Here is a 57,671-nt window from a genome sequence, read left to right as displayed (position 1 = left end):
GCAGGTTGGAGACAGCAAGGACTATGATTCCGAGACCGAAAGTGTCTGCCCGTTCTGCGGCGTGGGCTGTAAGGTCTCGCTCAAGGTCAAAGACGGCAAGGTGAAATATGTCGAGGGGATCAACGGCCCCGCCAATGAAGGCCGCCTGTGTGTTAAAGGCCGGTTTGGGTTCGACTATATCCACCATCCCCACCGCCTGACCAAGCCGCTGATTCGGCGCGAGGATGCGCCCGCCAAGGGGCTGAATGTCGATCCTTCGAACCTGTCGACCCATTTCCGCGAAGCGACCTGGGAAGAGGCGATGGACCTGGCGTCCTCCAGACTGAAGGCGCTGCGCGACCAGGACCCACACAATGTCGCGGGCTTTGGCTCGGCCAAATGCACCAACGAAGAAGCATATCTGTTCCAGAAGTTCATTCGTCAGGGATTTGGGCACAACAATGTCGACCACTGCACGCGTCTGTGCCACGCCTCATCGGTGGCGGCGCTGATTGAAAACGTCGGTTCGGGTGCTGTGACCGCAACCTTTAACGAGATCGAAAACGCGGATGTGGCCATCATCATCGGGGCCAACCCGATTGAGAACCACCCCGTTGCGGCGACCTACTTCAAGCAGTTCACCAAACGCGGCGGCAAGCTGATCGTGATGGACCCGCGCGGCGTTGGCATGCGCAAGTTCGCCGATGAGATGCTCCAATTCCGCCCCGGTGCCGATGTTTCGATGCTGAACGCGATCATGAACGTGATCGTCGAAGAAGAGCTGTATGACAGCCAGTATATCCACCGCTGGACCGAGAACTGGGAGGCCGAGAAGGAACACCTGCGCGCCTTCACCCCCGAAGCGATGGCGCCGATCTGCGGTATCGATCCTGATCAGCTGCGCCGCGTGGCGCGCATCTTTGCACAGGCCAAGGCCGGGCTTATTTTCTGGGGTATGGGTGTCAGTCAGCATATCCACGGCACCGACAATTCGCGCTGCCTGATCTCGCTGGCGTTGATGACCGGCAACGTTGGTAAACCCGGCGCGGGCCTGCACCCGCTGCGCGGTCAGAACAATGTGCAGGGCGCGTCGGACGCGGGCCTGATCCCGATGTTCCTGCCCGATTACAAAACGGTGACCGATGACAACATCCGGGCACAGTTCACCTCGGTCTGGGGGTCTGAGGATTTCTCGAACGAAAAAGGCTTGACCGTCACTGAAATCATCGATCAAGCATATGCGGGCAATATCAAGGGCATGTATATTCAGGGTGAAAACCCAGCCATGTCCGACCCCGATGTAGGCCACGCGCGGGACGCACTGGCCAAGCTAGAGTTGATGATCGTGCAGGACATCTTCCTGACCGAAACGGCGAACTACGCCGATATCATCCTGCCTGCCTCGGCGCTGTATGAAAAGAACGGCACCGTGTCGAACACCAACCGTCAGGTACAACGAGTGCGCCCAGCTGTGGCGCCTCCGGGTGAGGCGCGCGAGGATTGGAAAATCACCGTCGAACTTGCGCAGCGCATTGGCCTGAACTGGTCTTATTCGGATGTGTCCGAAGTGTTTGCCGAGATGAAACTGACGATGGAGTCTCTCGACAATATCACCTGGGAGCGGCTGGAGACCGAAACAATCACCTACCCGTCGCTGTCTGAGACCGATCCGGGCCAAGCGATTGTGTTTGGTGATGGCTTCCCTCGTGCCGATGGGCGGGCCAAGTTCACTCCTGCCAGCGTGATCCAGCCGGATGAAGCGCCGGATGAGGAATATCCGATGATCGCCACCACGGGTCGTCAGCTTGAACACTGGCACACAGGGTCAATGACCCGCCGGGCCACGGTGCTGGATGCGGTTGAACCAGAGGCCAACTGTTCGATGAACCCACGTCAGCTGAAGCTGATGGGAATCGAACCGGGCGAGACCATTCGCCTGACCACCCGTCGCGGCTCGATCGAGATCATGGTGCGTGCCGACCGGGCGATTGCAGAGGACATGGTGTTCATCCCCTTTGCCTATGTTGAGGCGGCAGCGAATATCCTGACCAACTCGGCCATCGACCCTTATGGTAAAATCCCTGAGTTCAAATTCTCGGCCATTCGCGTTGAAAAGATCGAAGGCGTAATCGCGGCTGAGTAAGAGTGTCGGAGTAGAGTTTTTGAGGGCGGCCTAGCGAGGCCGCCCTTTTAGGTTTCCGCGACGTCAACGGGGAAATAGGCATTTCCCACTCAGCTTTGCGCCATTTGCGCCATATTTCTCTGGTTTCAGCAATTTTAAACCTAAGAAAACGCCACCAAGCGCCCATTTTGCGGTCGTGAGGTTAGGTCTTGATTGGGTTTGGAAACGAAATTGGGGAACCGATTGCGCAGGGCCCGAACCTGTGGGCAGTCGGGCCTAGGCGCCGAAGCCGAAATAGATGGTAGTAGTGCGATCAGAGCAACAAGGGCTGAATGAAACCGCAAGACGTGTATAACGATTTGAAACAGGCTGAGCTTTCGTTTGTCGTATTGCCGGGTATGTCGGTTGATGCGATCCTGAGCGAAGTCCTTAGTTTTTTCCTGTCCAGAAACTTCCTCATGTTTCTGCCCGCTTTGATGCTGTTGCTCCTTGGTGCGACGCCGTCATTGTTTGCTGAACCGCTAAACGGGCTGGGGCGATCGATCTATTGGATGTTCGGATTGCTGGGGTATATGGGTTCGGTGGTTCTGATGTTGCTTTTTGAGGCAGTCTGCAGCCGATATCTGGGCATCAAACGGTTTTTCACCCCGCTGACATGTTTTCCCGTTGCGTATGGGGCGATGAAGTTTGCCCAATTCGCAACGACAATGGTTTTCAGTACGTTTCTGTCTTTCAGCTTTGAAAACTCGCCGCTTTTGCTGCCTCAGTACTTTCTCGTCGTTGGAATTGAAGTGATCGTAATCGTTTGGGTTTTTCCACCTTATCTGGCCCGCCTGCGAGCCGGCGATCCGCAACCCGAGGACGAGCCGGATAGCAGAGTAGAATCCCGTGTTCCTGTGGCCAATGGTTTAGTGTCCGCCAATGGGCAAAATTTTTTGGCCAAGGATATCTTGTTCGTTCAGGCTCAGCAGCACTATGTCACCCTGCGTGTAGATGAAAAAGAAGTGCTGGTGCGTTCAACGTTCAAAGGCATCCTATCGCAAATGCCAGAATGCTATGGCCTACAGGTGCATCGGTCCTTTTGGGTTGCTAATCGGTGTGTGGATATTGCTAAAAGCCTGAATGAAGTCGGATATCTGGTTCTGGGCTGCGGCAAAAAGATCGCGATCGCCCGTAGCCGGCACGGCGCCGTGCGTGATTGGCTGTCCGAGATGGCGTCAGCGGAAAGCCCGGCAACAGTTAAAGCTTCACAACAACAAAGCTGACATCGTTCGGCGGAAACATCCGGCTTATCGGTTCGTTTAGATAATCCACCTTCCCATCGCTGCTGGGTACAGAATACGCAGTGGATGGGAAGGTGGGCAGTTCAATATTTTTAGTAATGAAAAGATTTGAATTTTGATCTTTTGCTTTCCCCGATTTTGAGTTTTTCCCCCTCTATAATCAGGTCGTACTGGTCAACAAGTCACTCGATAAAGACGCCGCAAAACCAGGCGCTGCCTTCTTTTCCTGCATAGGCACGGACCTGGCAATGAAATTGGTACGAAACGTCAAAAATTCGAAACGAACGGCAATGAAAATTCGTGTCGCACGAAATGAATAGAGCGACTTGTGCATTCGCTGTCATGTTAAGAAATTGATAGTAAAGGGGTTAATGAAATTCCCTGCCTTCCTGTGATTTGGCCCGAAACTGTTGTCACAGATGCAGAGTTTCGCGCAGGATTAGTAGTCGCGCTCGAAAAAGACACCCAATCCCGTTTCCCCCCGCCCGTCAACGGTTCCGCGCATTGTGATATTATCGGTGACGTCCAGATTGAGGTTCACTTCGGTATTTCCTTCGGTGTTCACGTTGAAGTCGGTATAGAGATTGTCACCCAGATACGCCCCGGCGCCCAAAATTCCGCCGCTTGACGTTGCTCCGATATCGACTGTGTCGACACCGGTCGACTCCCTCAGACCCTTGGTTGCATCCCCTCCTGCACCGCTGAGCTGCGCCAGCGATGCCGCCATCTGGGCAATGACAAAGGGCGACAGCTCAGAGAAACGATTGCCAAACAACAGCATGGCCAGCGCCTCTTCTGCTGGCCGTTCCGGATCCGAGAACACGTTGACCTCGGGGGCGTCCAGCGGCCCGGCGATTTCGATTGTAGCGGTCCCGTCCGAGGTGCTGTTTGAGGATTCAAATTCGATATAGGGTGTCAAGTCGCCTTGTAGGGTCACGATCCCTTTTGTCAGGGCCAGCCTGCGGCCCAGAATGTCGAAATTGCCTCGGATTAGAGCGATCTGGCCCGAAGGAATGATCGAGGTTGTTGTTCCGCCTATGTACAGCTGTCCGCCGAGTTCGGCATTCACGCCTCGACCTCGGACAAACACGGCCTTGGGGGCGAGCAGAGCGATGTCCAGCGCAATACGGGAATCGCTTTGGGTGGCATCGTCCTGTTTTACCAAACGGGCACGTTCCCGAGTCCGATAGCTGGCCGCGTTTTCGTTGATATGTTCGATCTCTGGTATGGGTGCAGCGCCGACCGCACCCGAGGCGGCGGCGAGATTAATATTGGTTTCCTCGAATGTAATTTGCCCGACTATTGTGCTGTTGCCGGCCAAAGCTCCGGTCATTGCGATTTGCCCGTTCAGGATCGTCTCGTACAAAAGCTGATCCGTCAGCACGAGACGATTGAGCGTGGTCGTAATTTGCGCATTGAACGGAGGCGTCAGGTCAATCGGGCCCGCGACGGTGAAATTACCCCCGGCGCGGGTTCCACCATTTAGGGAGATGTTGGCGCGGTTGTTGGCCAACTCGACCGCGCCACTGATGCCGGTAATGGTCTGACCGGCTCCCGGTATCGCCAACGAGGTTCCAGAGGTCGTGATCGACCCGCTGAGCGCCTCAAGCGAGGGTTGGCCATTCAAGCTAAGGTCGTACCGCGCAGTCCCGTCGATTTGGTTGGGGGTGATGAACAGGTTTGCGATACCGATATTAACCCCGCCTTGCGCCTGCAGATCGGCGTTTCCTGTGGTTTCATCGAAGGTGCCCGAGATTTTGCCGGTGATCTGTGCCGGGCCCTGCGCCGAAGAGTTGATAGTCCAGACGCCTGCCTTGCGCTTTGCGGTCCCATTAGCGGTGATTGTACCAGGAAAATCTGGGGCGAAACGCTCGACCTTGTTTAGCTCGGCGTCAAAGTCCAAGTCTGCCGATCCGTCAGAGCCGACCGACCCCGTCAGCGACGCGTATGAACTGTCCGGCCCACGCAAGCTGACTCTTCCTTCAAGGCCCGAAGCTGTTGGCGCGGCGTTGCCTTCCAGCGTCAGTGGTCCTGACAACGTCTTGGAAATCCGCGCCAGATCGTCCAGCTTTACCGAATAGCTCAGCCCTCCGGTCTCTTTGCTGACCTGACCCGAAGCGTCTGCGGTCAAGGCGGTGCCCCGCAGTTTGAAGTTTTGGACATTCAGACCCTGATCACTGTTCTCGGCATCGACACGCAGCGTCGTTCGACCTTCGATCAGTTTGTCGACGAGACTGATGCCAATCTGGACGTCCTGCGCATCGACATCGCCGGCTATGTCGAAGGTTTGGCTGGACAAAGCTCCGTTGCCATTGATATCCGCGGTAACCGACCCGGCAAGATCCCGGCCCGCGAGATCCGAAAATAGCGAAAGATCAGGGACAGTCACCTGTGCCTGACCATCAAGAACTAGATTGCCGGTTGGGTCATTGATCGACGCGCTTACTTGTGCTGTCAGGGCCCGTCCGTTGATGGTGGCTTTGCGTATGTCGATAAGGTCTCCCGTTTTCGCACCATCCCAGGTGATCACGGTTTTGCCTGCAAGCAGAGGATCGACTTCGGACATACCTGTCTGCAGATCCTGCGTCGTAATGCTGGCCGTGCCATCAAACTCTTGCGTCTGCAGGGTGCCTTTGCCGTCCATTTGCGCGCTGAGCGACCCGCCAAGCTGCCGCTGGGCCAGCCCGGAAAAGACCGAGAGGTCGGGCGCGTTGAAGCTGGCCTGACCGTCGATTGTCAGATTGCCATCAGGCGTGGTCACTTCGCCACTGGCCTGTGCCTGCGCGGCCTGACCGTTCAGTTTGAACTCGCGTATGGATATTCCATCCGCCCCACGACGAGCATCCAGAGCGATGGTGGTCTGGCCGGTGATTACGGGGTCGATATCGTCGCGACCGGTCGATAGGTTGTTGCCCTGAACAACCACTTTGCCATCAAAGCTGCCCTCAAGCGGAGAGCCCTTGCCCTGAACCTCTGCCGACGCCGACCCTGCCAGTTCCAACTGGGCAAGGCCAGAGAACCGGGACAGGTCGGTAGCGTCCAGCGTAGCCTTGCCATCAACAGCCAATCCGCTGGTCAATCCACTGATCAGCGTGTCCAGCGCCAGAGTGTAATCCGACCCGACCAGTTCGAAACCGGACAATGTCAGCGACTGGTCATCACCATACTCAAACTGCCCGTCCAGCGTGATGCGATCTCCGACGGCTGTATTCAGGTTCGGATCGGTCAGATCAATGCCCGTGACGCTGGCTTGCAGATCGCCGTTCACAGTAAATCCAAGGGTCTGATCGAGCACGCCTTGCGCGATAATTTGCATGCTCTCAAGTTCGGCTTGGGGGGATTTGAACTTATCTGCTGTCAGGCTAAGATCCCAGAGATTGCCGTTTTTCTGATCAAACAAGGTCGAGATATGCGCGGACTTGATCGTTTTGTCACCACCGCCAACCGGAAGCGTGACCGCCTGTCCCTGCGGCGGGGTAATGCGTCCCTGCAAGGCGGCAAACTGCAATGTGCCACCTTCGGCAAGGGCCAACTTCCCTTCAAGGTTCAGGGCCTGCGTTGCAAGCTGAAGATCGGACAGGTCCAGCGCCCCTTCGGGCAGGGTCTGGCCCTGCACGAACAGCCGCGAGTCCGTCCCGAAAAACGGGTCGATTGCAGGGCCGACGAAGGGTGTCAGGTCTCCGTTCAGATCGGCGGTAAATGCTATGCCTTCCGCAGTGTCGTCAGGGGCCGAACCAAGCCGAACCTGCCCGGCCAGACGCTGCTGCCCGTCACTGCTCAGCCCGATATCGGCGGTGAAATCCGTCAGCGGTCCGGCACCTTTTGCCGTCAGCTCGATCGTTGGGCTGTCGGGAATGTTCAAAGCGGTCGAAATAAGCCCGCCGGATGCCTCGGCCACGTTCAGGTCCAGATTGATCTCGCTTGTCGAGTTGTCGAACCCGGCGGTCAGTGTGATCTCATCTCCGGCACGATCCAGCCGCACCACGTCGAGATTGGTGTCCAGCGTTCCATCAGCAAGCGACAGATTGCCGGTGACGGATAAGTCGGCGGCTACCCCAATCAGCGGCTGCCCCAGCGACAGCTGATCCACGCGGATTTCGCCGATTTCAACTGCGACAGGCAGCTCGGGCAGCTGGAATGTCTGGGTTTCCGCAGAAGGAGGAGGGGTATCTTTGGTTGTGGCGCCCGGCGCACGGGCTACGTCGATCTCTTGCGCTGTCAGCGCATTGACCGAGAACCGCCCACGTATCAGGGCCAGTCTGTTCCAATCCAGTTCGGCATCTTTGATGGTCAGCCAGACGCCCTCATCATCCGATACGGTGATCTCTGCGATTGTGGCCCGTGCGCTCAGCGCGCCTTGCAAGCCTTTGACGGTCACGTTCTGATCATCACCGGACAGGGTATCCTGCAGAAACTGCTCCAGCATACTGCCGCCTTCGTCCTGCGCCAGAACGGGGTACGGCACCCACAGCAGAACAGCAGCCAAAACTGGATATGAGAAACGATGTGTCAAAATGCCTGACCAATTCCGATGTAAAACTGCAGACCATCTCCGGTGTCGCCCTGAACGGGAAGGGCCAAATCAAGACGCAGGGGGCCAAAGCCGCCAAGGTCGTATCTGATCCCAAGCCCGGCGCCGGAATGGCTCTCTGCAGCGCTGCTGACAAAAGAGGACGTGTCGACAACACCATAATCATAAAACCCGACCAGCGATATTGTCTCGGTGATTTTGCCGCGAACTTCGCCAGATAGACCGAGGAAAGACTTGCCGCCAGCAACCTCATTGCCAACAGGGATGCCGAGGCTCTCATAGGGCTGACCGCGCACAGTGCCCGCACCGCCCGAAAAGAACAGGAAATCGGGTGTGACCCCGTCCAAGGCGGGTCCTACAATCGACCCAATCTGGACCCGTCCGGCCAGCACGAGACGACCTTGCGTCCGCAGACTGGTATAGGCACGCGCGTCCGCAAACATCCTGAGGCCTGTTTCTGTGTCGGACAGGCCGACAAATGGCATCACACGGGCATCCAGGTAATAGCCATTGGCGGCGCTGACCTTGCTGTCCCTTTCATCCCATTCGGAGCGGAACGGCAGGATGAAATAGCGGAACTTACGCCCGTCGCCATAGGCGTCATCTGCATCCGACCACTGAAACCCGGCGGATGCCTCGGCGTATAGGCGGTCTGAAAATGTGCGTCTTGCACCATAGGCCAGAGACGTCACCGTCACGTTGTAATTGTCGGTGTTGCGACGTTCCAGAAGGGCGCTCCAGAACGTACTGTCATCGGGGCCCAGCCGGTCGGGCTGATCCAGCCGCAGCCCGATGCGCCCGTCCAGATCCTCGGCCCCGCCAATATTGCGCAACGATGCCTCAAACCGCAGCCGCTGGGCGCGGCGGAACACGTTGCGATGCGTCCAGGTCGTCGACAGCTCCATCCCATCGCGCGAGGCCACTTCCAAACCGAAGGTCAGGCGGCGTTTGGGCATGTCTTCAAGATAGACATCGAAATCCAGGGAGCCATCAGGGTTGGGAGTGTCGTGCTCTTCGATCGAGACAATATTAAACGTGCCGGTGCGGCGAAGCCGGGTTCCGACCTTTTGCACCTGCTGGGGGGAATACACCTCTCCGGTTGGGAAGCCGGCGATTTGTTCGACGGACCTGTGGCGAACATCGCTGTCGCCTTTGATGTACATTTTTCCAAAGCTCAGACGCGGTCCCGGAGCGAGGTCAATGCGGGAATCCAGCTTTGCCTGGGCGTGGCGGGCAATGACTTTCTGGCCGCTGACCTCGGCCTTGGCATGACCAGCGTCACGCCATCCCTGCACGCCTGCTGACGCGGCTTGCTGAATGGCGCCGGTGGTGGCCAGTTTGCCCGACGCATAGTCTTCGGGAAGAACCGTTTCGGTCGCGATCGGCCGGACCACCGCCTGGCCAAATGTGAAGGTTGGGCCGGTTTTAACAGCAATCACGATTTTGTTGATCTGATTGGGCACGTTGAGTGAACTGAGTTCCGCCGCCTCTTTCCCGTCCAGTTTAATGCTGACGACGGGACTGAAATAGCCTTCGTCATAAAGGATCTGTACAATGGTGGTATAGTCCGACAGGGCCGCTGACAAAAGTTCAAGCGGCGTGTCCAGCCCGCGGGATTCTGCGGTTGTCACCGATGCGGTATCTTCGATCCGTTCAACCAGCGCTTTCGGAGCGCCCGGTGCCGTGAGGACGGTTTCCAATGCGGCCAGCGATGTGGGCAATGTGGCGACGACTATTCCGAACAGACAATTTCTCACAAAGCTGCATTGTCTTATTCGCTGCATCTATTGGCTCCAGCTGCCCCAACTAGAAATTAATTTCGGCGCCTTTTCGGATGTGGCGGCCCCTTAAGGATAGTTAGAACATCTGTAATCGTGTAGGGGAAGCGTTTATCGTTTGGCCAAGAAAATTAACGGAACAAGTGATGGCTCAGTGCCAGTTCAAAGGCCAGCATTGCGGAACCAGCGAATGATCGCCGCGCGATCTTCCGGTTCCATATAGGTGACATTTGCGGGTGGCATGGCGTGACTGACACCGGCCTGCAGGTAAATCTGTTTCGCATTGCGGGCGATGTCACCTTGGGTTTCCAGAAGAATGCCCTTTGGCGCCCACAGGATGCCGTCCCAAACCGGTTCGCGCGCATGGCACATGGAACAGCGCCCCAGAACGACATCATGTGCCTGTTCGAACCCGTCTGCTTCAGCGTATTTCTGTTCAAATGCGGTGAGCGGCTGTGCCTCGGCCTCCTCCAGAGGTTTGTACATAGGCGCGGTGGACAGCCACATGATGGCGATGAATAGCAGAGCGGTCACCAGCCACGTCCAGGTCGGATCACCGGCGCGGGCGTGGCGTGTATTGAAGTAGTGACGGATTGTGACACCCATCAGAAATACCAGCGCCGCAATGATCCAGTTGTATTGGGTGGCAAAGGCCAGCGGGTAGTGGTTCGAAAGCATCAGGAAAACCACAGGCAAGGTCAGATAGTTGTTATGAGTCGAACGCAACTTGGCGATCTTGCCGTATTTCGGGTCCGGGGTGCGGCCATTCTTAAGGTCGTCTACGACGATGCGCTGGTTCGGCATGATGATGAAGAATACATTCGCTGTCATGATCGTGGCGGTGAATGCGCCCAGATGCAGCATCATCGCGCGCCCGGTGAATATCTGGTTGTACCCCCAGCCCATCACCACCAGCAGGACAAACAGCAGCACCATCAGTAATGTTGGGCGCTCACCCAGACCGGATTTGCACAGGAAGTCGTAGATAAGCCAGCCCATAGTCAACGAGGCAGCCGAGATCAGAATGCCCTGCCACAGCGCCAGATCGGCCTTTTGGGCATCAATCAGATAAAGCTCTCCACCAACCCAGTAGACGATCATCAACAGCGCAGCTCCGCTAAGCCAGGTGGCATAGCTTTCCCATTTGAACCAGGTCAGATGATCCGGCATCCGCTCGGGTGCGACGAGGTATTTCTGAATATGGTAAAAGCCGCCGCCATGTACCTGCCATTCTTCCCCGTCGGCGGGGCCGGGGATATCCCGATTCAGGCCAAGGTCCAGAGCGATGAAGTAAAAGGATGATCCGATCCAGGCGATAGCAGTGATTACGTGCAGCCAGCGCACAGCAAATGCCATCCAATCCCAGAACACGGCGAATTCAAACATGAGAGTTCTCTCCAGTAGGTTATAGTCACCCTAGGCAAACTGGCTTTTCTTCGGTATTCCCGTATATTGTCAAACTGTATCAAAAAAAACGATAAGATGTCCTATCTCGACAATATTCGCACCTTCGTTCGTGTCTATGATCTGGGCAGCATGTCTGCTGCCGGGAGGGATTTGCGTGTTTCACCGGCGGTGACTTCGGCGCGAATATCGCAGCTTGAGGATCATTTGGGCGTGCGTCTGTTTCAGCGGACTACACGTAACCTCAGCCCGACCGAGCAGGGACGTGCGTTTTACCCCGGAGCGGTTGCGGTCCTGGATGCCGTAGATGAAGCCGAGGCGCAGGTTGTTCACCTGACCGAAGCCCCCCGCGGGTCACTGTTCGTAGCCGCGCCTTTGGGCGTCGGGCGCAGGTTATTAGCCCCACATGTGCCGGATTTTCTCTCGGAATACCCCGAAATTGATGTGCGATTGCGCCTGACCGACAGGTCAGTGGACCTGACGACCGAAGGATTGGATCTGGCCTTTTTCATTGGTCAGCCCGAGGACAGCACCCTGCGTATTCGCAAGATCGCGGATTGCGCGCGGGTTCTGTGTGCCGCACCGGACTATGTAAAACGCAGGGGGATGCCGCAAAACGGAGCCGATCTTGTGTCCGACAAGCACGAGTGTCTTAACCTGCGGTATCCCGGCGCCGCAGAGTTTCAGTGGATGCTGGAAACTCCAGACGGGCCAAGACGTTATGCCGTGTCGGGCCGGTTTGAATGCGATGACGGAGATGTTTTGACCGATTGGGCGTTGTCAGGGCAGGGGATCGCGATGAAACCTGTGTTTGAGGCAGCGGAACATCTCAAGGCAGGACGTCTGGTGGTGGTTGCAAAGGAGACACCTCCTGTCTCTGTTCAGATGGCGTGTCTCTATACCCATCGACGTCACCAGGATCCCAAGGCGCGTTTGTTCATGGATTTCATGATCGCGCGAATTGGCAAGGTTGTGCAAAACTCGGACATCAACGGTTAGCAAAGGCTCCCGGCCGCGCGTAAATTTTCTCGAAGGGCTGTAACCGTCACTATCCGCGCCGCGCCCAACGGGTGCGGCGTCCGGCTCAACAGGAGGAGGCCCGGCAGGGGCGATCGACGGGCGGAAGGTTCGCCCGGTCAGTTAGCTGCCGCGATACGTGGAGTAGCTGTATGGCGATAGCAAGAGCGGCACATGATAGTGGGCGTCTGCTTCAGACATACCAAACCTGATTGGAATCTCATCCAGGAACAGCGGTTCGTCATCCGCCTGGCCAGAGGCGCGCAGATAGTCACCCGCGCTGAAAACAAGTTCATATTCCCCGGTTTCAAAGTTTGCTTGCGGTAGTATTGGGCTGTCTGTTCGCCCGTCTGCATTGGTCAGCATCTCAGCCAGTTTGTGGCGTCCGTCCTGGGTAATCGCGTACAGAGCAATTTTCAGCCCCTCTGCGGGACAGCCTTTGGCGGTGTCCAGAACATGGGTTGTCAGGTATCCTGCCACGCGTTTCTCCTCATATTCCGATCACCGCAACGAGTGGCTGTTGAAAACCGCAAACTGCAATCGAGTATTGTTTGACGCAGTCTGGGGCGAAACCCGAGACTTTGGGAATGCCGAAAGAAAAGGAAACAGCGTTCGGATTGATTTGATAATACTGCTTCCAATTCTGCGGTAAAGCGTAGGTAGTGTAACACAACTGAGACGGAACATTCATGCAGCCCCCTCGCTATCCCCGTGACATGATCGGATACGGAGCCAACCCGCCAAACGCCCAGTGGCCTGGCGGAGCAAATCTGGCCGTTCAGATTGTGCTGAACTACGAAGAGGGTGGCGAGAACTGCGTGCTTCACGGTGATGCCTCGTCCGAGGCCTTTCTGTCCGAGATTGTCGGCGCAGCGCAATGGCCAGACCAGCGTCATTGGAACATGGAATCGATCTATGAATACGGATCGCGGGCAGGGTTCTGGCGTCTGCACCGCTTGATGCAGGACTTGCCCATAACCGTTTACGGTGTCGCGTCGGCGCTGGCACGGTCGCCCGATCAGGTTGCCGCCATGAAAGACGCAGGTTGGGAGATCGCAAGTCACGGCCTGAAATGGGTCGAACACAAGGATATGTCTGAGGCGGAAGAGCGCGCTCAAATAGAAGAGGCCATCCGCCTGCATACCGAGGTCGTGGGGGAACGTCCCTATGGTTGGTATACCGGCCGGTGTTCCGAGAACACCGTGCGTCTGGTGGCCGAAGAGGGCGGCTTTGCCTATGTGGCGGACACCTATGCGGATGATCTGCCCTATTGGATGCAGGCCTCTGGCCGGGACCAGTTGATCGTACCATATACTCTCGATTGTAACGATATGCGCTTTGCAACGCCGCAAGGTTTCAATTCAGGCGATCAGTTCTATTCCTATCTCAAAGACAGTTTCGACGCGCTTTATTCCGAGGGTGAAGCCGGTGCGCCCAAGATGTTGTCGATCGGTCTGCATTGCCGCCTTATCGGTCGTCCAGGTCGGGTCATGGCGCTGAAACGGTTTCTGGATTATGCGCGTGGGCACTCGGATGTCTGGTTCGCGACCCGTCTGCAGATCGCCCAGCATTGGGCAGCGCAGCACCCGCCTGTATCAGGTCCAAAGCCGTCAGAAATGGCGCGGGACGCTTTCGTAGCCGCTTATGGCGGGATCTTCGAACATTCGGCGTGGATTGCAGAGCGCGCCCATGGGCTGGAACTCGGCGCGGCTCACGATACTGCCGGCGGGTTGCACAACGCACTGACGCGCATGTTCCGTTCGGCCTCGGATGAGGAGCGGTTGGGCGTGCTGACCGCGCACCCGGATCTGGCAGGCAAGCTGGCACAGGCCAAGCGACTGACGCAGGAAAGCACGGCGGAACAATCCTCGGCGGGGCTGGATGCGTTGACGGATGCCGAACGCGATGCCTTCACCGATCTGAATAGGCGCTATACCGACAAGTTCGGATTTCCCTTCATTATTGCTGTGCGTGATCATGACAAAGCCTCTATCCAGCAGGCGTTTCAGCGGCGGATAGATCAGGACCGGGAAACCGAATTCGCCGAGGCCTGCCGACAGGTCGAGCGTATTGCCGAATTCCGCCTGAGGGATGTGCTGCCTTCATGAAACAGATCCGGACTGTTCCTTTAACGCCTGACGCTTTTGCCCCGTTCGGAGATGTGATCGAGGCATCGGGCGACCCGGACAAGATCATCAACCAGGGCCAGTGCGGGCGTTTTCATGACCGGGCGGCCCTTGATTTCGCGGGCGGCCGCGCCGGGATCAGCCTGTTCAACGCCAACCCCCGAACCCTGCCGTACCAGTTGGATATGGTTGAACGGCATCCTGATGGCAGTCAGGCCTTTGTTCCCATGACCCATCAACCCTTTCTGGTCGTTGTAGCACCAGATGTTGACGGGCAACCGGGCGAGCCGTGTGCCTTTGTCACCCGGCCCGGTCAGGCGGTGAATTATCATCGTGGGACGTGGCACGGCGTTTTGACACCATTGCATGGCCCTGGATTGTTCGCCGTTGTTGATCGGATCGGCGATGGGCCCAACCTGGAAGAATACTGGTTCGATACCCCTTATCAGGTGGTGTCGTAGCCAAATGAAGCCGCAGCATAAGCGGTAAGACCCCCGTGAATCTGACAGAGAGGACAGTAACTCATGGCTGACACTTCAATAGGGACACCCGAACAGCTTCGGGATCCAAATTATACCCCGGCGCTGCACAAGGCAGTTCCGCTGGGCATTCAACATGTTCTGGCGATGTTCGTTTCGAACGTGACGCCTGCGATCATCGTTGCAGGGGCCGCCGGGTTCGGGTTCGGTTCGAACTCCCCCGATTTTCCCGAACTGCTGTACCTGATCCAGATGTCGATGCTGTTTGCCGGCGTCGCGACCTTGCTGCAAACGGTGACGATTGGCCCGGTAGGAGCGGCTTTGCCTATTGTTCAGGGCACCAGCTTTGCGTTTCTGCCGATCATGATCCCACTGGTTGCTGGCAAAGGCGTCGATGGTCTGGCCGCATTATTTGGAGGTGTCATTATCGGTGGGGTGTTCCATGCCCTGCTGGGCACGGTGATTGGCAAGATCCGTTTTGCCTTGCCACCTCTGGTCACAGGCCTTGTGGTTACAATGATTGGTCTGGCGTTGGTCAAGGTCGGCATTCAATACGCCGCCGGAGGGGTTCCGGCCATTGGAACGCCTGAATACGGCTCGGCGCTGAACTGGTCGGCTGCTTTGGTCGTGGTTGTGGTAACGCTGGGGCTGAAGTTCTTTACCCGCGGAATGCTTTCGGTTTCTGCCGTTCTGATTGGTCTTGCGGTTGGGTATGTCTATGCCCTGATGGTTGGCATGATCACGTTTGAGGCAATCGGAACAAGCTGGAGCCGCGCTGCAACTTTCGCCCTGCCTGTGCCCTTTAAGTATGGGTTCGAGTTCTCATTCGCCGCCATAATCGGGTTCTGTCTGATGGCCTTTGTTTCGGCAGTTGAGACGGTGGGGGATGTGTCGGGTGTGACCAAAGGCGGAGCCGGGCGCGAAGCCACGGACAAGGAAATCACCGGTGCAACCTATGCTGACGGCTTCGGCTCGGCCCTGGCGGGCGTGTTCGGCGGCTTACCCAACACGTCGTTCAGCCAGAATGTCGGGCTGATCGCGATGACCGGCGTCATGAGCCGAAATGTCGTCACCATCGGCGCCTTGTTTCTAATCCTGTGCGGCCTGGTGCCCAAGGTTGGCGCGATCATCCGCACCGTTCCGATCGAAGTACTGGGCGGTGGCGTCATCGTCATGTTCGGGATGGTTGTCGCCGCGGGTGTTTCGATGTTGTCCGATGTGGATTGGAATCGGCGCAACATGGTGATCTTTGCCATCGCGCTGTCAATCGGGTTCGGCCTCCAGCTCGAGCCGGGTGCGGTGCAACACTTGCCCGATACTCTGGGCATCCTGATGAAAAGCGGGCTGCTGCCTGCGGCTCTGATCGCCATCGTGCTGAATCTGATCCTGCCGGATGAGTTGGCCGATGAGGCAACCGAAGAAGTTTCGGGCGGCATGTCGGGGCACGGGTCGGGCAGCCTTCCCGGCAAGTAACCAAATGAAAATCGGCGGATCGCGTTAGGTCGCGGTCCGCCTATGTGTCGGCCATCATACGAGCGACATCCAGCATGCGGGCTGAAAACCCCCATTCATTGTCATACCAGCCAAAAACACGAACCTGAGTTTCGCCGATCTGCCGGGTTTCTGGCCCTGCGATGATCAGAGATTCCGGCCGCGTCCGTAAATCGGACGACACCAGCGGCTCATCCGTCCAACCCAGAACGGGAGACTCTGCAACGGCTGCGCGTAGGGCGGCTTCAAAATCGCAGGCGCTCAGGCCGCGCTTCAGCGTCACAATCAGATCAACCGCGGAAACGCTTGCCGTAGGCACCCTGACCGCCGCGCCCGAGATGCGCCCGGCCAGATGGGGCAGGACTTCGTCTATCAAGTGCATAGCGCTGGTGGTGGTCGGGACCATCGACAGCGCTCCGGCGCGTGACCGTGCCAGATCACCACGCGGAGCGTCGATCATCGGCTGGCTGTTGGTGTAGCAGTGGATGGTGGTCATATGGCCCGACGCAACACCAGCGATCCCGTCCAGAACCTTGACCAGCGGAGCCAGCCCGTTGGTGGTGCAAGAGGCATTTGACACGATCCGCGCATTGCCCAGATGATCCTCATTTGCGCCCAGAACGATTGTGGCCTCGGTCGCGGGCGAGGGGCCGGAAATCAGTACTTTCCTTGCCCCTGCGGTCAGGCCTTGACTGGCAACATCCGATGTCCGGGCAACGCCGGTGCAGTCCATCAGGACATCTACACCGGACAGATCAACCCGGCTTAGGTTGGGGCTGTGTGTAATAGGAATAGCGTGCACATCGACAACCAGTTGCGCACTTCCCTGTTCCACTTTGCCCGGATAGGGCCCAAAAGTGCTGTCGTACTTGAACAGATAGGCGCAGGTCTCTAGCGGTGCGATGTCGTTGATCAGCACCAGTTCGATGTCGTGACCGGGCGGCATGGCCAGAAGCTGCCGCAAAATCGTGCGGCCGATGCGGCCGAATCCGTTAATTGCGAGTTTCATGCGCAAGCTATGGCAGGGGCTTGAATTAACCTCAATGCCAGTTTCCTGTCCGGGTCAGTTACAGCTGACCTGTGAAAAGAACTGGCCCGAGATGTTCTGGTACATGCTGGCCACAATCGGCTTGCACCCGGTTGCCTGCTGAATCGCCGCGATGGCCTGAATAGTGCGCAGCCGGGGCGGGGGGCCGAATGGGTTGAGATTGTTGTTATCACGTGTGGCACGGTATACGACCGGAGCTTCCGAAACCTGGGTAATGGCCCAGGTGCGGCTCATGACGTTGACGGTATTCGTCTCTTTGGCGGTTGCAGGGGTCACATCAAGGGCCGTCAGGCCGATTGCAGCCGCCAGTGCCAGCGTTACATTGCGCAGTGCCATCGTACAATCTCCTGAACTAAAACCGTTTGTTATTCCACCAGATTACCGCGCTTGCCGAGTTCCGCCAAGGCCGAATTTATCCTAGCGCCCGCCTGGTGAAAGAGGCATCTGACGGTTCACATCTTTGTACAGCAGATACCGGAACCGCCCGGGACCGCCCGCATAGCACGCCTGAGGGCAAAAGGCGCGCAGCCACATAAAGTCTCCGGCTTCGACCTCGACCCAGTCCTGATTCAGACGGTAAACGGCTTTGCCTTCCAGCACATACAGCCCGTGTTCCATGACGTGGGTTTCGGCAAATGGGATCACGCCGCCGGGTTCAAAAGTCACGATGTTGACATGCATATCGTGGCGCAGGTCTTGCGGATCCGCGAAACGTGTTGTGGCCCAGCGACCCTCGGTGCCCGGCATTTCGATCGGGGCGACCTCTTGTTCATTGGTGATGATCGGGTCCGGCTTGGGCAGGCCGGGCACTGCCTCATAAGCCTTTCGAACCCAATGAAACCGCGCTGGCTGCTCCGTATGGTTGCGCAACGCCCATTTGGAACCAGCGGGGATATAGGCATATCCACCAGTTTCCAAAACGTGAACACTTCCCTCAAGCGTCAATGTGACCGCCCCTTCGACAACGAACAAGACCGCCTGCGCTGCGGGGTCCGTTTCGGGCGTATCGCTACCGCCACCGGGTTGGACCTCCATTATGTATTGCGAAAAGGTTTCGGCGAACCCGCTAAGGGGGCGTGCCAGAACCCACAGGCGGGTGTCTTCCCAGAAGGGCAGATAGCTGGTGACGATGTCGCGCATCGTACCCTTGGGTATAACGGCATAGGCCTCGGTGAACATGGCGCGATCAGTTAACAGGGTGTCCTGTCCGGGGTGTCCGCCATGGGGCGCATAATAAGTCGGGTGTGCCATCAAATGCCTCTGGTTCGTGTTTCGTGCACTATGCGAGGGACGCTCGGCATGGCCTAGCGTCAGAGTTGCAATAGGTTTCTTCGGGATAATTTGAAGGTTGCAGACTAGGGCTTGGCCCTGTGCCTTCGCGGGTATATCCTTGAATGTAAATTGGTTGCAGAATTGCGAGGCGGTATGAGAATTTGGGGATCACTATTAGTTGCAGGTGTTCTGGTACTGAGCATTGGTGTTGCCGGCAGCGCGAAACCGCTGTCTCGCATCATCGCAGAGTCGGGGTTGAGCCCGGATGATTTCACATTGCTGAGTGCAACCACAGACACCATGCTGGGCAGTGGTTTGCCGCAGGTTGGTGCCGAAAGTGAATGGATCAGCACCGAGACCGGGGCCAAGGGCACCGTCCGTGTGCGCGAGGTCCGCGATAATTGCGTGCATCTGCAGCATTTTATCCGACCTCCGAGTGCCGAGCAGACCCGTGAGATCAGATCCCGCAGGTGCCAGGATGCCAATGGTAACTGGATTTTCACACCCTAATTGGGTTGCTACACCCGCGCGCGACGCAGGTTATTGACGGCTATACGGTCGCCAGTCTCCGGTTACTGCACCCGTTTAATCTCATATGGGGTGGGTGACGTCCCGTCACCCAACTGGACATCATGACGGTGGCTAAGTCATTCTCGGCCCAAAGGTAATGCCCGCGTGTCGGGGCGGAGGAGAAAACTCATGAACATGTCATTCGGCCTGCGCGAGGAAAACCGCGAACTGCTGACCCGCGTAACAGAGATGATCCGAAATGAAGTCATGCCGCTGGAAGAAGAGTTCCATGCTGAAATCAACAAAGGTGACCGCTGGCAATATACCGACCGGCAGGCGGATATCCTTGAAGGGTTGAAAGCCAAGGCCAAGGCGGCGGGATTGTGGAACTTCTGGCTGACCGACAGTGAAAAAGGGCTGGGTTTGACAACTGTGGAATACGCCTTTTTTGCTGAAGAAATGGGAAAGACCCCGCTGGGTGCAGAAATCTTCAACTGTTCAGCCCCAGATACGGGCAACATGGAAGTATTCGAGCGGTACGGGTCCGAAAAGATGAAGCAAGAGTGGCTCAAGCCGCTGCTCGATGGGCAAATCCGTTCGGCCTATCTTATGACCGAACCGGATGTCGCCTCGTCTGATGCCACCAATGTTTCGATGTCCTGTGTGCTGGACGGCGATTCCTACGTTCTGAATGGCGAGAAATGGTGGGCCTCAGGCGCCGGTGATCCGCGGTGCAAGGTCTATATCGTAATGGTCCGAACTGGCGGTGATGACCTGCCTGTTCACAAACGCCAGTCGATGATCGTGGTGCCGGCGGGAACGCCGGGGATCGAAGTGCTGCGCCCGATGGAAGTCTACGGCCATGATGATGCGCCGCACGGGCATATGCATATTCGCTTTACCAATGTCCGGGTGCCTGCCGAGAATATCCTGCTGGGCGAAGGGCGTGGGTTCGAGATCGCTCAGGGTCGATTGGGGCCGGGACGTATTCACCACTGTATGCGCGCTATTGGGCAAGCAGAGATGGCCCTGGAGCAGATGTGCAAACGGTCGCTGCAACGCGAAGCATTTGGCAAGAAGCTGGCGCAGCTTGGGGCGAATTTCGATATCATAGCCGAATGCCGGATGGAGATCGAAATGGCCCGGCTACTTTGCCTCAAGGCTGCTTGGTACATGGATCAGGGCGATGCGCGCGCGGCGGCCCCGTGGATCAGCCAGATCAAGGTCGTGGCACCGCGGGTCGCATTGAAGGTGATTGATGAGGCGGTTCAGATGTATGGCGGGCAAGGGGTAAGTCAGGACACGCCGCTGGCGACCGCATGGACGCATGTACGGACCCTGCGGCTGGCCGATGGGCCGGACGCGGTGCATCGTCGTCAGGTCGCACGGACCGAGCTGAAAAAGCATACACAGGAAAAGGTCTGAGGTCCCAAGTGGTCTTGAAATCTGACATGTCCAGGTTGCCTTATTTCAGACTTCGCGCGGATGGGGTTTTTGTCGGCAATGACCCGGCGCGGGGTCCGTGGTCTGCCGAACATTGCCATGCTGGTCCGGTCAGCGGTCTGATCGTGCGCGCGGCGGAATCTGAAATTGGTCCGGACAAGATGCTGACCCGGCTGACGGTCGATCTGCTGCGCCCGCTGCCCCTGTCCGGGTTGCGGGTTGCGGCCGAGACGACGCGGCACACCAGAACGCTGGCGACCACTCGGGTTACTGTGCACGATCTGGACAACACTTTATGTGCCGTAGCCACAACTATGCACCTTGCCCGCCGCGACCTTGGCCCGGTTCCCAATGTCGCTCTCTCATCTCCGCAACTGGCGGACTCGGTGGACGGCCCATTTCCCATCGGCGAAATTCGGCACGATCTTCCTGGGTTTGCGACCTATTCCGATGTCCTCTATCCCAAGGGTGGAAATCAGGGCGTCGGTCCCAAAACGATCTGGATGCGCACGCCTCCGCTGCTTGGGGACGAGGTGCAATCTCCGATTCAGGCGCTGTGTCCACTGGCTGATTGCGGCAATGGCATTTCGTGGAATGCCCCCACAACCGAGATGGGGTTCATGAATACCGATCTGACGGTTCAAGTGCACCGCGAGCCGGTCTCGGATTGGCTGGCCTCCGAGTCTGTCTGCCATTGGCAACCCTCGGGTATCGGCATGTCGCAATCGGTTTTGTATGACACCCAAGGGCCGGTTGGAACAGCCCTGCAGACCCTTGTGTTGTTCCCACCTGCCTGAGCCATCGGCCAGCTTCTGCGCGCCCGGCCCAAATGGGATTGCCGGGCGCAGGCCGACACCCTATCTTTCGCCCATGCGCTGGCTTGTGACCCTAGTGACCTGCTGTTTGCCGATCCCGGCGATGACGCACCCGCATGTCTTTATCGACACGGGGCTGGAATTCGTCGTGGACGCTTCGGGGCAGCTGACCCATGTCCGTGTGACCTGGGCCTATGACGAGTTTTACTCTTTGCTTGTCCTCGAGGACATGAAGCTGGATCAGGATGGCGACGGTATCCTCAGCAAAAGTGAACAGGATCATCTGTCCGGGTTCGATGCACAGTGGGATCAAGGCTATAACGGTGATCTGGTCGTCTGGTCCGAGTCTGAGGTATTGCCGCTTTCTGGCCCACTGGAGCCGAAAGCATTGATGGAGGACGGGCGCATCGTGACCTCGCATCTGCGCAGTGTCGAAGGTGGGCCTGTACCGGCCACCGCCTTATCGGCGAAGGCGTTTGATGAGACATATTATACCGCATATGACCTGACGCGTCCGGTGACGGTTTCGGGGAGTAAGACCTGCCAGATTGACCGCGTCGAGCCGGATGTCGACGGACAGCTTGCCCAAATGCAGGCGTTTCTGCTGACGCTGGATGCCAATTACGACCTTGAGGAAAATGACATCCCGATGGTGGGCGAAAACTTTGCAACCGAGATCCGAATTTCATGTCCAAATACCTGATTGTCCCGTTTGTTCTGGCGGTCGGAGTTCTGCTCTGGTTCTGGTTCAGCGGCGGGTTTGACCAACTTGCGGCATGGGCTGCCGGTGAACAGCGTGCATTTCAGAACCAGATTGCGCGGTCTCTGCGCGCTGCCCGCGCCGAACAACCTCAGGCGGTCATGACTTTGTTGACGGTGTGCTTCGCTTACGGGTTCTTCCACGCCATCGGTCCTGGGCATGGCAAAGTCCTGATCGGTGGCTATGGGCTTGGCCGGCGTGTGGCGTTCTGGCGGCTTTCAGCGATCAGTGTGTTGTCCAGCCTTGGACAGGCCGTAACCGCGATTGTTCTGGTCTATGCCGGTGTGCTGGTGTTCCAGATGTCTCGGGAAAGACTGGTCGACACAACGGAGCAAATCATGGCCCCAGTCAGCTATGGGGCGATCACTGCGATCGGGCTTTGGCTAGTGTTTCGCGCCTTGCGCAGCTTTGCCAAACGCAGCCGGGATCACGGTGCAAATCATCATCACCACGACCACGAAACCTGTTCGGATTGCGGCCACCGGCATGGTCCGTCCGCGGATGAGGTGGCGCAGGTCGGTAGCCTGCGCGAGGCGGCGTTGCTGATCGCTGGAATCGCCGCACGCCCCTGTACCGGGGCGCTGTTTGTGTTGATCCTGACCTGGCAGATGGGCATCGCCATCGTTGGCATCGCCGGGGCGTTCTGCATGGCGCTGGGCACTGCGACTGTCACCACTCTGGTCGGGTGGACCTCTTTCGGTCTGCGCGGGGGGATGCTGGCCTCGGCCTCAGCGACGCGGTTTGCACAGGTGCTGGCCCCAACCATCGAACTGGTCGCCGGGTTGCTGATTGCGGTGATAGCTGGTGGCCTTTTACTGCGCGCGCTTTAGTCGAACACCGGGTTCGGATAGCCGACCCGCGCAAGATACAGCCCCTGTGGCGGGCAAACCGGCCCGCAGGCGGCGCGATTCTCAGCGTGCAGCGCTTCGCGCACATCTTCGGGCGTCCAGGACCCGGCGCCGACACGTTCCAGCGTGCCGACAAAGCTGCGCACCTGATTGTGCAGGAACGACCGTGCCCGGACGTGGAAATGAACCTCGGGGCCTGAAAAGCCCTGCACCTGTTCCACCCGCAACTCATCCAGCGTCTTGACCGGGCTGGCCGCCTGACAGATCGTGGACCGGAACGTGGTGAAATCATGCCGTCCGATCAGCATGTCCGCCGCGGCCTGCATCGCATCAATATCCAACGGGTGACTGACTTGCCAAACCTGCCCCGCGTCATGGGTTGCAGGCGCGCGGCGCATCAGGATGCGAAACAGATATTGCCGTTCAAGCGCCGAGAACCGTGCATGCCAGTCATCGTCCACCCGTGCGGCTTTCACGATGGCCACTGGTTGCGGCTTGAGGTGATAGTTCAACGCTTCGGACAGTCGGAAAGGGTCCCATTCCTTGATCAGGTCGCAATGGGCGACCTGTCCTAGCGCGTGGACACCGGCATCGGTGCGACCCGCCGCAGCGATCGTGTGATCTCCCGGTTGTATCCGCGACAAAGCCTCTTCGATCGCCCCCTGAACCGAGGGCTGATCTTTCTGCCTTTGCCACCCGGCAAACGGCTTTCCGTGATATTCGACTTTCAACGCGTATCTGGGCATGGGCCGCTGGTACCGTGCTGCGCGGCGGCGGGCAAGGGGCCGGAAAGCGCTGGCATGTCGGACGGTGGCTACCTATCTTGAGCGAAACGATAAAAGCGGGGCGACGGCTTGGTCATCTCATCTATGGCAGACAGTCTTGTGCGCGGCATGGAATCCGTGGGCGACAGCGTTTCCGAAGCTCTGTTCGAGCCGGTCATCCGCCTTGGTGTCACCGGGTTGGCGCGTTCGGGCAAAACGGTGTTCATCACCTCGCTTGTTGCAAATCTGCTGGACCGTGGGCGAATGCCCGGCCTTGTTGCGCAGCATGAGGGACGGATCAACGCAGCTTACCTTCAGCCGCAGCCGGATGATACCGTGCCCCGGTTCGACTATGAAAACCATCTTGCTGCGCTGACCGGGACAAACCCGCATTGGCCCGAAAGCACCCGCGCCGTGTCCGAGTTGCGCCTGTCGTTCAAGGTTCGCCCTGCCGGTCTGCTGTCTGGCCTGAAGGGGCCGCGAACCGTGCATCTGGATATTGTAGATTATCCGGGCGAATGGTTGCTGGACTTGGCCCTGCTGGACAAATCATATGACGACTGGTCAACCGAAACGCTGAACCGCATCACAGAGCGGGCCGAGGCACAAGAGTTTCTGGCGCAGGCCAAAGCGGTCGCGCCAGAGGCAAAACATGATGAGCCGGTGGCGCAATCTTTGGCGCAGGCGTTCTCGGGCTATCTGAACACGGCGCGCGATGCCGGGTTTTACGATTGTACGCCGGGGCGGTTCCTGTTGCCGGGTGATCTGGCGGGATCACCGGTTCTGACCTTCGCGCCGCTGCCAGTCGAAGGGGTCGCCACCCGTAACAGCCTGCACCGCGAAATGGCGCGGCGCTACGAAGCCTATAAATTGCGCGTGGTCAAACCGTTCTTTCGCGAACATTTTGCCCGGATCGATCGACAGGTTGTTCTGGTCGACGCGCTGGGTGCGATTCACAAAGGGCCGAAAGCGGTTGAGGATATGCGCCTGGCGATGGGAGATATCCTGTCGGCCTTCCGTCCGGGGCGCAACGCGTGGCTCAGCCAGTATCTTCTGGGCAAACGGGTCGAGCGCATTTTGTTTGCCGCCACCAAGGCCGATCATTTGCACCACCTGCAGCATCCACGTCTGACCAGCATCATGGAGGCGTTGACACGCGACGCCCGTGACCGCGCCAGTTTTGCCGGGGCCGAGACCTCGGCTGTGTCACTGGCGGCTTTGCGGGCAACAACCGAAGAGATGCGAACCCATGAAGGAGTGCCGCTTGCCTGCGTGCGGGGCACTTTGCTTGATGGCAAGCAGGCGGCCTTCTACCCCGGTGAGTTGCCCGAAGACCCGGCTCATTTGTTGGGGGCAGCCCGCAGCGGAGCAGAAAGCTGGCTGGGCGAAGACTATGGGTTCATGAGTTTTGCGCCTGCGAACCTGACCCTGCGATCGGGTGACGGCCCGCCCCATATCCGGCTTGATCGCGCGGCCCAGTTCCTGATCGGAGACCGGCTATGACCGTAACGCTCCGCCCTGCGCGAAGCACGGATGCTGGCGCGACGGGGAAAATCCTGCATGGTTTTGCTTGTGAAAATGAGTGGATGCCAGAGCTGCATTCCTGTGCCGAAACCATCGCCTTTTGCGGCGTGATGATTGATCGCGACTGGATCACCGTTGCTGAAAACGAGGATGGTGTAGTTGGTTTTCTGGCATTGAATGGTTCAGAGGTCCATTCGCTTTACCTGCGTGCGTCAGCGCGCAATCAGGGCATCGGGCAGCGCCTGTTGGATCAGGCGAAATCTGGCCGACAAAAGCTGTCCCTGTTCGCCTTTCAGGCCAACCATGGCGCGCGAAGATTCTACGAGCGCAACGGATTTGCAGAGATTGCCCGCGGTGACGGGGCCGATAATGACGAAAACCTGCCGGACATCAAATTTGTCTGGAACAGAGAAAGGGCTTCTGATGGCTAAGGGTCCAGTTCTGATCGATCTTGATCCCGAGGAACCTGTTGCGGATGTCGCTTTGGCACCGCCCGTTCCGGATGCGTGCGAACCACAGGGGAAGGCGATGCAGGCCGCCGCGCGTCTGGCTGCACGGAAACCGTCGGCCCTGTCACGCTGGTTCTGGGGACTGGCGGCGGCGGTCATCGGCGCGGTTGTCTCGGTGGCGGCATGGGATTTTGTGACCGCTTTGCTGTTGCGCGCGCCGGTTTTGGGATGGGTCGTAACTGGCCTGATTGGCGCGTTGCTGCTGGTTGCCCTGATCATCGCTTTGCGAGAACTTGCCGCGATCGGGCGGCTTTCGCGTGTTGATGGAATCCGTCGCGCCGCAGACACCGCGTTGGCAGAGGCGGATCTGACGCAAGCCCGCGCCGTAACCAACCGGTTGTTGGCATTTTACAACGGGCGCGAGGACGTTCGATGGGGCCGCGATAGGCTGGCCGAACGTATCGCCGAGCCTTTCGATGCCTCGGATCTGATGGCTCTGGCCGAGGACGAGCTGCTGGCCCCTCTGGATGCCGCGGCCAGTCGAGAAGTCGAGGCCGCAGCGCGTCAGGTCGCGACGGTGACCGCTCTGGTTCCTTTGGCTCTTGCGGATGTGGCGACGGCTTTGGCAGCCTCGTTGCGAATGATCCGGCGCATAGCTGAGATCTATGGTGGAAGGGCCGGTTTTCTGGGCAGTTGGCGCCTGACCAGGGCGGTCTTTGTGCATCTGGTTGCAACCGGCGCCGTGGCTATGGGCGATGACTTGCTGGAACCGGTGCTGGGCGGCTCTGTCCTAAGCAAACTGTCGCGGCGGTTTGGCGAAGGCCTGGTTAACGGGGCGCTTAGCGCGCGCGTCGGCGTGGCCGCGATGGAGGTCTGCCGTCCTTTACCGTTCTCGGACCGTCACAAGCCCTCGACCCGGTCGATGATCAAGCGTGCGCTGGCGGGGCTGTTTTCGAAAACTTGACCTGAGACAAAGCGTTCCTGCCAGCCGCGCATCATAACAAAGCAGGAGGCACGTATGACAGACCATGGACACAGCCAGCAAGAAATCGCGGCACGTATCAACGCGCCGCCGGGGCGTGGCGTTTTGCGTGATGTGGTTTACGGCGGGATCGATGGATCAGTCACCACTTTTGCCATCGTTGCGGGCGTTGCCGGGGCGGGGCTGTCACCGTTCATCATCATAGCGCTGGGGCTGGCCAATGTGCTGGCTGACGGGTTTTCGATGGCGGCGGGGAATTACTCGGGCACCAAGGCTGAACTGGATAACATCCGGCGCATTCGCGCGATCGAGGAGCGTCATATACATCTTTACCCCGATGGTGAACGGAACGAGGTGCGCGAGATTTTAGCCCAGAAAGGACTGTCGGGCCGTGTGCTGGACGAAGCCACCGATGCGATCACGGAAAACCATGACAACTGGATCGACCTGATGATCGAGGGAGAATATGGCCTGGGCAGCGTCGATCCGCATCCGCGCAAAGCTGCGGTGGCGACGTTTTTTGCCTTTCTTGTGGCCGGCATGGTTCCGCTTTTGCCGTTTCTGTTTTCGGTGGACCGGGCATTTGCTGCTTCGGCCTGGATGACGATGGGTGTTTTCTTTGCCATTGGTGCCCTCAAAAGCCGCTGGTCGCTGGCTCCGTGGTGGCGGTCAGGGATCGAAACGCTGCTGATTGGTGGGGCCGCTGCCGCAATCGCCTATTTCGTCGGTTCACTGTTTCACCCCTAGCGGTCGGAATTGTCGCAGTTTGCCCGGTGCCGCAGACGGCTGCCGCTCGACCCGCTAGGTTGGGGCGCAACTTCAGCAGGTTAGGTACCCGATGCAAGGTTCTGGGAAAAATATACTTGTTCTAGGCGCTTATGGGTTTATCGGCGCGGCGATGATGCGGTCTCTTTCGGATCGAGATGCCAATGTATGCGGCCTTGTGCGCGATACAAACCTGGGTGAGAAAATCCTGCCCGGGATGTCTTTGGCTCAGGGAGATTTGCGCCAGCTCACGCACCCACACGATTGGCTGGAAATTCTGTCAGGTTTTGATTGTATCGTGAACTGCGCCGGGGCGTTGCAGGACGGACCAAAGGACGATCTTGAGGCGGTGCATCACACTGCGATTGCCGCCCTCGGGCAGGCCTGCGCCGCGCGCGAGATTGCTTTGGTTCAGATTTCTGCAACCGGAAGCAGCCCAGAGGCAGACACGGAATTCATGCGCACCAAAGCCTCCGGGGATGCCGCCTTGCAGGCCAGTGGTGTGCCGCTGTGGATTCTAAGGCCGGGCCTTGTGATCGGACAGACTGACTATGGTGGAACGACCTTGTTGCGCATGCTGGCCGCAATTCCGCTTGTGCAACCGATCGCCTATCCGCAGACGCTGGTTCAATGTGTTGGAATGGCCGATTTGTGCAGCGCCGTGGCGGCGGCCGTTGATGAGACGTTGCCACAGGGTACCTATGATCTGGTCGAGGATCAGGCTCATTCGCTGTCCGAGGTTCTGGACGAAACCCGCCATTGGATGGGGTTCCCGAAGGCACGTGTTCGGATAACGGCACCGGCTGTGGTTGCTAAGTTCGCCGCCGGTTGCGCCGATCAACTTGGGCGCTTGGGGTGGCGTTCGCCCCTTCGCAGCAACGCAATGACGGTCATGGCTACCGGAGTTCTTGGCGACCCGGCCCCTTTTCGCAGGGTGACAGGCGAATCCATGGGTTCGATGCCCGAGATTTATCGCAGCATGGCCTGTTCCCGCGAACACAGGTTGGCTGCACGGATGTCGTTGCTGATGCCGTTGACGGTTGCGGTGCTCAGCCTTTTCTGGGTTCTCTCAGGTGTTTTCGGATTGCTGAGCCTGCCGCAAGCCACACAAGTCCTAACCGTCGCAGGCTGGACCAGTGGTGCCGCTGTGGCCAGCGTGCTGTTCTGGTCATGTGTCGATATCTTTCTGGGGCTTGCGATCCTTTGGCGACCATGGGCAGAACGCGCCTGCATCGCTCAACTTTGTGTGGCGGTTTTCTACCTATTGGCGGCCTCAATTACGGCTCCTGTCTTGTGGCTCGACCCGCTTGGACCGCTTGTTAAGGTCATGCCCGCGATCATGTTGTCTCTGGTCGCACTGCCAATGGTGAAAAGCCGATGATGGACCCGGATCTGATCTTGCGCTGGTTTCATGTGATCGGGGCCTGCGTCTTGTTGGGAACCGGGGCCGGAATCGCATTCTTCATGCTGATGGCCCATCGGTCACGCGACCCGCGTTTCATCGCCCAGACGGCGGCAATCGTGGTGCTGGCCGATATGCTGTTCACCACAACCGCCGTTGTTTTGCAGCCAATTTCAGGTGGCTTGCTGGCCTTCAGATTGGGCTGGTCACTGGTCGAAGGGTGGGTGCTGCTGTCACTATTGCTGTATGTCCTGACCGGTGTCTTCTGGCTGCCGGTCGTCTGGATGCAGATAAAGATGCGGAACTTCGCGCAAGAGGCGGCAGATCGCGATGCTGCTTTGCCGCGTTCGTATTTCATATTGTTCCGGCTTTGGTTTGCATGTGGGATCCCCGCATTTCTGGCCGTTTTGGCCATAGTCTGGCTGATGGTTTCCCGCCCTTCAATAGACCTGTTTTGATTTCAGGCCGTGTCGCGGTATGCAGGACGGTATTCCGGACTGTTTCTACCTGATGCATCAGGTTAGCCTGCAGAGAACTTGATAGGAGAAACAGGTTGGAATCCCTTCTGGTCCTTCTTGCGTTGGTTGCGCTGGCTATTCCTTTGACCATTGTGCTGCTGCTTGTCAGTCAGGTTCGGTTGCGGCGGCGGGTCGTCCAGTTAGAGGCGGACATCCTGTCACTGAAACATGGCACCAATACTGAACCAGAACTCGCGACAGAGCCCGAGTCCAAGGCGCAGACTATTCCGGCCAAAGCGCCTCCAGTGTGGCCGATAGCCGACCAACCTGAGACCGAACAGCCAATCCCCCCGCAATCTCCTCAAGAAGCACTGGTTTTCAGCTCTGACCGTTTCGCGTTGCTGCAGGAATGGCTGCAGGAAAACTGGTTCTATGTCGTTTCGGCACTGTCGCTGGCACTGGCGGGAATTTTTTTGGTGCAATACGGCGTCGAGAACGGGTTACTGCCGCCGTCGGCACGTGTCGTTGCCGCATTGCTGTTTGGCGCGGCGCTGATTGTCAGCGGAGAGGTCATTCGCAGGCGCTATGGCGATGGCGTGGACTCCGCGAGCGCCTATTTGCCCTCGGTGTTCTCAGGCGCGGGGCTGGTCACACTGTTTGGCGGCGTTCTGGCGGCGCGGCAACTATATGGCTTGATCGGCCCTGAATTTGCGCTTGTCGCCATGATTGGCGTTGCATCTGTCGGGTTGGTTTTGGGCTGGTTCCATGGTCCGCTATTGGCAGCTGTCGGACTGACAGGTGCCTTTGCCTCCCCATTCTTGGTCGGTGGCTCTTCGGATGATCCGACCTGGTTATATGGCTACTTCCTGACCATAACGGTTCTGGGCCTGGGCATAGACACCGTCCGCCGATGGGCGTGGATTTCGGTTCTGACACTGGTCGGAGGTTATTCTTCGTGTCTGCTGCTGGTCCTGTCGGAACCGATGACAGAGCCGGGCTATCTGACCTGCATCACCGCCTTTGCGCTCATCACTATTGCGATTCCGGTCCGGCGAATTTGGCCTGATCACACCGGCCCGATGGTCAGCGAAATGACCCGACGCCAAAGCGGCGAGGCATGGCCCGAGTTTCCGACGCGTCTGGCATTTGGTGCAGTTGCGGTCAGCTCGGCCATCCTGGCGCTGCACTGGCCGGATTCCGCCGGTGAGTTCTGGTTGAGCCTGTCGCTTTTGGCTGGTCTGGCCTTTGCGATGATCGTTTGGACAAGCGGGGCGAGGGCACTTCAGGACATCAGTGTTTTCCCGATTGTTGGCCTTGTCTGGCTCGTATTTCTCCAGGGGTGGGATCGGGGCAAAGTCGCACAGCGTTTTGCTGAGACCTATGCCGAAACCCCCGAGGCGGATTTTCCCTTTGTCGTGACATTGCTTGTGGCACTGAGTGCAGCCCTTTCGGTTGCGGCGGCGTGGCGGTCGATGCAGCAGGGGCGCCATGGCGTGGTCTGGGCGGCTGGGGCGGTAATAACCGCACCTATACTTGCCATCGCTCTTGAGATCGCTTGGCGCCCGGCCGAGGTTTTGGGCGCGTATTTCTGGGGGCTGCACGCAATGGCTCTGGGTGCCTTGATGGTGGTCTTTGCCGAACGCTATGCGCGCGTGGATGGTGAACAACGTATACGTCCTGCGCTGGCCACGTTATCCGCGCTGTCCTGTCTTGCATTTGCCTGTGTCATCGTGCTGAGTTCTGGCGCCTTGACGATTGCGTTGGTTGTGACCGTTGTAGCCGCTGCCGCGCTGGATCGTCGGTTCAACCTGCCTCAGCTCAGTTGGTTTATCTGGGCCGGGGTCTTCACGGTGACTGTGCGGCTGATCCTGAACCCGGGCCTGTACTGGGCCAATACGGTGCCGGTCGGTGAAATGACGTTGGTCTATGGCGCCGCCACCCTTGGATATGTTCTCGCCTGGGGCCTGATCCGGGGATTGAACCGCCCCGTTGCAATCTTGCTGCTGGAAAGCGCAGCCTGGGCAACCGCGGGGATATTGCTGTCATTGCTGCTGCTGCGCTGGCTGGAAGGGTTCGGTCAAGGCGGGATGGAGGATAGCCATTGGGGGTTGGGCCTGATGGCGGTGATCTGGCTGCTGTTGGCGGCGGCACAGATACGGCGGTTCGATTTGGGCGGGCCGTTGAACTATGTCCGCTATGGGCTGGCGGCGTTCTTTGCCGCCCATGCCCTGTTCCGACTTGCGCAAGCGCTGACCGAGGCAAATCCCGTTCTTTATGTGCACAGTGATCCCGTGTTGGGGCCTGCGCTGATGAACACGCTTGCCATAGCCTACCTTCTTCCTGCCGGGGTCCTTGCCATGTCAGCCTGGCGCATTGAACAGATGCCGGTTTGGTTGCGGCAGGGCTGTTTCGGTCTTGCGGGTGCGCTTGCAGCATATTGGCTGGGTGCTTCTATTCGTCATTTCTGGCAGGGTCCCGGTGGCATGTATGTCGGGGCTGGGGTCAGCCAACCAGAGCTTTACACCTATACCTTGGCCCTTTTGATTGCAGGCGCGGCGCTGTTTTATCAATCTTTGGCCCGTCGGTCCGACCTGTTGCGCAAAGTGGGGCTGGCTGTGATCGGACTGGCCGTGGCTAAGGTATTTCTGATCGACATCGCCGGGCTGGGCGGCCTGATCCGGGTCTTTTCGCTGCTGGCGCTGGGGCTTGCACTGGCCGGTTTGGCGTGGCTGAATCGCTGGGCAAAGCTGCGCCAATCGCCACAAGGGGCGGAACCTCTGGACCATTAGCTGTCGGCGTCCTATAAGCGCGGCCATGTATGCCCGTCTGGCCATCATTATTCGAATTATTTCCCCGGCGCTCTGACCACTGAGACGCCGGGCAAAGGTGTTTGAGAACTCGCACCGACCGCTTCGATCCCAATACGACCAGATCATCCAAAGGACGCCCCCAATGTGCGCCGACACGACCCAAACACCTGATTACAAAGACACGCTGAACCTGCCGAAAACCGATTTCCCCATGCGCGCAGGCCTGCCCAAGCGCGAACCCGCATGGCTGGAACGCTGGGAAGAGATCGGTGTCTATGACCGCCTGCGTGAAAAACAGGGCCGCACGCCCTTTACCTTGCACGATGGCCCTCCGTATGCGAACGGTCACCTTCATATCGGTCACGCGCTGAACAAGACGATCAAAGACATGATCGTGCGCAGCCATCAGATGATGGGCCACGACGCGCGCTATGTGCCAGGATGGGATTGTCACGGTCTGCCGATCGAATGGAAGATCGAGGAACAGTATCGCAAGAAGGGCAAGAACAAGGACGAGGTGAACGTTGTCGACTTCCGTCAGGAATGCCGCAAGTTCGCCGAGGGCTGGATCGACATCCAGCGTGAAGAGTTCAAGCGTCTGGGCATCACCGGCAACTGGGCCGATCCCTACATCACCATGGACTATCACGCCGAGGCTGTGATCGCGGATGAGTTCATGAAGTTCCTGATGAACGGAACGCTCTATCAGGGGTCCAAGCCAGTCATGTGGTCGCCGGTTGAAAAAACCGCGCTGGCCGAAGCCGAGGTCGAGTATCACGACAAGGAAAGCTTCACCATCTGGGTGAAGTTCAAGGTTGTGAATGCGGGCGATCTGGATGACGCGTTTGTTGTGATCTGGACGACGACACCTTGGACCATGCCGTCGAACAAGGCTGTGGTCTATGGCAAGGACATCTCCTACGGGCTGTACGAAGTCACTGATGCGCCAGAGGAATGCTGGGCTGCTGTTGGCGACAAGTTCCTGCTGGCGGACAATCTGGCCGCTGACGTGCTGGGCCGCGCCCGGCTGAATGACGACCAGTGGACCCGCGTCCGTGATGTCACAGCAGATGAGCTGTCATCTGTCCAACTGGCCCACCCGCTGGCCGGGGCCGAGGGCGGTAATGGCGAATGGGATGACATCCGCGACTTCCGCGCGGCTGAGTTCGTGACCGACACAGAAGGAACGGGGTTTGTTCATTGCGCGCCGTCGCACGGGATGGAGGAATTCGAGCTCTACCGTGATCTTGGCATGCTGGAGCAGGTCATCACCTATAACGTGATGGACGATGGTTCGTTCCGCGCTGATCTGCCGTTCTTTGGCGGCAAATACATCCTGTCCCGCAAGGGCGGTGAGGGTGATGCCAACAAGTCCGTGATCGATAAGCTGGTTGAGGTTGGCGGGTTGCTGGCGCGCGGAAAGATCAAGCACAGCTATCCGCATTCCTGGCGCTCGAAGGCTCCGATCATCTATCGCAACACGCCGCAATGGTTTGCCTCGGTCGACCGCAAACTGGACGACGGCATGGGCGAAATGGGCGATAGCATCCGCGAACGCGCCCTGCGTTCGATCGACGAGCTGGTGAAATGGACCCCGCAGACCGGCCGGAACCGTCTGTATTCCATGATCGAGGCCCGGCCAGACTGGGTTCTGTCGCGCCAGCGCGCCTGGGGCGTACCGTTGACCTGCTTTACCAAGAAGGGCGCTTTGCCGACCGATCCCAATTTTCTGCTTCGCGACCCTGGCGTGAATGCGCGCGTCAAAGAAGCGTTTGAACATGACGGGGCCGATTGCTGGTATCTTGACGGCGCGAAAGAGCGCTTCCTGGGCAATGACTATAACCCGGATGACTGGGATCAGGTGTTCGACGTTCTGGATGTTTGGTTCGATTCGGGCTCGACCCATGCCTTTGTGCTGCGCGACCGTGAGGACGGCACCGAGGACGGCATCGCCGATGTATATATGGAAGGCACCGACCAGCATCGTGGGTGGTTCCATTCGTCCATGCTGCAGGCCTGTGGCACCAAGGGCCGCGCGCCCTATCGCAACGTGGTGACCCATGGCTTTACGCTCGATGCCAAGGGCAACAAGATGTCCAAATCGCTGGGAAACACCATCGTGCCCGAAGAGGTCATCAAGCAATACGGTGCCGATATCCTGCGCCTGTGGGTGGCTCAGACCGATTACACCGCTGACCAGCGGATCGGACCTGAAATCCTGAAGGGCACCGCCGACAGCTATCGTCGGTTGCGCAACACGATGCGATTCATGCTGGGCTCGCTGGCTGATTTTTCTGAGGCCGACCGGGTGGACCCTGCGGATATGCCGCGCCTGGAACGCTGGGTGCTCAGCCGTCTGGCCGATTTGGATGAACAGGTGCGAAAAGGATATGCGTCTTTCGACTTCCAGGGCGTGTTCAGTACGGTGTTCACCTTTGCAACCGTTGATCTGTCGTCCTTCTATTTCGACGTCCGCAAGGATGCGCTGTATTGCGACGGCGATAATCTGCGCCGTCGTGCCGCGCGCACCGTGCTGGATATACTGTTCCACCGTCTGACCACATGGCTGGCCCCAGTTCTGGTCTTCACTATGGAAGAGGTCTGGCTGGAGCGTTTCCCGGGTGACGACAGCTCGGTCCATCTGGTGGACTTCCCGGAGACGCCTGCCGACTGGCGCAATACCGAGCTTGAGGCTGGCATGGCCAAGATCCGCCGGGTCCGGCGCGCTGTGACTGCCGCGCTCGAAGTTCAGAGACAGGATAAGGTCATCGGTTCCAGCCTTGAGGCCGCACCGATCGTGCATGTCGAAGATGGTGAAACCCGCAATCTTCTGGCAACGTTTGACGTCGATGACATGTGCATCACGTCCGGTTTGACCGTCACCGGAGATCCGGCCCCGGCCGAGGCGTTCCGCCTGCCGGAAATCGAGGGCGTGGCCGTGGTGTTCGAAAAGGCTGAGGGCGAGAAATGTCAGCGCTGCTGGAAAATCCTGCCTGATGTGGGGCGCCATGCACATGACGGCGTGTGCGGGCGCTGTAACGACGCGCTGAACTAGTCGACGTTCTGCGGCAGAGGCGGAGTCTTTTGCGAGGCTCTGCCTCGCGCTCCGAGGTATTTTTGGCCAGATGAAGATCCGGATCCGCAGAATTCGGGTTGTGATGCGCGCGGTTTCTGTCAGCCTGTTCGCATGGGAATGATTGCGGTTGAGACCCGTTTCGGGACTTTGGGTGTTGAAGAAACAGATGGCGCGGTGACGCGTCTGATCTGGAATGGCGGCAATCAGGGCGAAGTCACGCCCCTGTTGCAGGAGGCCGCCGCGCAGCTGCACGCCTATGATCAGGGGCGGTTGGACAGGTTCGATCTGCCTTACCGTATCGAGGGGTCGGAATTCCTGCGTCAGGTTTGCGACCTGATGTTTGCCATTCCGCTGGGCGAAACCAGAACTTATGGTGATCTCGCGAAGGAACTCGGTCAGCCCCCGCAACCTGTGGGGCAGGCCTGTGGCGCCAATCCCATTCCGGTGATTATCCCCTGCCACCGGGTGCTGGCCGCAAACGGGCTGGGCGGGTTTTCAGGTGATGGCGGGATTGAAACCAAAGTCGCGCTGTTGCGCCATGAACGCGCCGCCGGTCTGCTGATCTAGAAAGCGGAATTCTGTTGCAATCCCGCTGGTTGATGCCCAATTTGTTTCAAATAGAGATTTCAAAGGATCGCATGGTATGACCGATCAACCAGACTTGGCAGTTCGTAAAAAGGCCATCATCGACCGCCTTATGTCGCTTGAGGAGCAAGAGCTTGCGACCGCACAGGCGCATTACGACGCTTTCCTGAAAGATTCGCAGCTTGATGACCGGGAAGGGCATGACAAGGATGACATCGCAGCCTCGCGCGAGAATGCCGATCTGGCAGCAGCCTTCGATGCGCCGGTGCATGCGCATCATGCCAAGATCGATGTAATCGAGAATACGGATTTTGATCTGACCGACAGGGTGCAACCGGGTGCGGTGGTCAAGTTCAACAACCGGCGCTTTGTGGTCTGCGTCTCGACCACGCGGTTCGAAGTGGACGGCAAAACCTATATGGGCATCTCAACCCAAAGCCCTATTTACCTGGCGATGGCCGGCCTGCAACAGGGTGATGTGTTCGCTCATAACGGAACCGAGTTCGAGGTGCAGGAGGTCCTGTGACCTTATGCTTTGCGTGGCGGGATCACCTGCTGGGCAATTCCTGCGAACACCAGATACAAGCTGGTGATCACCAGACCCCAATGGGCCCAGCTTCCGGGGTGGAAATCGACCCAGGCAGCCCATCCGGCGAAGAAGGTCCAGGCAAATGCCATCGGCAATGACACATTGCGCCAACGTTCCGTGCGCACCGGGTGGATGAACTTCAATGGCAGGAACATCGCCAGCGAAAGCAGCGTCACCAGCAGCAGGATAACCCAGAAATTGGGCTCGAGCGCGAAGATCACAATGACGAACATGTTCCAGCAGCCCGGAAAGCCGGAAAAGGAATTGTCCTTCGTCTTCATCCTAGTGTCGGCAAAATACATAGCGCTGGCAAAGGTGATGACAATGATGGCGAACCAGCCGGTCCAGCCGTCCATCAAGCCCGATTTGAACAGGGCAAAGGCCGGGATGAACACATAGGTCAGGTAATCAATGATCAGATCCAGAAGCACGCCGTCAAATTCCGGGGCGTTCTTTTTGACGTGATAGTGCCGCGCCAAGGGGCCATCGATACCGTCCACAATGAACGAGACGACCAGCCACAGATACATCAGGCTCCATTTCTCTTCGACGGCGGCCAGCATGGCGAGCATTGCAAATACAGCGCCGGTCGCGGTGAATAGATGTACGGAAAGAGCTTTGAATCTGTGTGTCATGGTGTCTCTTGAATGATGCACGGGCCAGATGCAAACCAAAAGCCCGGTCAATATGGATAGCGTTTGCTCAGGCTTTTGGGTGGGTGCGGTTGTAAACTTCCATCAGGCGCGCCGTGTCGACCGCAGTATATGCCTGGGTGGTGGACAACGATGCGTGGCCCAGCAATTCTTGAATGGTGCGTAGATCACCGCCCGCAGACAGCAGGTGGGTCGCGAAACTGTGGCGCATGGCATGGGGTGTTACAGTGGAAGGCAGCCCAAGCTGCTGGCGCGCTTTGGCCATCACCCCCTGAATGGCTCGGGGGTTCAGGGGGCCTCCGCGAACCCCGCGAAACAGTGCCTTCTCCCTGGATTGGGGGTGGGGGCACAGCTTTACATATTGATCTACAGCTGTTTGCGCGACTGGCAGGACCGGAACGATCCTTTCTTTGTTGCCCTTGCCGGTGATCCGCAGCGAGTTGGGCAAAGGGGTATCCGCTCCGGTCAGTGAGAGAGCCTCGGAAATACGCAAGCCGCAGCCATATAAAAGAGTAACGACCGCAACGTCGCGGGCAGAAACCCAGTCGCTGGCTGATTGCATCTCGACCGTTTCAATCATCGCACGTGCGGCATCCTCGGCCATGGGACGAGGGAGTTTTTGGGTAAATTTGGGGGCGCGGGTCGACAGAACTGCGGTCGGCTCAAACCCTTCACGCTCCGAAAGCCAACGGTAGAAGGTTTTTACGGCGGAAAGTTTGCGCGCAAGCGAGCGCGAGCCAACGCCGGATGCGCGCTGATCGGCCATCCATGCCCGCATGTCCGAGATTGTAATCCGTGCAATCGTCGCCATCCCCTGACTTTCGCTATGGTGCAGTGTCATGAAGGACAGAAATTCGGACACATCCCCCCGATAGGCGGTCAGCGTGTTTTCGGACCGGCCTGACAAGGCCCCCAGGCCATCAAGCCAGTTTTGCAGTGCGTCACGAAAAGCCGGAGAAATAAGGCTCACGACAGCCAATGGCGCATCGACCGTTCGAAGACACCAGCAAAGAAAGTCAGAAGATCCGTGCCCAGCTTTGGCGTAAAGTGCCTGGGGTCTTTTGCGCTCATGATGATCATGCCAGGCAGGCGGCCTTCGCCCAAATCCAGCCTCAGACAAGCTTCGGAGCGCAGGTGATCCGCATCACTGCCGAATATCCTGTGCGCGGGGTGGATGATTTCACGCAAGACGACCTCGCGTGCAGGGCCGCTGTGGTCAAAGGTCAGATAGTTGTCGACGAAACCGGGTTCGACGATGGCCAGCACGCCTGCCAGTCTTGAGATTGCCGGGTCTTTCTGGACTGCCGTCGTTTCAAGAACCAGCGTAATGCGTTCGACACGCAGTATGTCAGCCACATCTGCACCAAGTATATGCAGGAATTCCTCAAATCCGACCGGTTCAAGTAGCCGAAGAATGGCCCGATGAACCTGATTTGTGCCGGCCAGATTTTCATAGGCTGCCGCAATGACCGAGCGGTGCGTATCCTCCAGCCGGTCCAGCCGGGCCTCGAGCCGTTGCATAGCTATGCCGCGCAGGTCGATGACGTTATTCCCGCGCGCCTGCTCATTTGCGGTGACGAGGGCCTGCATCAGGTCCTTGTCATCCAGAATGGCATCTGGTTCGGCCAGAATCGCCTCGCGCAAGGTGTCCTTGAGTATGGTGTTGCTGCTCATGTCCTGTCCGGTCTTTTTTATTTTTCGGCCTTATAGCACGGCTTGCCGGATCTGCCTCGGGAAAAATGAGCGTCAATTTGAATTTCGCGGGGAATGTGGTCGGGAAAACTCCGGTCTGCAAAGATCTGATCCGAGATCAGATTCAAAGCAGCTGGGCCGAGCGCGGCGCCAGGGGCGCCGCGCGGGTTCGCGCAGAATCAGAGGATTTTCTGACCCGTTTTCGCCCAATCGGACAGGAAGGTTTCAAGGCCTTTATCGGTCAGCGGATGATCGGCCAGCTTCTTGATCACGGCGGGTGGCGCGGTGATCACGTCGGCACCGATGCGGGCGCTGTCGGTCACGTGGTTCACGGTGCGGATCGACGCGGCGAGGATTTCGGTCTCATACCCATAATTGTCATAGACCTGACGGATATCAGCGATCAGGTCCATGCCATCTAGGTTGATGTCATCCAGACGTCCGATGAAGGGCGAGATGAAAGTTGCGCCGGCTTTGGCGGCCAGAATCGCCTGATTGGTCGAGAAACAGAGGGTCACATTGACCATCTGGCCTTCGTCACTAAGCGTTTTGCAGGTTTTCAGGCCCGCCCATGTCAGCGGGACTTTGACAGCGATATTCGGGGCGATCTTGGCCAGCTTGCGACCTTCGGCGATCATGTCGTCGGCTTCGGTTGCCACGACCTCGGCCGAGACCGGTCCGTCGACCAGATCGCAGATTTCCTTGGTCACTTCCAGAATATCGCGGCCTGACTTCAGGATCAGCGAAGGGTTGGTGGTGACACCGTCCACCATGCCCAGATCGTTCAGTTCGGCGATTGCGTCGATCTCGGCTGTGTCTACGAAGAATTTCATGCGGGCAGTCCTTTGATGGGTTGGCCTTGGTCGCGGATGGCTTTACCTCAAAGAGACCCATGCTGGAACCCCTTGCCAAGGATATGCATTGAGCACTCAGGAGTTTTTCGACCAAGGTGAGCTGGTGGCGGTGCTGACCGCCCAACCGCTGGACCGGACGCTTGACTATAAGGCGCCCGAGGGCGGGTGCTTTCTGGGCGCTTTTGTCGAGGTGCCGCTGGGCCCGCGCAAGGTCTTGGGCGTGGTCTGGGGGCCGGGGCAGGGTGGCTTTGACCTTGCCAAGGCCCGCTCGGTGATCCGGGTGCTTGAAGTCGCGCCGATGCGCGAAGAGATGCGCCTGTTTCTGGGGCGCGTCGCCGATTACACGCTGACCCCGATGCCTGCGATGTTGCGATTGGCCACGCGCGCGCCCGGATTGGGCGATCCGCCTTCGATGCGCAAGGTCTATCGGCTTGGCGACAGGGACCCTGACAGGGTGACCGACGCGCGGACCCGTGTGTTGGAGGTGCTGCGCGACTACGGCGGGTTGGCCTTTACGCTGAAGGAACTGGCCGAACAGGCGGGTGTGACCTCTTCAGTCGTGAAGGGGTTGGTCAAACTCGGTGCGGTTCGCGAAGAAGACAGCCCGCGCGATCTGCCCTATCCACATCTGGATCCGGATCTGCCGGGCAAGGCGTTGACCGATGATCAGGCCTCTGCAGTGGAAACCCTGCAATCTGGCCTGCGAACGGGTGATTATGGCACGACCTTGCTGAAAGGCGTCACCGGGTCGGGCAAGACCGAGGTTTATCTTGAGGCCGTCGCCGAAGCGTTGCGCCAGGGGCGGCAGGCGCTGGTTCTGCTGCCCGAGATTGCCCTGACCGCCGAATTCCTGACGCGCGTTGAGGCACGATTCGGCGCGCGCCCGGCAGAGTGGCATTCGGGCGCGACGATGACCGAACGCCGCCGAGTCTGGCGCATGGTGGGGCAGGGCGATGCACAGCTGGTTGTCGGCGCGCGCTCGGCCCTGTTTCTGCCGTTTCGCAATCTTGGGTTGGTCGTGGTCGATGAAGAACATGACACCTCGTACAAACAGGAAGACGGCGTGCATTACAGCGCCCGTGACATGGCTGTGCTGCGGTCCGCCATATGCGGCGCGCGCGTTATTCTGGCAAGTGCGACGCCGTCACTGGAAAGCTGGGCCAATGCCGAGGCAGGCAAGTATGAGCGGCTCGATTTGACTTCGCGCTTTGGCGATGCGGTGTTGCCCGAGATGAAGCCCATCGACATGCGGGCCGAGAAGATGCAGCCGGGGACGTGGATTTCTCCATCGCTGCGGCAGGCCGTCCATCAGCGGATCGAGCGGGGTGAACAATCCCTTCTGTTTATTAACCGCCGGGGATATGCGCCGGTCACCCTGTGCCGGGCTTGTGGCGAGCAGATTGCCTGTGATCACTGCGATGCGCGCATGGTTGAACACCGGTTTCTCAAGCGTCTGATGTGCCATCAATGCGGTGAGACCAAACCCATGCCCGAGGTCTGCCCCTCCTGTCAGGTCGAGGGCAAGCTGGCCCCGGTCGGGCCAGGGATCGAACGGCTGGCTGAAGAGGCTGAGGCAACATTTCCCGAGGCAAATATTGCCATGCTGTCATCCGATCTGTTTGGATCGGCGCGCGCATTGAAAGCAAAGATCGAAGAGATTGCTGCCGGTGACGCCGATATCGTCATTGGTACGCAGCTGGTGGCCAAGGGGCACAATTTTCCGAAACTGACACTGGTGGGTGTCATTGACGCCGATCTCAGCCTGCATGGGGCGGATTTGCGTGCGGCCGAGCGCACATTCCAGCTGATGCGGCAGGTGGCTGGCCGCGCCGGGCGCGCGGATAAGCCCGGACAGGCGCTGTTGCAGACGTTCCAGCCGGAACATCCCGTCATTCGCGCCATCCTGTCGGGCGATGAAGAGGGGTTCTGGAAAGCCGAAGCGGCCGGGCGGTTGGCAGCCGGAGTTCCCCCCTATGGACGCATGGCCGGTATCGTTCTGTCTGGCCCCGAGGTCGGTCCCGTTTTTGACATCGGCAACGCCATGGCCCGCAACGACGCCCCGTTGCGGCAGATCGGTGCGCAGGTCTTTGGTCCAGCGCCTGCGCCCATTGCGCGTATCCGCGGGCGACACAGGGTGCGGCTGCTGGTCAAAGCCCCCAAAGGGGCGCCAATTCAGGATGCCATCGCCCGTTGGATAGCACCGCTGCGGCTGAAGGGTGACATCAGGCTGACCGTTGATATTGACCCGCAAAATTTCTACTGACCTCTGCATTCATGCAGAGCCAATGTGCATGCCCTTCTTCCCACTCGCCAAAACCAGAAAATGGGCGTAGAGGGACTCTCATGCTGAAACCCATGCCACTTTCCGAGGCGCAAAGCCTTCCGTTCTGGCGCCGTCCCATCACGCTTTTATTCGTGATGGCACTGACCATGCCCATTGCTTTCAACGCATGGAGCGCGTTGTTGAACAATTTCGTTATTGAAGTGGCGAATTTCGACGGTGCCGACATCGGCCTGCTGCATACCGTGCGCGAGATCCCAGGCTTTCTGGCTGTAGGCGTAATTGCCGTGATCTTGTTTGTTCGGGAGCAGGTGCTGGCGATGATCTCGCTGATCATGCTGGGTGTTGCGACTGCGGTGACAGCGTGGTTCCCAAGCCTTGGCGGCTTGTTGTTCGTCACACTGCTGAGCTCGATCGGGTTCCACTATTATGAAACCGTGAACCAATCCCTTCAGCTGCAATGGTTGCCCAAGGACCGAGCGCCGCAATTTCTGGGCTGGATGGTCGCCATGGGATCAGCTTCGACATTGGTTATCTATGGGCTGATTGTCCTGACGTGGGATCGGTTCGATCTGTCCTATAACACTGTATTCATGGCTGCGGGTGGGCTGACGGCTTTGCTGGCGTTGTTCTGTCTGGTCGCCTATCCGCAGTTCGACGCGCCGACTCCGCAAACCAAAAAAATTGTGCTGCGCCGCCGATACTGGCTGTACTATGCGCTTCAGTTCATGGCGGGCGCGCGTCGTCAGATCTTTGTCGTTTTCGCCGGTTTCATGATGGTCGAGAAATTCGGGTTTGAGGTCCACGAACTCACCGGTCTTTTCTTGATCAACCTGGTTATCAACATTTCGGTTGCGCCGATGCTAGGCAAAGCTGTGTCCGTATTCGGTGAACGTCGCACTTTGATTTTCGAATATGCAGGCCTGGCAGTTGTATTTGCAGCCTATGGCGGTATTTATTGGTTCGGTTGGGGCGTTGTTCTGGCGGCTACTCTCTATGTGATTGACCATGTGCTTTTCGCGCTGGCTCTGGCGCTTAAAACCTATTTCCAGAAAATTGCCGATCCGGCAGATATTGCGCCAACCGCAGCGGTTGCCTTTACGATCAACCATATCGCCGCGGTATTCCTACCAGCGCTTCTGGGCCTGCTCTGGGTGTACTCGCCCGGAGCGGTCTTTGCGGTGGCTGCAGCGATGGCGTTGATTTCGTTATCGCTGTCGCTGCTGATCCCGCGCCACCCAGAGCTTGGGAATGAGACGATACTGTCGAAATACGCGCCCGCTCCGGCGGAATAGCTGCCAATGCTTGACCTTCGCGGGCCCGCACCCTAGGCGCTGTGTCAGCTGACACAGGAGGCTCCCATGCCCACATTCACCGCGCTTACCACCCTGACCGGCAAAAAATCAGCCGATGGTCTGGGCGAAGCCATGGAGCGTCTTGATCCCGAACCCACGGGCGTGGGCGTATTCGAAGTCGAAGATGGCTCGGGCCTGTGGGAGATTGGCGGTTACTTCACCGAAGCGCCGGATGAAACGGCACTGGCGGTTCTGGCGGCTGCGTTCGGATCCAAACCCTTTGTAATCTCGGAACTGCCCGAAACCGACTGGGTCGCCCATGTCCGCCGTGAATTGGCGCCTGTCGAGGCTGGCCGCTTTTTCGTCTATGGCTGTCACGATGCCGACAAGCTGCCCGAAGGCCGTATCCCTTTGTTGATTGAGGCTGCAATGGCTTTCGGTACCGGGCATCACGGCACCACCCTTGGGTGTCTCAAGGCTCTGGATTTTCTGCTCGATCAGGGTTTTACCGCGACAAAAGTTGCAGATATCGGCTGCGGCACCGCCGTTCTTGCGATGGCTGCAGCCCGAGTTTGGGATGGCGACATTATCGCCAGCGACATTGATGAGGTCGCCGTCGACGTCGCCGAAGCCAACCTGAAGGCAAACGGCATGTCAGGGAAGGTTCAATGTGTCGAGGCTGCGGGGTTTGATCATCCGGAGCTGAAATCTCTTGCGCCCTATGATCTGATATTCGCCAACATCCTCAAGGGCCCATTGGTGGCCCTGGCGCCCGAAATTTCAGCGAATCTGCGGGTCGGGGGTAAGGCGATTCTATCGGGAATCCTTAACGAGCAAGCCGAGGACGTTGTTTCCGTTTATCTCCAAAATGGTTTCAATGCCTCTAGAAATGACCAAATTGGTGAATGGACGTCGCTAGTCTTAACCAAACAGGGCTAAAATCGGGCCATTTGCAGGAGTTTTGTGGAGTTTCGCCTCTTTTTTGTCGCAATCTGTTTTTACCGTCAATGACGTGGAATTGGGGGGCGGTTGATTTGGAGGCTGCCATGACTGGAAAACAAATTGAATTTGATCAGCGCGTTCATCGGCTGAACAAGAAACATTCGAAGATGACCCGTGGTTATCGTGCGACTATGCGCAAAGATGGCTTGGTTGTAATGAAACCACAGCGGGTTCAGTCCGCGGTGCCTGCAAAGGCTCTGCTGATCTGCTTGGCTGGGCTGTTCGCATTCAAAACGCTTTTGCTGACCAGCTTGGGGTCGTCGGCCTACCAGTATCGTGTCGATAGCCTTGCGCAAGGGACCGAAGTGGAGAAGGCGGGGGCATGGATCATGCAGATCGACCCGGTATCACAGGCCCTCTCGTCTCAACTCAGCAAAGTTCTCCGCTAAGTTTCTTCCGTTTTGAATAGAAACGCCGCGTATCCGGGGATACGCGGCGTTCTTCTTTGCCCCGAGGGAGAAGGGGAAAATCAACGGTAAGTTTGCTTTGCCTTAGCGGCGGCCTTCCACGACGATTTCAATGTCGCCACGGCACAGGCCGATATCTTCCAGCTCGCGGTCCGACAGACCGCTCAGCGCGTTGCGTGTAACGCGGGCATCATTCCATTCGACAACGGCGTTTACGACCATTGCGAAAGTCGCGCCGATACGGCCGACGAGGCCAAATGAGCCAGTGGTGGTGCGGGTTGTGTCCAGTGCAGCCATATCCTGTTTCCTTCCGGTTTGTGTTAAACTCTGATCTTGCGATCTGACGGGCATTTAGGGATGGTTTTCTGACTGCACAAGCATAGAAATTGCATGTGTCCTATGCGTTTTTTGCAATGCTCGAAAAACATGGAAACGCCTTAATTTATTGGCAATTTTGCCTTCATCAAGCTGGTCGGAACCCGACATTTTTCAGTCGCAATCAGCTCATTCTGTCGGAGACAGGACGACCGTGTCGCAATCTGACCATCAGTCAATTCGCTTGGAAAATGTTCTTGTTTCGTGCTAGTCGGTAAAAAAGAACACACAAACCCGAGCAGGCCGAGGCTATATATGCGAATTCTGGGCATTGATCCGGGGCTACGGACCCTGGGATGGGGCGTCATCGAATCACATGGCAGCCGTCTCAGTCATGTTGCCAATGGGTTATGTAAATCGGACGGGGATGATCTGGGAGAGCGGTTGCTATCGCTCCATAATCAGATCGTCGAAGTGATTGCCGAGCATCAGCCCGATCAGGCCGCCATCGAACAGACCTTTGTGAACAAGGACGGAGCCGGTACGCTTAAGCTGGGTCAGGCACGAGGTGTGGCACTGTTGACGCTGGCGCAGGCCGGGTTGCCGGTGGGGGAATATGCGCCCAATCGAGTCAAGAAAACGGTTGTGGGCGTGGGCCATGCCGAAAAGGAACAGGTTCTTCATATGGTCAAGTTGCAACTGCCGGGCTGTCAGCCCAAGGGCGCGGATGCCGCGGATGCGCTGGCGATAGCGATCTGTCATTCCTTTTATGGGGCAACGCCACAGTCGCGGATGAAACAGGTGCGGGCATGATTGGCAAGCTGACAGGCCGGTTGGATTACCGCGCGGCGGATCACGTGCTGATCGACGTGCGTGGGGTCGGCTATCTGGTCTATTGCTCGGACCGTACGATGGCTGCGCTGCCGGGCGTGGGTGAGGCGATCTCGATCTACACCGACATGGTGGTGCGCGAGGATTTGATGCAGCTTTACGGGTTCCTTTCGCTGGTCGAGAAGGAGTGGCATCGCCTGCTGTGCTCGGTGCAAGGGGTCGGGGCCAAGGTTTCGCTAGCAATCCTCAGCGCCTTGGGCCCCGATGGTGTTAGCCGGGCGATTGCTCTGGGCGATTGGGGGGCGGTCAAGGCAGCCAAGGGCGTGGGCCCAAAAACCGCGCAGCGGATCGTGCTGGACCTCAAAGACAAGGCGCCCGGCGTTATGGCCATGGGCGGCACGGTGACCGAGGCAATGGATGGCCCCGCGCTGGATGTGGTGGAACTGACTGAACCGACACCTGTGCCAAAGCGGCCCACCATAAGCGCATCAGGTAATGCAGCAGCATCTGCCGGGGCATTGTCGGCACTCTCCAATCTGGGCTACGGCCCGTCCGAGGCCGCGTCAGCCGTGGCCGAAGCCGCGGCAAGCTTGCCCGAAGCGGGTGAGGCGGACCTGATCCGCGCTGCGTTGAAACTATTGGCTCCGAAAGGGTGATTGTATGGTAGATGCCGATCCCACCCTGCGCCCCGAGCCGTTGCCGGAAGACAATGACCGCGCCTTGCGCCCGCAGGGACTGGACGAATTCATCGGTCAAGCCGAGGCGCGCGCCAATCTGCGTATCTTTATCCAATCCGCTCGCCAAAGGGGTGAGGCAATGGATCATACGCTGTTCCATGGCCCTCCGGGTCTGGGCAAAACCACGCTGGCGCAGATTATCGCGCGTGAGTTGGGGGTGAATTTTCGGATGACATCTGGCCCGGTTCTGGCAAAGGCGGGCGATCTGGCGGCGATCCTGACCAATCTGGAAGCGCGCGATGTGCTGTTCATTGACGAAATCCATCGATTGAATCCAGCGGTCGAAGAGGTCCTGTACCCGGCGATGGAGGATTTCGAGCTGGATCTGGTGATTGGTGAAGGCCCGGCCGCGCGCACGGTGAGGATCGAGTTGCAGCCGTTTACTCTGGTCGGGGCCACCACCCGGATGGGACTGCTGACCACGCCGCTGCGCGACCGCTTTGGCATCCCGACACGCCTGCAGTTCTATACCGTTGATGAATTGCACGAGATTGTCACCCGCAACGCGCGCAAGCTTGGGGCACCGGCTGATGACAGCGGCGCCCGAGAGATCGCGCGCCGGTCACGCGGAACGCCTCGGATCGCCGGGCGCCTGCTGCGGCGGGTGGTGGATTTCGCAATCGTCGAAGGCGATGGACGGATCACCCGCGATTTGGCTGATGGGGCGTTGACGCGGCTGGGGGTCGATCATCTGGGGCTGGACGGCGCGGACCGCCGGTATCTGAAGCTGATCGCCGAGAATTACGCGGGCGGGCCGGTAGGTATCGAAACCTTGTCGGCAGCTCTGTCGGAAAGCCGGGACTCGCTGGAGGAGGTGATCGAACCCTTCCTCTTGCAGCAAGGCCTGATCCAACGCACACCGCGTGGCCGGATGCTGGCGCAGAAGGCGTGGACGCATCTGGGCATGGCCGCACCCAAGGGGCAAAACGATCTGTTTGGTTGAAGCCGAGCCTGCGAGCTTTTAAGGGTTTCGCCAAACATTGTCCGATTGCCGAGGATTGCGTGTGACACCCGACGACATTCAAGCCCTGTTCACCCGCGAAAGCGGAGAGTTCCTGTTTGCGCGCTGGGGCCGCCCCATCGTGCCGATCGTCTTTGGGGTCGAAGATGAAAGTTTGGCCACGGTCAAAGGCGCGTTCGAGGCAGTGGTAACACTGGCAGGGCATCAGATGGCAGAAACCGACCCCGAGCTTGGCGCCAACTGCATGGTCTTTTTCTTCCGCGACTGGAAAGAACTGACAGAAGTGCCCGATCTGGACCGTTTGGTCCCTGATCTGGGGCCGTTGGTTGATCGGTTGATCGCGGCCGATGCCAACCAGTACCGGATATTCCGTTTTGAAGAAGACGGCGCCATTCGTGCGGCCTTTGTGTTTTTGCGGATGGACAATGAATTGTCGCAAGTCCCCGCTGAAACGCTTGCGCTCAGCCAGGTGGTGCAAACGGTGCTGCTCTGGTCCGATACCGCTTTTCGCAACCAGTCGCCCTTGGCAGTGGCGGGTGACGCGACGATATTGCGACCAGACATTGCCGGGTTGATCCGGGCGGCATACGATCCTGTCCTGCCGGGCGCGGCGCAGGATGCCTCTCATGCGCTGAGATTGTTTGCCAGATTGGATCAACCGCAATGAAGCACGTCTATTCCGTTAAAGTTTATTACGAAGACACCGATATGGGCGGCGTGGTCTATCACGCTAACTATTTGAAATACATCGAACGCGCCCGGTCGGACTATGTGCGGCGCCTGGGCAATGACCAGAATGCCATGCGTGACGCAGGTATCGTTTGGGTCGTGCGCCGGATCGAGGCGGAATACCTGGCCCCGGCCAAATTTGACGACGATCTGGAGATCGAGACCGAAATCAAGTCTCTGTCCGGTGTCCGTCTGATCATGGCGCAAGTGGTCAAACGGGGCGAAGAGGAGATTTTTCGCGCCATCGTTACCGCCGTCTGTATGAATGCGCAGGGCAAGCCCGTACGCCTTCCGGCAGAGATTCGCGCATTGTTGTAACAATTTGCAGGGCCCGAGTGGTTCTGTTGGCAATTCGCCCCCATCTGCGTTAGCGTTTGACAAAACAAGGCCGTAAGGCTGTCAGGCAAAACAAAGAGCAGGTTCATGGAAGCTGAAACGCTGGCGCTGGCGCAGGAGATCGATTTCTCCATGTGGGGGCTTTTTGCCCGCGCGACTTTTATCGTTAAACTGGTAATGCTGATGCTTATTGGCGCATCAGTCTGGTCCTGGGGGATCATCATCCAGAAACTGATCAATTACCGTGCTGCAAGGCGTGAAGCTCAGGTTTTTGATGAGGCTTTCTGGTCCGGGAACCCCCTGGATGAACTGTTCGAGCAGATCGGTACCCAACCCGATGGCAGTTCGGAGAAGATATTTGCCTCGGGCATGATCGAATGGCGCCGCTCGCACCGCACTGATGGCGGGCTGATAGCTGGTGCCACTGCACGCATTGATCGGTCGATGGATGTGGCCATCGCGAAAGAGGCCGAGGCGCTGCAAAAGGGCCTGCCCATTCTGGCCACTGTCGGCTCAACTGCACCCTTCATTGGTCTGTTCGGAACGGTTTGGGGTATCATGAATGCGTTCATCGAGATTGCCGAGCAGCAGAACACCAACCTGGCTGTTGTCGCCCCCGGTATTGCCGAGGCCTTGCTGGCCACCGGCCTGGGCCTGTTGGCCGCGATTCCGGCAGTGATTTTCTATAACAAACTCAGCGCAGATAGTGACCGGATTGTTGGAGGCTATGAAGCCTTTGCCGATGAGTTCGCCACCATTCTGTCGCGCCAACTGGACAGCTGAGATGGGGGCTGCGGTTCAGCAATCCTCGGGCGGGAATGGTCGCAGGCGTGGTCGGCGTCGCGGTCGTGCGCAACCGATGGCAGAGATCAATGTCACACCTTTTGTGGACGTTATGCTGGTGCTGCTTATCATCTTCATGGTGGCCGCGCCCTTGCTGACTGTTGGTGTCCCGGTTGATCTGCCTAAAACGGCGGCCAGTGCGCTGCCCGGCGATAACGAAGAACCCTTAACGGTCACGCTGACCGCGGATGGCAGGGTACAGATCCAGACCACGGATATTTTGCGCGAAGAGTTGATTGGAAAACTGCGTGCTATCGCAGCAGAACGCAGTAGCGACCGAGTGTTTTTGCGCGCGGATGGTGCGATCCCTTATGCGCAGGTGATGCAGGTAATGGGCGCGCTTAATGCGGGTGGGTTCTCCAATGTGGGGCTGGTGACCGATACGGGCGGCCCGACACTGGACGACGGTGGAGAGTGAGGCCGCACGGTGGATACCGGCACCAAGATCTCGGCGATTGCCCATGTCAGTCTGATTGGTTGGGCATTTTTCGGCGGTACATTCCGATCCGAACCGTTGCCTATGGCCGTGCAGGATGTCTCGGTCATTTCGGCTGAGCAATTTGCGGCTATGACCGCTCAGCGGGATGCACCCGAAGTGCCAACGCCAACAGCGCTACAGCCGCCCGAAGCCCCAACAGACGAGGAGCCAGCGCCGGAACCGGTAGTGGAGGAGCAGCCTTCGTTGCAAGAGGCGGAACCTGCTGAACCCGACCCGGACCCGGATCCTGAGCCTGAACCGGTTGAGCCGCCGCCAGAACCGGTGGTGATTGAACAGCCACCGGTGTTGGACACTCCCGCCCCCGAGATCGTCGACCTTACGGTGCCTTCTGGGCCAGAAGCACAGCCCAGCCCGGCCGAGAATGTTGCGCCGGTGCCGGTTGCGCCGCCTCCGCCCGAGGCCGCGCCTGATGAAATCGAAACCCCGGCCGTATCTTTGGACGAGGGAGCCGAGACCCAGCAGGAACAGCAGGATCAGACCGCCCCCGAGGAAAAGGCTGACGAGATCGTGACCGAAGCGGAAGAGCCCAAAGAAAACGCTCCCCGAACATCGCCGCGCCCGCGGACCCGTCCCAACCGCCCGACACCACCGGTCGAGCCCGAAGTGGCGGAGACGCCCGAGCCCGAACCCACAGAGCCCGCGCAGACGGAAACAGCCATCAACGATGCGCTGGCCGAGGCGTTGGGACAAGGGAGTGAACCCTCTGGTCCGCCCTTGACCAGCGGCGAAAAGGACGCGATGCGATTGGCCGTTTCCCAATGCTGGAACGTCGGGTCCTTGTCCACGGATGCTCTGCAGACAGTTGTTGTTGTCGGATTTTCGTTGACCCCTGATGGCAAGGTGGTTGGCGGCAGCTTGCGCCTGATCGACAGCTCAGGCGGTTCTGACGGCGCAGCCAGACAAGCCTATGAGGCTGCTCGACGTGCCATTTTGCGCTGTGGAGCCAAAGGATATGACCTGCCAACCGATAAATACGAGCATTGGCAGGATATTGAGATTACATTCAATCCCGAGAGGATGCGGATCAAATGATGAGACTTCTGACCAGCCTGTTGCTTGGCCTGACACTGGTGTCGGCACCTGTTCACGCCCAAAGTGGACCGCTTCGCTTGGAATTGGATCAGGGGATCATCGAACCCTTGCCCTTTTCGGTTCCGAATTTTGTGCCGGACAGCACAGCAGCTGCGCAATATGCCCAGGATATCTCGCGGGTTGTGGCCGCCGATCTAACCGGAACAGGGCTGTTCCGCGAAATTCTGTCTGATGCTTTCATCAGCCAAGTGGCCAGCTTTGAAGATCCCGTTCGGTTCGCGGATTGGAAAGCCATCAATGCCGAGGCTTTGGTGACAGGTGCTGTGAATGTGTCGGGCAATCGCCTGACGGTGCGGTTCAGGGTCTGGGATGTGTTTTCTGGGCAGGAGCTGGGCAACGGTCTGCAGTTTGCCGGGACGACTGAAGGGTGGCGGCGCATGGCCCATAAAGTGGCGGATCAAGTCTATAGCCGTGTAACGGGCGAGGGCGCCTATTTCGACAGTCGCGTTGCCTTTGTCTCGGAAAGCGGCCCCAAAAACCAGCGCCTGAAACGGCTGGCGATCATGGATTATGATGGTGCGAATGTGCAGTACCTGACCGACAGCGCCGCCATTGTTCTGGCACCACGCTTTTCACCTGCCGGTGATCAATTGCTCTATACCAGCTACGAATCCGGTCAGCCGCGCATCTATGTTTTGGATATCGAGCGGGTCAGGCGGACTGAGTTGAACACCCAGGGCGGCACGATGAGCTTTTCGCCCCGGTTTTCGCCAGATGGACGGTCGATCGTCTATTCGCTTATTCAGGGCGGCAATACGGACCTGTGGAAAATGGATCTGGCTTCCGGGCAAAGCGTGCGGCTGACCAATACGCCCGCGATCGAAACCGCCCCCAGCTATTCGCCGGACGGTTCCCAGATCGTGTTTGAAAGCGACCGTTCGGGCACACCACAGCTTTACATCATGCCCGCAAACGGGGGCGAGGCGACGCGGATCAGCTTTGGTCAGGGCCGTTATGGAACGCCGGTCTGGTCCCCCCGTGGCGATCTGGTTGCGTTTACCAAGCAGAATAAAGGCCGATTTCATATCGGTGTCATGCGAACAGATGGCAGCGAAGAGCGTTTGCTGACCTCGTCGTTTCTGGACGAAGGACCGACATGGTCCCCTAATGGTCGCGTGATCATGTTCACACGAGAAACCCAGGGCGCAAGTGGCCGGGCGACGCTGTATTCGGTGGATATCTCGGGACGCAACCTGCGCCCGATCCGCACCCCGGATGGGGGCAGCGATCCGTCATGGGGCCCACTGCAGAATTGATTACGGCTGCTGGCAGGAAAAGTTCACAAGGAACCTGCACTATGCTACAGAGACGGCAATAAAGAGAAAAAACAACGAGGCACCTGAGATGAACGTATTGGGCAAAATCCTAGCACTAGGTGTGTTTGGCGCGTTGGCGGCCTGCACCAATAACGATCCGTCTGCGCTGGGCGGCGGCTTTGGCAATGGCGCAAATGGCGGGCTGGCCGCGGGCTCTCCAAGTGATCCGCGCTCGCCTGCATATTTCCAGCAAACTGTTGGTGACCGGGTTCTGTTTTCGGTCGATCAGTCGACGCTGACACCGCAGGCGCAGTCAGTGCTGCAGGGGCAGGCCGACTGGCTGATGGCCAACCCCGACTTTGTGGCAACGATCGAAGGCCATGCGGATGAGCAGGGCACGCGTGAGTATAACCTCGCACTGGGTGCGCGCCGGGCAAATGCCGCCCGCGAGTTCCTGATTTCCCGCGGAGTAGCGGGCAACCGGCTGACAACTGTCAGCTTTGGCAAAGAGCGTCCGATCGAGATTTGCAGCACCGAGGACTGCTATTCGAAAAACCGTCGTGCAGTCACGGTGCTGACCGGATCAACTTTGGGATAAGACGATGAAACTAGCAGGATGGGTTCTGGCCGCAGTTTTGGCGACCGCCGGTTTGGCACAAGCACAGGATCAGCAAACCTTGGCGGATATCCGGCAGGAACTGACGGTGCTGCATGTGGAAATTCAGCGGCTCAAGCGCGAGTTTTCAACAACTGGCTCTCCGGCCCCGAACCTTTCCGGCAGTTCGATACTTGAACGCGTTGATGCCATAGAGGCCGAGTTGCAGCGCCTGACGCGCCAGACCGAACAGTTGAACCAGCGTGTACAGAATATCGTAACCGACGGGACTAACCGCATCGGTGATCTCGAGTTTCGCTTGGTCGAACTGGAAGGCGGTGACCTGAGTACGCTTGGTGATACAACAACTCTGGGCGGAGATACGGACATCACATCCGCAGCCCCTACTGCTCCGACAGCGCCAACCGATGCCGACCTGGGTGAGTTGGCAGTAGGCGAGCAAGCGGATTTCAATGCCGCTGCTCAGGCGCTGGCCGATGGAAACTTCCAGGCCGCTGCGGATCAGTTCGCAGTATTCGATACATCATATCCCGGAAGCCCGCTTGCGCCCGAAGCACACCTAAAGCGCGGGCAGGCGTTGGAAGGCATTGGCGACACCCGCGAAGCTGCAAGGGCTTTTCTGGCCAGCTTCACGGGTGATTCCGAAGGCGCCTATGCGCCTGAGGCTTTGTTCGAACTGGGTGCTGCTCTGGGCCGTCTGGGACAGACCGAACAGGCGTGTATCACACTGAGCGAGGTTAGCGTCCGGTTCCCGGCCTCGGCATTGGTCTCCAGCGCTACGCAGGAAATGACGTCACTGGGTTGTACTTGACCACACAAGGCACACTCCTGAAATCCGAACTCCGCGCGCGATTGCCGGAAAACCTTCCGCGCCGTCTAGGCGTTGCGGTATCCGGTGGCGGTGACTCAGTTGCTTTGCTGAGTTTGTTGAAGCACATCGCCCAAGAGGAACAGGTTGAGCTGTTTGTCGCCACGGTGAACCACAATCTGCGCCCCGAAGCGGTGGCGGAGGCAGATTGGGTGGCGCAGCTTGCCCAGGGTCTGGGCCTTCCACATGAGACGTTGCACTGGCAGGGGTGGGACCAGACAGGTAACCTGCAGGATAGGGCGCGGCAGGCCCGGTACCAGTTGCTGTCAGACTGGGCGCGTGACAAGCAGATCGGTGCGATTGCCCTGGGACACACCGCCGATGATCAAGCCGAAACCATGCTGATGCGATTGGCGCGCGCTGCTGGTGTGACGGGATTGTCCGGCATGCCCGCAATGCGGAACTATCAAGGGATCATGCTGCTGCGGCCGATGTTGGGGATCACCCGGCAACAACTGCGCGATTATCTTGCCGAGATTGGGGCAGATTGGATCGAGGATCCATCGAATCACGACCGGCGGTTTGATCGTATCAAGGCGCGCAACGCGTTGACCGGCTTATCCGAAATTGGGATTTCGGTGCATTCTCTGTCCCGCGTTGCTGAAAACCTTGCTCAAGCCCGTGAAGCATTAGAGCAGATTACGCAGGAATCCGCCCGTCAGGTCCTGAGTGTCGATGGCGGCGATATCTGTGTCGATCGCGCGCGATTTTCCACTCTGCCTGCGGAAATCCGACGTCGTCTTCTTATAGGTTGTGTCCGCTGGATTGCGGGCCGCGGATATCCACCGCGTCAGGCTGCAACAGACCGGGCGCTACTCGCGATTGATCAGGGTGCGGCGGCGACGATAGGTGGATGCCTCTTGATCCCAAAAGCCGATAAAATGTGGGTTTGCAGAGAGCTAAATGCCGTTGAGAGCGAACCCGGCGCACCCGGTCAGATTTGGGATGAACGGTGGATTCTGTCTGGTCCGGCGATTCCCGACGCACAGGTTCACCCGTTAGGTGCGGCTGGTTTGCAGGCCGTGCCAGATTGGCGTGCACTTGGAAAACCGCGCGCCGCGCTTCTGGCGTCTCCGTCCGTCTGGAGTGGAGAGGTCTTGGTATCTGCACCTATGGTGGGTTTCTCAAATGGTTGGCTTGCAGAACTGACGCCAGAAGAGCCCGAGTTTCACTCTTCGGTTTTATCGCATTGAACCTGCTTGAATCATCTCTATTTTAAAGAGCAACCCGGCAGATCCCCATCTGCCGAAATCTTTTGGGAGATTTTTCTTGGGCAACGCTCGTAACATCGCCTTTTGGGTCGTTCTGTTTTTGCTGATCCTTGCACTGTTCAATCTGTTCAGCGGACCAGGTGGAACGCTTCAGAGCAATGAAAGAACCTATTCTGATTTCGTGACCGCTGTTGAAGGCGGCGAAGTCAAAAACGTGACATTGGATGGCGAGCAAATTCGCTATACCACGCAAAGCGGCGCAAGCTATGTCACGATCAAGCCCGGCGATGCCGAGGTGACCAAACTGCTGATCGATGAAAGCATCCCGGTTCAGGCTGTGAAACAACAGCAATCGGGCATTCAGTCTTTCCTGGTCACTCTTCTTCCTTTCCTGCTGCTGATCGGTGTCTGGGTCTACTTCATGAACCGGATGCAGGGTGGCGGCAAAGGTGGCGCGATGGGCTTTGGCAAGTCCAAGGCCAAGATGCTGACCGAAAAGCATGGCCGTGTAACCTTTGATGATGTCGCTGGCATCGACGAGGCCAAGGAAGAACTGGAAGAGATCGTAGAATTCTTGCGCAATCCGCAGAAATTCAGTCGTCTGGGTGGCAAGATTCCAAAAGGCGCTTTGTTGGTGGGCCCTCCGGGGACCGGTAAAACGCTGCTGGCCCGCGCCATTGCGGGTGAGGCGGGTGTGCCCTTCTTCACCATTTCGGGTTCGGACTTTGTTGAGATGTTCGTCGGTGTCGGTGCATCCCGTGTCCGCGACATGTTCGAACAGGCCAAGAAAAACGCTCCCTGTATCGTCTTTATTGACGAGATTGACGCCGTTGGCCGCCATCGTGGTGCCGGTTATGGCGGGGGTAATGACGAACGTGAACAAACGCTCAACCAGTTGCTCGTCGAGATGGACGGGTTCGAGGCCAATGAGGGCGTGATTATCCTGGCGGCCACCAACCGTAAGGACGTTTTGGACCCTGCGCTGCTGCGTCCAGGCCGTTTCGACCGCAACGTGACTGTCGGCAACCCCGACATCAAAGGCCGCGAGAAGATCCTGGGCGTTCACGCACGCAAGACGCCCCTCGGACCTGATGTCGATCTGCGCATCATCGCGCGCGGGACTCCGGGCTTCTCGGGTGCTGATCTGGCCAACCTCGTGAATGAGGCCGCGCTGATGGCCGCCCGCGTCGGTCGCCGCTTTGTTACCATGGAAGATTTCGAGAATGCCAAGGACAAGGTGATGATGGGTGCCGAGCGCCGCTCGATGGTGCTGACCCAGGACCAGAAGGAAAAGACTGCCTATCACGAATCAGGGCATGCCGTTGTTGGTATGACGCTGCCGTTGTGTGATCCGGTCTATAAGGCAACGATCATTCCGCGTGGTGGTGCGCTGGGCATGGTGGTGTCACTGCCAGAAATGGACCGCCTGAACTATCACCGCGATGAGTGTGAGCAAAAGCTGGCCATGACCATGGCCGGTAAGGCGGCTGAGGTGATCAAATATGGCGAGGACCATGTCTCGAACGGTCCGGCGGGCGATATCATGCAGGCCAGCCAACTGTCGCGCGCGATGGTGATGCGCTGGGGCATGTCGGACAAGGTCGGCAATATCGACTATGCCGAAGCGCATGATGGCTATTCAGGCAACACTGCCGGGTTCTCGGTCTCGGCCCATACCAAGGAACTGATCGAGGAAGAGGTCAAGCGCCTGATCCAGCAAGGATATGAGCGTGCGCATCAGATCCTGTCAGAACAGAACGAGCAATGGGAACGTCTGGCCCAAGGGCTGCTGGAATATGAAACCCTGACCGGTGACGAGATCAAACGCGTCATGAATGGCGAGCCGCCCAGCGAAAGCGATGACGAGGGCGATAAACCTGATGAGGGCAGCGCCCCCAGCGTGACAGCCATTCCGAAAACCAAGGTTAAGAAAACTCCGCCCGATGGCGGGATGGAGCCGGAACCAACGGCTTAAACTTTCAAAGACCCGGGCCTGTCCCGGGTCTTTTTTCTTTTCAATCGCGAAGGTTTGCCCTCTATTCCGCATCAGATGTCAGTTCTGAAAAAGGGATAAATATGCCGGTATTGCGCGAAACCGAATTCACGGGAGAAGTTATTTGGTTGGGCCACGTACCAGCAGGTGAAACTCTCCGGGCCAATGCCGTGGACAGTCTGGATTTGGGTTTCTCGGGTGATCAAGGCGCGCGTCACGAAGGCGTGAATCGTACCTCTTGCGTGCGAGTCAAAAACCTGTACCCGGTAGGCACCGAAATTCGCAATGTGCGGCAGTTATCGATCCTGTCCGCAGAAGAACTTGATGCCATCGCGCAGGAAATGGGCTTGGGTAAGCTGGACCCGTCCCATCTGGGGGTCAGCATTGTCTTGCGCGGCATTCCGGATTTCACCCATATTCCGCCCTCGTCTCGTTTGCAGGTGGAAAATAGCGTGACGCTGACAATCGACATGGAAAACCGGCCCTGTATCCTGCCGGGGCGCGAGATCGAGGCTGACTTGCCCGGATATGGTGCGGCCTTCAAGCCCGCAGCGCAGGGACGGCGGGGGGTCACGGCTTGGGTCGAAAGACCCGGAGAGCTGAATCTGGGCGATGAGCTTACACTGTTTGTCCCTGATCAGAGAGCCTGGACACCATAAGGGACCGCAATTTCCGATCGGAAGGTGCCGATGTGACGCTACGACGTTTCAAGGCGCAATTATGTCGGAATCCATAGCCACCAATTTGGTACACAACGGTATGGAGTGAGCAGCGCCGGCGTTCTGCGTCGGGTTTGCACGGAATTCAATCAGGGACCGAAACCCAATGAGCTATAAATCTGACATCGAAATTGCGCGTGAGGCGAAGAAGAAGCCGATTCAGGAGATTGG

Annotated in this window: 52 protein-coding genes (1 of these 52 running past the window's edge); 39 read left to right on the top strand and 13 right to left on the bottom strand. The window is 58.3% G+C overall.

All coding sequences use genetic code 11. The features are described from left to right. Positions 1-2,122 carry the 3' portion of a formate dehydrogenase subunit alpha gene (fdhF, locus tag AC2FH8_RS19240; protein WP_496690493.1) on the top strand. 662 nt of this gene lie to the left of the window's left edge, so only the last 2,122 of its 2,784 coding nucleotides appear in the window; its start codon lies off the left edge, out of view; the stop codon is at positions 2,120-2,122. Positions 2,123-2,433: 311 nt separating this feature from the next. After that, entirely contained in the window at positions 2,434-3,366 is a 933-nt protein-coding gene (locus tag AC2FH8_RS19235) for a LytTR family DNA-binding domain-containing protein (protein WP_496690492.1), read from the top strand. A gap of 457 nt (positions 3,367-3,823) precedes the next feature. Here the strand turns inward: AC2FH8_RS19235 and AC2FH8_RS19230 are convergent, their stop codons facing one another. From AC2FH8_RS19230 to AC2FH8_RS19220, 3 genes are all read right to left on the bottom strand, one after another. Further along, positions 3,824-7,897, bottom strand: a complete 4,074-nt coding sequence (locus AC2FH8_RS19230; protein WP_496690491.1) for a translocation/assembly module TamB domain-containing protein — start codon at positions 7,895-7,897, stop codon at positions 3,824-3,826. Next, entirely contained in the window at positions 7,894-9,699 is a 1,806-nt protein-coding gene (locus AC2FH8_RS19225) for an autotransporter assembly complex protein TamA (RefSeq protein ID WP_496690490.1), read from the bottom strand. The genes AC2FH8_RS19230 and AC2FH8_RS19225 overlap by 4 nt, the downstream gene beginning before the upstream one ends. Positions 9,700-9,855: 156 nt before the next feature. Continuing rightward, positions 9,856-11,079: a urate hydroxylase PuuD gene (locus tag AC2FH8_RS19220; protein WP_281973832.1), complete on the bottom strand. Its 1,224-nt coding sequence runs from the start codon at positions 11,077-11,079 to the stop codon at positions 9,856-9,858. A 96-nt stretch (positions 11,080-11,175) separates the two neighbouring features. On the opposite strand from AC2FH8_RS19220, the gene AC2FH8_RS19215 reads away from it, so the two are divergent. Next, positions 11,176-12,096 carry a LysR family transcriptional regulator gene (locus tag AC2FH8_RS19215; RefSeq protein WP_281973831.1) on the top strand — a complete coding sequence of 307 codons (921 nt, stop codon included), beginning with the start codon at positions 11,176-11,178 and terminating at the stop codon, positions 12,094-12,096. A 141-nt stretch (positions 12,097-12,237) separates the two neighbouring features. Here the strand turns inward: AC2FH8_RS19215 and uraH are convergent, their stop codons facing one another. After that, positions 12,238-12,594, bottom strand: a complete 357-nt coding sequence (gene uraH / locus AC2FH8_RS19210; protein ID WP_142640109.1) for a hydroxyisourate hydrolase — start codon at positions 12,592-12,594, stop codon at positions 12,238-12,240. Between the two features lie 209 nt (positions 12,595-12,803). Here uraH and puuE point away from each other — a divergent pair, with 209 nt between their 5' ends. From puuE to AC2FH8_RS19195, 3 genes are all read left to right on the top strand, one after another. Next, the gene (gene puuE / locus AC2FH8_RS19205; RefSeq protein WP_496690489.1) at positions 12,804-14,222 is read left to right on the top strand and encodes an allantoinase PuuE; all 1,419 of its coding nucleotides are present in this window, start codon (positions 12,804-12,806) and stop codon (positions 14,220-14,222) included. After that, positions 14,219-14,701: an ureidoglycolate lyase gene (locus tag AC2FH8_RS19200; protein ID WP_496690488.1), complete on the top strand. Its 483-nt coding sequence runs from the start codon at positions 14,219-14,221 to the stop codon at positions 14,699-14,701. The genes puuE and AC2FH8_RS19200 overlap by 4 nt, the downstream gene beginning before the upstream one ends. A 63-nt stretch (positions 14,702-14,764) precedes the next feature. After that, positions 14,765-16,192: a nucleobase:cation symporter-2 family protein gene (locus AC2FH8_RS19195; RefSeq protein ID WP_142640116.1), complete on the top strand. Its 1,428-nt coding sequence runs from the start codon at positions 14,765-14,767 to the stop codon at positions 16,190-16,192. A 40-nt stretch (positions 16,193-16,232) separates the two neighbouring features. On the opposite strand, the gene AC2FH8_RS19190 is transcribed toward AC2FH8_RS19195, so the two are convergent. The 3 genes from AC2FH8_RS19190 to AC2FH8_RS19180 all read right to left on the bottom strand — a co-directional run bounded on the left by AC2FH8_RS19190 (position 16,233) and on the right by AC2FH8_RS19180 (position 18,509). Then, complete coding sequence (locus AC2FH8_RS19190) at positions 16,233-17,219, bottom strand: type I glyceraldehyde-3-phosphate dehydrogenase (RefSeq protein WP_496690487.1); 987 nt, start codon at positions 17,217-17,219, stop codon at positions 16,233-16,235. A 54-nt stretch (positions 17,220-17,273) separates the two neighbouring features. Then, positions 17,274-17,594: a hypothetical protein gene (locus AC2FH8_RS19185; protein WP_142640120.1), complete on the bottom strand. Its 321-nt coding sequence runs from the start codon at positions 17,592-17,594 to the stop codon at positions 17,274-17,276. An 81-nt stretch (positions 17,595-17,675) separates the two neighbouring features. Then, positions 17,676-18,509, bottom strand: a complete 834-nt coding sequence (locus AC2FH8_RS19180; RefSeq protein WP_496690486.1) for a bifunctional allantoicase/(S)-ureidoglycine aminohydrolase — start codon at positions 18,507-18,509, stop codon at positions 17,676-17,678. Positions 18,510-18,683: 174 nt separating this feature from the next. Between AC2FH8_RS19180 and AC2FH8_RS19175 the strand changes: the two genes are divergently transcribed. The 5 genes from AC2FH8_RS19175 (at position 18,684) to AC2FH8_RS19155 (ending at position 22,888) form a co-directional block, all read left to right on the top strand. Continuing rightward, complete coding sequence (locus AC2FH8_RS19175; protein ID WP_496690485.1) at positions 18,684-19,040, top strand: hypothetical protein; 357 nt, start codon at positions 18,684-18,686, stop codon at positions 19,038-19,040. Between the two features lie 189 nt (positions 19,041-19,229). Then, the gene (locus AC2FH8_RS19170) at positions 19,230-20,465 is read left to right on the top strand and encodes an acyl-CoA dehydrogenase family protein (RefSeq protein WP_496690484.1); all 1,236 of its coding nucleotides are present in this window, start codon (positions 19,230-19,232) and stop codon (positions 20,463-20,465) included. Between the two features lie 26 nt (positions 20,466-20,491). Continuing rightward, positions 20,492-21,280 carry a thioesterase family protein gene (locus AC2FH8_RS19165; protein ID WP_142640128.1) on the top strand — a complete coding sequence of 263 codons (789 nt, stop codon included), beginning with the start codon at positions 20,492-20,494 and terminating at the stop codon, positions 21,278-21,280. Between the two features lie 73 nt (positions 21,281-21,353). Further along, positions 21,354-22,001, top strand: a complete 648-nt coding sequence (locus tag AC2FH8_RS19160; protein ID WP_142640130.1) for a DUF1007 family protein — start codon at positions 21,354-21,356, stop codon at positions 21,999-22,001. Next, positions 21,986-22,888 carry a nickel/cobalt transporter gene (locus tag AC2FH8_RS19155; RefSeq protein WP_496679194.1) on the top strand — a complete coding sequence of 301 codons (903 nt, stop codon included), beginning with the start codon at positions 21,986-21,988 and terminating at the stop codon, positions 22,886-22,888. The genes AC2FH8_RS19160 and AC2FH8_RS19155 overlap by 16 nt, the downstream gene beginning before the upstream one ends. Here the strand turns inward: AC2FH8_RS19155 and truA are convergent. Next, positions 22,885-23,652, bottom strand: a complete 768-nt coding sequence (gene truA / locus AC2FH8_RS19150) for a tRNA pseudouridine(38-40) synthase TruA (RefSeq protein WP_496690483.1) — start codon at positions 23,650-23,652, stop codon at positions 22,885-22,887. The genes AC2FH8_RS19155 and truA overlap by 4 nt on opposite strands. A gap of 108 nt (positions 23,653-23,760) precedes the next feature. Between truA and AC2FH8_RS19145 the strand changes: the two genes are divergently transcribed. The 10 genes from AC2FH8_RS19145 (at position 23,761) to AC2FH8_RS19100 (ending at position 36,247) form a co-directional block, all read left to right on the top strand. Continuing rightward, entirely contained in the window at positions 23,761-25,173 is a 1,413-nt protein-coding gene (locus tag AC2FH8_RS19145) for a YcjX family GTP-binding protein (RefSeq protein ID WP_496690482.1), read from the top strand. Then, positions 25,170-25,625 (top strand): GNAT family N-acetyltransferase, encoded by a 456-nt coding sequence (locus AC2FH8_RS19140; RefSeq protein WP_271952301.1) that lies wholly within the window; start codon positions 25,170-25,172, stop codon positions 25,623-25,625. Before AC2FH8_RS19145 ends, AC2FH8_RS19140 begins: the two co-directional genes overlap by 4 nt. After that, entirely contained in the window at positions 25,618-26,607 is a 990-nt protein-coding gene (locus AC2FH8_RS19135) for a YcjF family protein (protein ID WP_496690481.1), read from the top strand. The genes AC2FH8_RS19140 and AC2FH8_RS19135 overlap by 8 nt, the downstream gene beginning before the upstream one ends. A gap of 54 nt (positions 26,608-26,661) precedes the next feature. After that, positions 26,662-27,372, top strand: coding sequence for a VIT1/CCC1 transporter family protein (locus tag AC2FH8_RS19130; protein WP_281973820.1), 711 nt, complete (start codon positions 26,662-26,664; stop codon positions 27,370-27,372). A 91-nt stretch (positions 27,373-27,463) separates the two neighbouring features. Continuing rightward, positions 27,464-28,771: an SDR family oxidoreductase gene (locus tag AC2FH8_RS19125; RefSeq protein WP_496690480.1), complete on the top strand. Its 1,308-nt coding sequence runs from the start codon at positions 27,464-27,466 to the stop codon at positions 28,769-28,771. Then, positions 28,771-29,250, top strand: coding sequence for a DUF2269 family protein (locus AC2FH8_RS19120; protein ID WP_496690495.1), 480 nt, complete (start codon positions 28,771-28,773; stop codon positions 29,248-29,250). The genes AC2FH8_RS19125 and AC2FH8_RS19120 overlap by 1 nt, the downstream gene beginning before the upstream one ends. Positions 29,251-29,345: 95 nt before the next feature. After that, on the top strand, positions 29,346-32,039 hold the full coding sequence (locus AC2FH8_RS19115; RefSeq protein ID WP_496690479.1) for a DUF2339 domain-containing protein: 2,694 nt from the start codon (positions 29,346-29,348) through the stop codon (positions 32,037-32,039). 163 nt (positions 32,040-32,202) lie between these two features. After that, on the top strand, positions 32,203-35,115 hold the full coding sequence (ileS, locus tag AC2FH8_RS19110) for an isoleucine--tRNA ligase (RefSeq protein WP_496690478.1): 2,913 nt from the start codon (positions 32,203-32,205) through the stop codon (positions 35,113-35,115). Between the two features lie 132 nt (positions 35,116-35,247). Then, the gene (locus tag AC2FH8_RS19105; protein ID WP_496690477.1) at positions 35,248-35,703 is read left to right on the top strand and encodes a methylated-DNA--[protein]-cysteine S-methyltransferase; all 456 of its coding nucleotides are present in this window, start codon (positions 35,248-35,250) and stop codon (positions 35,701-35,703) included. Between the two features lie 76 nt (positions 35,704-35,779). Beyond that, positions 35,780-36,247 (top strand): hypothetical protein, encoded by a 468-nt coding sequence (locus AC2FH8_RS19100; RefSeq protein WP_271952288.1) that lies wholly within the window; start codon positions 35,780-35,782, stop codon positions 36,245-36,247. Between the two features lie 2 nt (positions 36,248-36,249). Here the strand turns inward: AC2FH8_RS19100 and AC2FH8_RS19095 are convergent, their stop codons facing one another. From AC2FH8_RS19095 to fsa, 4 genes are all read right to left on the bottom strand, one after another. Then, positions 36,250-36,945 carry a CDP-alcohol phosphatidyltransferase family protein gene (locus AC2FH8_RS19095; protein WP_496690476.1) on the bottom strand — a complete coding sequence of 232 codons (696 nt, stop codon included), beginning with the start codon at positions 36,943-36,945 and terminating at the stop codon, positions 36,250-36,252. 67 nt (positions 36,946-37,012) lie between these two features. Then, on the bottom strand, positions 37,013-37,933 hold the full coding sequence (locus AC2FH8_RS19090; protein ID WP_496690475.1) for a tyrosine recombinase XerC: 921 nt from the start codon (positions 37,931-37,933) through the stop codon (positions 37,013-37,015). Further along, entirely contained in the window at positions 37,930-38,637 is a 708-nt protein-coding gene (locus AC2FH8_RS19085; protein ID WP_496690474.1) for a DUF484 family protein, read from the bottom strand. The genes AC2FH8_RS19090 and AC2FH8_RS19085 overlap by 4 nt, the downstream gene beginning before the upstream one ends. A gap of 197 nt (positions 38,638-38,834) precedes the next feature. After that, entirely contained in the window at positions 38,835-39,488 is a 654-nt protein-coding gene (gene fsa, locus AC2FH8_RS19080) for a fructose-6-phosphate aldolase (RefSeq protein WP_142640163.1), read from the bottom strand. An 88-nt stretch (positions 39,489-39,576) separates the two neighbouring features. On the opposite strand from fsa, the gene AC2FH8_RS19075 reads away from it, so the two are divergent. The 4 genes from AC2FH8_RS19075 (at position 39,577) to AC2FH8_RS19060 (ending at position 44,476) form a co-directional block, all read left to right on the top strand. Further along, positions 39,577-41,772 (top strand): primosomal protein N', encoded by a 2,196-nt coding sequence (locus tag AC2FH8_RS19075; protein ID WP_496690473.1) that lies wholly within the window; start codon positions 39,577-39,579, stop codon positions 41,770-41,772. 80 nt (positions 41,773-41,852) lie between these two features. Then, positions 41,853-43,085 (top strand): MFS transporter, encoded by a 1,233-nt coding sequence (locus AC2FH8_RS19070; protein WP_271952281.1) that lies wholly within the window; start codon positions 41,853-41,855, stop codon positions 43,083-43,085. Positions 43,086-43,151: 66 nt separating this feature from the next. After that, on the top strand, positions 43,152-44,024 hold the full coding sequence (locus AC2FH8_RS19065; protein ID WP_142640169.1) for a 50S ribosomal protein L11 methyltransferase: 873 nt from the start codon (positions 43,152-43,154) through the stop codon (positions 44,022-44,024). A gap of 107 nt (positions 44,025-44,131) precedes the next feature. Continuing rightward, entirely contained in the window at positions 44,132-44,476 is a 345-nt protein-coding gene (locus AC2FH8_RS19060) for a hypothetical protein (RefSeq protein ID WP_142640171.1), read from the top strand. 102 nt (positions 44,477-44,578) lie between these two features. On the opposite strand, the gene AC2FH8_RS19055 is transcribed toward AC2FH8_RS19060, so the two are convergent. After that, the gene (locus tag AC2FH8_RS19055; protein WP_142640173.1) at positions 44,579-44,791 is read right to left on the bottom strand and encodes a DUF1127 domain-containing protein; all 213 of its coding nucleotides are present in this window, start codon (positions 44,789-44,791) and stop codon (positions 44,579-44,581) included. 333 nt (positions 44,792-45,124) lie between these two features. Here AC2FH8_RS19055 and ruvC point away from each other — a divergent pair, with 333 nt between their 5' ends. The 14 genes from ruvC to AC2FH8_RS18985 all read left to right on the top strand — a co-directional run bounded on the left by ruvC (position 45,125) and on the right by AC2FH8_RS18985 (position 57,440). Further along, a complete protein-coding gene (ruvC, locus tag AC2FH8_RS19050; RefSeq protein ID WP_142640175.1) occupies positions 45,125-45,622 on the top strand; it encodes a crossover junction endodeoxyribonuclease RuvC in 498 nt (165 codons plus the stop codon). Next, positions 45,619-46,296, top strand: coding sequence for a Holliday junction branch migration protein RuvA (gene ruvA / locus AC2FH8_RS19045; protein ID WP_271952277.1), 678 nt, complete (start codon positions 45,619-45,621; stop codon positions 46,294-46,296). Before ruvC ends, ruvA begins: the two co-directional genes overlap by 4 nt. 4 nt (positions 46,297-46,300) lie before the next feature. Beyond that, positions 46,301-47,320, top strand: coding sequence for a Holliday junction branch migration DNA helicase RuvB (ruvB, locus tag AC2FH8_RS19040; protein ID WP_142640179.1), 1,020 nt, complete (start codon positions 46,301-46,303; stop codon positions 47,318-47,320). Positions 47,321-47,381: 61 nt separating this feature from the next. After that, the gene (locus tag AC2FH8_RS19035; RefSeq protein WP_142640181.1) at positions 47,382-48,005 is read left to right on the top strand and encodes a hypothetical protein; all 624 of its coding nucleotides are present in this window, start codon (positions 47,382-47,384) and stop codon (positions 48,003-48,005) included. Next, a complete protein-coding gene (gene ybgC / locus AC2FH8_RS19030; RefSeq protein WP_142640183.1) occupies positions 48,002-48,385 on the top strand; it encodes a tol-pal system-associated acyl-CoA thioesterase in 384 nt (127 codons plus the stop codon). Before AC2FH8_RS19035 ends, ybgC begins: the two co-directional genes overlap by 4 nt. A gap of 105 nt (positions 48,386-48,490) precedes the next feature. After that, the gene (gene tolQ, locus AC2FH8_RS19025) at positions 48,491-49,186 is read left to right on the top strand and encodes a protein TolQ (RefSeq protein ID WP_142640185.1); all 696 of its coding nucleotides are present in this window, start codon (positions 48,491-48,493) and stop codon (positions 49,184-49,186) included. Position 49,187: 1 nt separating this feature from the next. Next, a complete protein-coding gene (gene tolR / locus AC2FH8_RS19020) occupies positions 49,188-49,664 on the top strand; it encodes a protein TolR (protein ID WP_142640204.1) in 477 nt (158 codons plus the stop codon). 9 nt (positions 49,665-49,673) lie between these two features. Continuing rightward, entirely contained in the window at positions 49,674-50,777 is a 1,104-nt protein-coding gene (tolA, locus tag AC2FH8_RS19015; RefSeq protein ID WP_496690472.1) for a cell envelope integrity protein TolA, read from the top strand. Beyond that, positions 50,774-52,093, top strand: coding sequence for a Tol-Pal system beta propeller repeat protein TolB (tolB, locus tag AC2FH8_RS19010; protein WP_142640188.1), 1,320 nt, complete (start codon positions 50,774-50,776; stop codon positions 52,091-52,093). Before tolA ends, tolB begins: the two co-directional genes overlap by 4 nt. Before the next feature lie 88 nt (positions 52,094-52,181). Then, positions 52,182-52,691, top strand: coding sequence for a peptidoglycan-associated lipoprotein Pal (gene pal, locus AC2FH8_RS19005; protein WP_281973807.1), 510 nt, complete (start codon positions 52,182-52,184; stop codon positions 52,689-52,691). A 4-nt stretch (positions 52,692-52,695) separates the two neighbouring features. Further along, positions 52,696-53,520 carry a tol-pal system protein YbgF gene (gene ybgF, locus AC2FH8_RS19000; RefSeq protein ID WP_496690471.1) on the top strand — a complete coding sequence of 275 codons (825 nt, stop codon included), beginning with the start codon at positions 52,696-52,698 and terminating at the stop codon, positions 53,518-53,520. Beyond that, complete coding sequence (gene tilS, locus AC2FH8_RS18995; protein WP_496690470.1) at positions 53,517-54,770, top strand: tRNA lysidine(34) synthetase TilS; 1,254 nt, start codon at positions 53,517-53,519, stop codon at positions 54,768-54,770. The genes ybgF and tilS overlap by 4 nt, the downstream gene beginning before the upstream one ends. A gap of 76 nt (positions 54,771-54,846) precedes the next feature. After that, entirely contained in the window at positions 54,847-56,763 is a 1,917-nt protein-coding gene (gene ftsH / locus AC2FH8_RS18990; protein ID WP_142640196.1) for an ATP-dependent zinc metalloprotease FtsH, read from the top strand. A gap of 101 nt (positions 56,764-56,864) precedes the next feature. After that, the gene (locus tag AC2FH8_RS18985; protein WP_496690469.1) at positions 56,865-57,440 is read left to right on the top strand and encodes an MOSC domain-containing protein; all 576 of its coding nucleotides are present in this window, start codon (positions 56,865-56,867) and stop codon (positions 57,438-57,440) included. Positions 57,441-57,671: the final 231 nt, after the last annotated feature.

The sequence above is a fragment of the Ruegeria sp. CDSC025 genome (genome assembly GCF_059610805.1).
This window is presented reverse-complemented; position numbering and strand designations above follow the sequence as displayed.

What these genes read in the sequence shown, in the direction of transcription:
- ileS (WP_496690478.1), top strand. Translation starts at nt 32,203, where the DNA reads ATGTGCGCCGACACGACCCAAACACCTGATTACAAAGACACGCTGAAC.
- AC2FH8_RS19160 (WP_142640130.1), top strand. Translation starts at nt 21,354, where the DNA reads ATGCGCTGGCTTGTGACCCTAGTGACCTGCTGTTTGCCGATCCCGGCG.
- AC2FH8_RS19085 (WP_496690474.1), bottom strand. Translation starts at nt 38,637, where the DNA reads ATGAGCAGCAACACCATACTCAAGGACACCTTGCGCGAGGCGATTCTG.
- AC2FH8_RS19060 (WP_142640171.1), top strand. Translation starts at nt 44,132, where the DNA reads ATGACTGGAAAACAAATTGAATTTGATCAGCGCGTTCATCGGCTGAAC.
- AC2FH8_RS19055 (WP_142640173.1), bottom strand. Translation starts at nt 44,791, where the DNA reads ATGGCTGCACTGGACACAACCCGCACCACCACTGGCTCATTTGGCCTC.
- AC2FH8_RS19105 (WP_496690477.1), top strand. Translation starts at nt 35,248, where the DNA reads ATGGGAATGATTGCGGTTGAGACCCGTTTCGGGACTTTGGGTGTTGAA.
- AC2FH8_RS19070 (WP_271952281.1), top strand. Translation starts at nt 41,853, where the DNA reads ATGCTGAAACCCATGCCACTTTCCGAGGCGCAAAGCCTTCCGTTCTGG.
- AC2FH8_RS19170 (WP_496690484.1), top strand. Translation starts at nt 19,230, where the DNA reads ATGAACATGTCATTCGGCCTGCGCGAGGAAAACCGCGAACTGCTGACC.
- AC2FH8_RS19185 (WP_142640120.1), bottom strand. Translation starts at nt 17,594, where the DNA reads ATGGCACTGCGCAATGTAACGCTGGCACTGGCGGCTGCAATCGGCCTG.
- ybgF (WP_496690471.1), top strand. Translation starts at nt 52,696, where the DNA reads ATGAAACTAGCAGGATGGGTTCTGGCCGCAGTTTTGGCGACCGCCGGT.
- AC2FH8_RS19155 (WP_496679194.1), top strand. Translation starts at nt 21,986, where the DNA reads ATGTCCAAATACCTGATTGTCCCGTTTGTTCTGGCGGTCGGAGTTCTG.
- AC2FH8_RS18985 (WP_496690469.1), top strand. Translation starts at nt 56,865, where the DNA reads ATGCCGGTATTGCGCGAAACCGAATTCACGGGAGAAGTTATTTGGTTG.
- AC2FH8_RS19065 (WP_142640169.1), top strand. Translation starts at nt 43,152, where the DNA reads ATGCCCACATTCACCGCGCTTACCACCCTGACCGGCAAAAAATCAGCC.
- ruvC (WP_142640175.1), top strand. Translation starts at nt 45,125, where the DNA reads ATGCGAATTCTGGGCATTGATCCGGGGCTACGGACCCTGGGATGGGGC.
- AC2FH8_RS19130 (WP_281973820.1), top strand. Translation starts at nt 26,662, where the DNA reads ATGACAGACCATGGACACAGCCAGCAAGAAATCGCGGCACGTATCAAC.
- puuE (WP_496690489.1), top strand. Translation starts at nt 12,804, where the DNA reads ATGCAGCCCCCTCGCTATCCCCGTGACATGATCGGATACGGAGCCAAC.
- AC2FH8_RS19140 (WP_271952301.1), top strand. Translation starts at nt 25,170, where the DNA reads ATGACCGTAACGCTCCGCCCTGCGCGAAGCACGGATGCTGGCGCGACG.
- pal (WP_281973807.1), top strand. Translation starts at nt 52,182, where the DNA reads ATGAACGTATTGGGCAAAATCCTAGCACTAGGTGTGTTTGGCGCGTTG.
- AC2FH8_RS19190 (WP_496690487.1), bottom strand. Translation starts at nt 17,219, where the DNA reads ATGAAACTCGCAATTAACGGATTCGGCCGCATCGGCCGCACGATTTTG.
- AC2FH8_RS19165 (WP_142640128.1), top strand. Translation starts at nt 20,492, where the DNA reads ATGTCCAGGTTGCCTTATTTCAGACTTCGCGCGGATGGGGTTTTTGTC.
- AC2FH8_RS19235 (WP_496690492.1), top strand. Translation starts at nt 2,434, where the DNA reads ATGAAACCGCAAGACGTGTATAACGATTTGAAACAGGCTGAGCTTTCG.
- truA (WP_496690483.1), bottom strand. Translation starts at nt 23,652, where the DNA reads ATGCCCAGATACGCGTTGAAAGTCGAATATCACGGAAAGCCGTTTGCC.
- ybgC (WP_142640183.1), top strand. Translation starts at nt 48,002, where the DNA reads ATGAAGCACGTCTATTCCGTTAAAGTTTATTACGAAGACACCGATATG.
- tolB (WP_142640188.1), top strand. Translation starts at nt 50,774, where the DNA reads ATGATGAGACTTCTGACCAGCCTGTTGCTTGGCCTGACACTGGTGTCG.
- AC2FH8_RS19195 (WP_142640116.1), top strand. Translation starts at nt 14,765, where the DNA reads ATGGCTGACACTTCAATAGGGACACCCGAACAGCTTCGGGATCCAAAT.
- AC2FH8_RS19220 (WP_281973832.1), bottom strand. Translation starts at nt 11,079, where the DNA reads ATGTTTGAATTCGCCGTGTTCTGGGATTGGATGGCATTTGCTGTGCGC.
- AC2FH8_RS19175 (WP_496690485.1), top strand. Translation starts at nt 18,684, where the DNA reads ATGAGAATTTGGGGATCACTATTAGTTGCAGGTGTTCTGGTACTGAGC.
- AC2FH8_RS19135 (WP_496690481.1), top strand. Translation starts at nt 25,618, where the DNA reads ATGGCTAAGGGTCCAGTTCTGATCGATCTTGATCCCGAGGAACCTGTT.
- AC2FH8_RS19215 (WP_281973831.1), top strand. Translation starts at nt 11,176, where the DNA reads ATGTCCTATCTCGACAATATTCGCACCTTCGTTCGTGTCTATGATCTG.
- ruvB (WP_142640179.1), top strand. Translation starts at nt 46,301, where the DNA reads ATGGTAGATGCCGATCCCACCCTGCGCCCCGAGCCGTTGCCGGAAGAC.
- AC2FH8_RS19225 (WP_496690490.1), bottom strand. Translation starts at nt 9,699, where the DNA reads ATGCAGCGAATAAGACAATGCAGCTTTGTGAGAAATTGTCTGTTCGGA.
- AC2FH8_RS19180 (WP_496690486.1), bottom strand. Translation starts at nt 18,509, where the DNA reads ATGGCACACCCGACTTATTATGCGCCCCATGGCGGACACCCCGGACAG.
- AC2FH8_RS19200 (WP_496690488.1), top strand. Translation starts at nt 14,219, where the DNA reads ATGAAACAGATCCGGACTGTTCCTTTAACGCCTGACGCTTTTGCCCCG.
- AC2FH8_RS19125 (WP_496690480.1), top strand. Translation starts at nt 27,464, where the DNA reads ATGCAAGGTTCTGGGAAAAATATACTTGTTCTAGGCGCTTATGGGTTT.
- AC2FH8_RS19120 (WP_496690495.1), top strand. Translation starts at nt 28,771, where the DNA reads ATGGACCCGGATCTGATCTTGCGCTGGTTTCATGTGATCGGGGCCTGC.
- tolQ (WP_142640185.1), top strand. Translation starts at nt 48,491, where the DNA reads ATGGAAGCTGAAACGCTGGCGCTGGCGCAGGAGATCGATTTCTCCATG.
- fsa (WP_142640163.1), bottom strand. Translation starts at nt 39,488, where the DNA reads ATGAAATTCTTCGTAGACACAGCCGAGATCGACGCAATCGCCGAACTG.
- AC2FH8_RS19100 (WP_271952288.1), top strand. Translation starts at nt 35,780, where the DNA reads ATGACCGATCAACCAGACTTGGCAGTTCGTAAAAAGGCCATCATCGAC.
- ruvA (WP_271952277.1), top strand. Translation starts at nt 45,619, where the DNA reads ATGATTGGCAAGCTGACAGGCCGGTTGGATTACCGCGCGGCGGATCAC.
- tolR (WP_142640204.1), top strand. Translation starts at nt 49,188, where the DNA reads ATGGGGGCTGCGGTTCAGCAATCCTCGGGCGGGAATGGTCGCAGGCGT.
- AC2FH8_RS19095 (WP_496690476.1), bottom strand. Translation starts at nt 36,945, where the DNA reads ATGACACACAGATTCAAAGCTCTTTCCGTACATCTATTCACCGCGACC.